General features: G+C 75.3%; 46 protein-coding genes and 2 tRNA genes (2 of these 48 only partly in view). 11 read left to right on the top strand and 37 right to left on the bottom strand.

Annotated features, from left to right (window positions below; genetic code table 11):
• Both asnB and FN207_RS07570 read left to right on the top strand, forming a co-directional pair.
• Nucleotides 1–1,713, top strand: the 3' portion of a protein-coding gene (gene asnB / locus FN207_RS07565; RefSeq protein ID WP_142457717.1) for an asparagine synthase (glutamine-hydrolyzing). Its footprint begins 174 nt before the window's first position; 1,713 of the gene's 1,887 nt are visible here — the last part of the coding sequence; its start codon lies off the left edge, out of view; it ends in the stop codon at nt 1,711–1,713.
• Nucleotides 1,714–1,861: 148 nt separating this feature from the next.
• Nucleotides 1,862–2,620, top strand: a complete 759-nt coding sequence (locus tag FN207_RS07570) for a class I SAM-dependent methyltransferase (protein ID WP_185938237.1) — start codon at nt 1,862–1,864, stop codon at nt 2,618–2,620.
• Here the strand turns inward: FN207_RS07570 and FN207_RS07575 are convergent.
• The 10 genes from FN207_RS07575 to FN207_RS07620 form a co-directional block, all read right to left on the bottom strand.
• Nucleotides 2,599–4,980 carry a glycosyltransferase gene (locus FN207_RS07575; protein WP_142457721.1) on the bottom strand — a complete coding sequence of 794 codons (2,382 nt, stop codon included), beginning with the start codon at nt 4,978–4,980 and terminating at the stop codon, nt 2,599–2,601. The genes FN207_RS07570 and FN207_RS07575 overlap by 22 nt on opposite strands.
• Complete coding sequence (locus FN207_RS07580; RefSeq protein ID WP_221888087.1) at nt 4,977–6,449, bottom strand: O-antigen ligase family protein; 1,473 nt, start codon at nt 6,447–6,449, stop codon at nt 4,977–4,979. The genes FN207_RS07575 and FN207_RS07580 overlap by 4 nt, the downstream gene beginning before the upstream one ends.
• An 85-nt stretch (nt 6,450–6,534) precedes the next feature.
• Entirely contained in the window at nt 6,535–8,061 is a 1,527-nt protein-coding gene (locus FN207_RS07585; protein ID WP_142457725.1) for a hypothetical protein, read from the bottom strand.
• A 127-nt stretch (nt 8,062–8,188) separates the two neighbouring features.
• Nucleotides 8,189–9,205, bottom strand: a complete 1,017-nt coding sequence (locus FN207_RS07590) for a hypothetical protein (RefSeq protein WP_142457727.1) — start codon at nt 9,203–9,205, stop codon at nt 8,189–8,191.
• 153 nt (nt 9,206–9,358) lie between these two features.
• Nucleotides 9,359–10,477, bottom strand: coding sequence for a hypothetical protein (locus FN207_RS07595; protein WP_142457729.1), 1,119 nt, complete (start codon nt 10,475–10,477; stop codon nt 9,359–9,361).
• 45 nt (nt 10,478–10,522) lie between these two features.
• The gene (locus FN207_RS07600; protein WP_246065851.1) at nt 10,523–11,983 is read right to left on the bottom strand and encodes a sugar transferase; all 1,461 of its coding nucleotides are present in this window, start codon (nt 11,981–11,983) and stop codon (nt 10,523–10,525) included.
• 318 nt (nt 11,984–12,301) lie between these two features.
• Entirely contained in the window at nt 12,302–12,760 is a 459-nt protein-coding gene (locus FN207_RS07605; protein ID WP_142457731.1) for an FAD synthase family protein, read from the bottom strand.
• A gap of 141 nt (nt 12,761–12,901) precedes the next feature.
• Entirely contained in the window at nt 12,902–13,729 is an 828-nt protein-coding gene (locus tag FN207_RS07610; protein WP_142457732.1) for an alpha/beta hydrolase family protein, read from the bottom strand.
• Nucleotides 13,726–14,490 carry a polysaccharide deacetylase family protein gene (locus tag FN207_RS07615; RefSeq protein ID WP_221888088.1) on the bottom strand — a complete coding sequence of 255 codons (765 nt, stop codon included), beginning with the start codon at nt 14,488–14,490 and terminating at the stop codon, nt 13,726–13,728. The genes FN207_RS07610 and FN207_RS07615 overlap by 4 nt, the downstream gene beginning before the upstream one ends.
• The gene (locus tag FN207_RS07620; protein WP_246065852.1) at nt 14,487–15,293 is read right to left on the bottom strand and encodes a CDP-alcohol phosphatidyltransferase family protein; all 807 of its coding nucleotides are present in this window, start codon (nt 15,291–15,293) and stop codon (nt 14,487–14,489) included. Before FN207_RS07620 ends, FN207_RS07615 begins: the two co-directional genes overlap by 4 nt.
• Nucleotides 15,294–15,533: 240 nt before the next feature.
• Here FN207_RS07620 and FN207_RS07625 point away from each other — a divergent pair, with 240 nt between their 5' ends.
• Nucleotides 15,534–16,691 carry a glycosyltransferase family 4 protein gene (locus tag FN207_RS07625; RefSeq protein ID WP_221888089.1) on the top strand — a complete coding sequence of 386 codons (1,158 nt, stop codon included), beginning with the start codon at nt 15,534–15,536 and terminating at the stop codon, nt 16,689–16,691.
• Between the two features lie 15 nt (nt 16,692–16,706).
• Here the strand turns inward: FN207_RS07625 and FN207_RS07630 are convergent, their stop codons facing one another.
• The gene (locus tag FN207_RS07630) at nt 16,707–17,297 is read right to left on the bottom strand and encodes an arsenate reductase/protein-tyrosine-phosphatase family protein (protein WP_142457734.1); all 591 of its coding nucleotides are present in this window, start codon (nt 17,295–17,297) and stop codon (nt 16,707–16,709) included.
• Nucleotides 17,298–17,299: 2 nt separating this feature from the next.
• Nucleotides 17,300–18,730 (bottom strand): tyrosine-protein kinase domain-containing protein, encoded by a 1,431-nt coding sequence (locus tag FN207_RS07635; RefSeq protein ID WP_142457736.1) that lies wholly within the window; start codon nt 18,728–18,730, stop codon nt 17,300–17,302.
• Nucleotides 18,731–18,988: 258 nt separating this feature from the next.
• Between FN207_RS07635 and FN207_RS26190 the strand changes: the two genes are divergently transcribed.
• From FN207_RS26190 to FN207_RS07645, 3 genes are read left to right on the top strand one after another with little or no spacing between them, the layout of a single operon-like run.
• The gene (locus FN207_RS26190) at nt 18,989–20,269 is read left to right on the top strand and encodes a hypothetical protein (protein WP_185938238.1); all 1,281 of its coding nucleotides are present in this window, start codon (nt 18,989–18,991) and stop codon (nt 20,267–20,269) included.
• Nucleotides 20,266–21,741, top strand: a complete 1,476-nt coding sequence (locus FN207_RS07640; RefSeq protein WP_185938239.1) for a lipopolysaccharide biosynthesis protein — start codon at nt 20,266–20,268, stop codon at nt 21,739–21,741. Before FN207_RS26190 ends, FN207_RS07640 begins: the two co-directional genes overlap by 4 nt.
• Nucleotides 21,738–22,829, top strand: coding sequence for a glycosyltransferase (locus FN207_RS07645; protein WP_221888090.1), 1,092 nt, complete (start codon nt 21,738–21,740; stop codon nt 22,827–22,829). Before FN207_RS07640 ends, FN207_RS07645 begins: the two co-directional genes overlap by 4 nt.
• Before the next feature lie 30 nt (nt 22,830–22,859).
• Here FN207_RS07645 and FN207_RS07650 read toward each other — a convergent pair whose 3' ends face one another.
• From FN207_RS07650 to FN207_RS07705, 12 genes are all read right to left on the bottom strand, one after another.
• On the bottom strand, nt 22,860–23,606 hold the full coding sequence (locus FN207_RS07650; RefSeq protein WP_142457740.1) for a polysaccharide deacetylase family protein: 747 nt from the start codon (nt 23,604–23,606) through the stop codon (nt 22,860–22,862).
• Nucleotides 23,603–24,613, bottom strand: a complete 1,011-nt coding sequence (locus FN207_RS07655; RefSeq protein ID WP_221888091.1) for a glycosyltransferase family 2 protein — start codon at nt 24,611–24,613, stop codon at nt 23,603–23,605. Before FN207_RS07655 ends, FN207_RS07650 begins: the two co-directional genes overlap by 4 nt.
• 11 nt (nt 24,614–24,624) lie before the next feature.
• Nucleotides 24,625–25,623, bottom strand: a complete 999-nt coding sequence (locus FN207_RS26195; RefSeq protein WP_185938240.1) for a glycosyltransferase family 2 protein — start codon at nt 25,621–25,623, stop codon at nt 24,625–24,627.
• 14 nt (nt 25,624–25,637) lie between these two features.
• Nucleotides 25,638–30,992 carry a PKD domain-containing protein gene (locus FN207_RS07665; protein ID WP_142457744.1) on the bottom strand — a complete coding sequence of 1,785 codons (5,355 nt, stop codon included), beginning with the start codon at nt 30,990–30,992 and terminating at the stop codon, nt 25,638–25,640.
• 223 nt (nt 30,993–31,215) lie between these two features.
• On the bottom strand, nt 31,216–31,905 hold the full coding sequence (locus FN207_RS07670; protein ID WP_142457746.1) for a DUF4352 domain-containing protein: 690 nt from the start codon (nt 31,903–31,905) through the stop codon (nt 31,216–31,218).
• Complete coding sequence (locus tag FN207_RS07675) at nt 31,902–33,155, bottom strand: DUF1972 domain-containing protein (RefSeq protein ID WP_142457748.1); 1,254 nt, start codon at nt 33,153–33,155, stop codon at nt 31,902–31,904. The genes FN207_RS07670 and FN207_RS07675 overlap by 4 nt, the downstream gene beginning before the upstream one ends.
• Before the next feature lie 137 nt (nt 33,156–33,292).
• Nucleotides 33,293–34,792: a sugar transferase gene (locus FN207_RS07680; protein ID WP_246065853.1), complete on the bottom strand. Its 1,500-nt coding sequence runs from the start codon at nt 34,790–34,792 to the stop codon at nt 33,293–33,295.
• A 173-nt stretch (nt 34,793–34,965) separates the two neighbouring features.
• Nucleotides 34,966–35,529, bottom strand: a complete 564-nt coding sequence (gene pth, locus FN207_RS07685) for an aminoacyl-tRNA hydrolase (RefSeq protein ID WP_142457750.1) — start codon at nt 35,527–35,529, stop codon at nt 34,966–34,968.
• A 92-nt stretch (nt 35,530–35,621) separates the two neighbouring features.
• Complete coding sequence (locus FN207_RS07690) at nt 35,622–36,326, bottom strand: 50S ribosomal protein L25/general stress protein Ctc (RefSeq protein WP_142457752.1); 705 nt, start codon at nt 36,324–36,326, stop codon at nt 35,622–35,624.
• A 148-nt stretch (nt 36,327–36,474) separates the two neighbouring features.
• Nucleotides 36,475–37,455, bottom strand: coding sequence for a ribose-phosphate diphosphokinase (locus FN207_RS07695; protein WP_110907641.1), 981 nt, complete (start codon nt 37,453–37,455; stop codon nt 36,475–36,477).
• A gap of 12 nt (nt 37,456–37,467) precedes the next feature.
• Nucleotides 37,468–38,979, bottom strand: coding sequence for a bifunctional UDP-N-acetylglucosamine diphosphorylase/glucosamine-1-phosphate N-acetyltransferase GlmU (glmU, locus tag FN207_RS07700; protein ID WP_142457754.1), 1,512 nt, complete (start codon nt 38,977–38,979; stop codon nt 37,468–37,470).
• Nucleotides 38,980–39,041: 62 nt separating this feature from the next.
• A tRNA-Gln gene (locus FN207_RS07705) sits at nt 39,042–39,114 on the bottom strand.
• 200 nt (nt 39,115–39,314) lie between these two features.
• Here FN207_RS07705 and FN207_RS07710 point away from each other — a divergent pair.
• Together FN207_RS07710 and FN207_RS07715 are read left to right on the top strand one after the other, a co-directional pair.
• A complete protein-coding gene (locus FN207_RS07710; RefSeq protein ID WP_142457756.1) occupies nt 39,315–40,298 on the top strand; it encodes an acyl-CoA desaturase in 984 nt (327 codons plus the stop codon).
• A 32-nt stretch (nt 40,299–40,330) separates the two neighbouring features.
• Complete coding sequence (locus FN207_RS07715) at nt 40,331–40,918, top strand: TetR/AcrR family transcriptional regulator (RefSeq protein ID WP_142457758.1); 588 nt, start codon at nt 40,331–40,333, stop codon at nt 40,916–40,918.
• A 7-nt stretch (nt 40,919–40,925) separates the two neighbouring features.
• Here the strand turns inward: FN207_RS07715 and FN207_RS07720 are convergent, their stop codons facing one another.
• The 8 genes from FN207_RS07720 to FN207_RS07755 all read right to left on the bottom strand — a co-directional run bounded on the left by FN207_RS07720 (nt 40,926) and on the right by FN207_RS07755 (nt 49,976).
• On the bottom strand, nt 40,926–41,834 hold the full coding sequence (locus FN207_RS07720; protein ID WP_246065854.1) for a 4-(cytidine 5'-diphospho)-2-C-methyl-D-erythritol kinase: 909 nt from the start codon (nt 41,832–41,834) through the stop codon (nt 40,926–40,928).
• A 47-nt stretch (nt 41,835–41,881) separates the two neighbouring features.
• Nucleotides 41,882–42,601, bottom strand: a complete 720-nt coding sequence (gene rsmA, locus FN207_RS07725; protein ID WP_246065856.1) for a 16S rRNA (adenine(1518)-N(6)/adenine(1519)-N(6))-dimethyltransferase RsmA — start codon at nt 42,599–42,601, stop codon at nt 41,882–41,884.
• A 145-nt stretch (nt 42,602–42,746) separates the two neighbouring features.
• The gene (locus FN207_RS07730; RefSeq protein WP_142457761.1) at nt 42,747–43,856 is read right to left on the bottom strand and encodes a resuscitation-promoting factor; all 1,110 of its coding nucleotides are present in this window, start codon (nt 43,854–43,856) and stop codon (nt 42,747–42,749) included.
• Nucleotides 43,857–44,174: 318 nt separating this feature from the next.
• Complete coding sequence (locus FN207_RS07735; protein WP_142457763.1) at nt 44,175–45,014, bottom strand: hypothetical protein; 840 nt, start codon at nt 45,012–45,014, stop codon at nt 44,175–44,177.
• Nucleotides 45,015–45,041: 27 nt separating this feature from the next.
• Nucleotides 45,042–45,932 carry a TatD family hydrolase gene (locus FN207_RS07740; protein ID WP_142457764.1) on the bottom strand — a complete coding sequence of 297 codons (891 nt, stop codon included), beginning with the start codon at nt 45,930–45,932 and terminating at the stop codon, nt 45,042–45,044.
• The gene (gene metG, locus FN207_RS07745; protein ID WP_142457766.1) at nt 45,929–47,719 is read right to left on the bottom strand and encodes a methionine--tRNA ligase; all 1,791 of its coding nucleotides are present in this window, start codon (nt 47,717–47,719) and stop codon (nt 45,929–45,931) included. The genes FN207_RS07740 and metG overlap by 4 nt, the downstream gene beginning before the upstream one ends.
• A gap of 35 nt (nt 47,720–47,754) precedes the next feature.
• Nucleotides 47,755–48,357 carry a hypothetical protein gene (locus FN207_RS07750; RefSeq protein WP_142457768.1) on the bottom strand — a complete coding sequence of 201 codons (603 nt, stop codon included), beginning with the start codon at nt 48,355–48,357 and terminating at the stop codon, nt 47,755–47,757.
• 98 nt (nt 48,358–48,455) lie between these two features.
• Complete coding sequence (locus FN207_RS07755) at nt 48,456–49,976, bottom strand: amino acid permease (RefSeq protein WP_142457770.1); 1,521 nt, start codon at nt 49,974–49,976, stop codon at nt 48,456–48,458.
• Nucleotides 49,977–50,087: 111 nt separating this feature from the next.
• Here FN207_RS07755 and corA point away from each other — a divergent pair, with 111 nt between their 5' ends.
• Nucleotides 50,088–51,194, top strand: coding sequence for a magnesium/cobalt transporter CorA (gene corA, locus FN207_RS07760; RefSeq protein ID WP_221888092.1), 1,107 nt, complete (start codon nt 50,088–50,090; stop codon nt 51,192–51,194).
• Nucleotides 51,195–51,268: 74 nt separating this feature from the next.
• Here the strand turns inward: corA and FN207_RS07765 are convergent, their stop codons facing one another.
• Both FN207_RS07765 and rsmI read right to left on the bottom strand, forming a co-directional pair.
• The gene (locus FN207_RS07765) at nt 51,269–52,138 is read right to left on the bottom strand and encodes an endonuclease domain-containing protein (RefSeq protein ID WP_142457772.1); all 870 of its coding nucleotides are present in this window, start codon (nt 52,136–52,138) and stop codon (nt 51,269–51,271) included.
• Between the two features lie 125 nt (nt 52,139–52,263).
• Entirely contained in the window at nt 52,264–53,100 is an 837-nt protein-coding gene (gene rsmI / locus FN207_RS07770) for a 16S rRNA (cytidine(1402)-2'-O)-methyltransferase (RefSeq protein ID WP_142457774.1), read from the bottom strand.
• 54 nt (nt 53,101–53,154) lie between these two features.
• On the opposite strand from rsmI, the gene FN207_RS07775 reads away from it, so the two are divergent.
• Together FN207_RS07775 and FN207_RS07780 are read left to right on the top strand one after the other, a co-directional pair.
• Nucleotides 53,155–54,687: a dolichyl-phosphate-mannose--protein mannosyltransferase gene (locus FN207_RS07775; protein ID WP_142457775.1), complete on the top strand. Its 1,533-nt coding sequence runs from the start codon at nt 53,155–53,157 to the stop codon at nt 54,685–54,687.
• Nucleotides 54,688–54,802: 115 nt separating this feature from the next.
• Nucleotides 54,803–56,101: an MFS transporter gene (locus FN207_RS07780; protein ID WP_142457777.1), complete on the top strand. Its 1,299-nt coding sequence runs from the start codon at nt 54,803–54,805 to the stop codon at nt 56,099–56,101.
• On the opposite strand, the gene FN207_RS07785 is transcribed toward FN207_RS07780, so the two are convergent.
• The 3 genes from FN207_RS07785 to sepX all read right to left on the bottom strand — a co-directional run.
• Nucleotides 56,094–57,116, bottom strand: a complete 1,023-nt coding sequence (locus tag FN207_RS07785; RefSeq protein ID WP_142457779.1) for a polyphosphate kinase 2 family protein — start codon at nt 57,114–57,116, stop codon at nt 56,094–56,096. The two genes, FN207_RS07780 and FN207_RS07785, sit on opposite strands and share 8 nt — an antisense overlap.
• Nucleotides 57,117–57,272: 156 nt before the next feature.
• Nucleotides 57,273–57,346 (bottom strand) — tRNA-Ala (locus FN207_RS07790).
• Nucleotides 57,347–57,422: 76 nt separating this feature from the next.
• Nucleotides 57,423–57,671, bottom strand: partial view of a divisome protein SepX/GlpR gene (gene sepX / locus FN207_RS07795; protein WP_142457780.1) — the end only. It continues 450 nt past the right edge of the window; the window shows 249 of its 699 coding nt (coding positions 451–699); its start codon lies off the right edge, out of view; the stop codon is at nt 57,423–57,425.

Genomic DNA, 57,671 nt, shown 5'->3' on the forward strand with positions numbered 1-57,671 from the left:
GGGGGGCACCAGCCCTTCACCGACGACAGCGGACGCGTCACCGCGGTCCAGAACGGGGAGATCTACAACCACGACGAGCTCCGGCACCAGCTCGAGGGAGTCGGCCACCGCTTCACGAGCCGCTGCGACACGGAGGTGATCCCGCACCTCTACCGCCGCCACGGCCTGGACTTCGCCCACCGGCTGCGGGGCATGTTCGCCATCGCGCTGTGGGACGACGACCACGACCGCGCGGTGCTGGTGCGTGACCGCATGGGCATCAAGCCGCTGTACTACGCCCGCGTCGCCGACCGTCTCGTGTTCGCGTCGGAGCTGAAGTGCATCGTCTCGAGCGGGCTGGCTCCCCTGGACCTGGACTTCGAGGCGATCAGCGCGTACCTGGAGCTCGGGTTCTTCCCGGGAGCCCGGACACCGTTCGCGAACGTCTCGAAGCTGCCCGCCGGTCACCGGCTCGTCGTCGAGGGCGGACGGCACCGGGTCGAGCAGTGGTGGGAGTACCCGCTGCCCTCCCCCGGCCCGACCGGCCCGGGGGTGCGCCACTACGCCGAAGGGCTGCTGGAGGAGCTGGACGAGGCGGTCAGGCTCCGGCTGATGAGCGACGTGCCGTTCGGGGCGATGTTGAGCGGAGGCCTGGACTCCAGCCTGGTGGTGGCGCTGATGGCCCCGCGGCTCGCGGATCCGGTCAAGACGTTCTCCGTGGGCTTCACGGAGGACCACGACGGGAACGAGCTCCCGGTCGCACGTCGCGTCGCCGAGATGTTCGGGTGCGACCACCACGAGGTCGAGATGTCCATGACCACCGACACCCCGGACTTCCCGGCTCTGGCATGGCACCTGGACGAGCCGGTGGCCGACCTCTCGGCGCTGGGCTTCTTCGCGCTGTGCGGCATCGCCTCGAAGGAGGTGACGATGGCCCTGTCGGGGCAGGGGGCCGACGAGCTCCTGGGCGGGTACCGCAAGCACCGCATGGCGGCGTTCACCGACCGCAGCAGAGTGCTCCCGCGACTCGGCGGGCTCGTGGGCGGGCGGGTGGCGGGCGCGCTGCCCGACACGTGGGGTCGGGTCGTGCAGAGCCTGGCCGCCGGCGACCCCGGGTCCCGGGTCCTGGCCATGAGTGCGCTGCCCACCTTCGGACGTGAGGCGCTGACGGGAGGACTCGCCGCGGTGCCACCCGGCGCCGCCCGCCGCGCCGTGGAGACCCACGCATCCCGCCTCCCGAGGACGGTGGGGGCGCTGCCGGCGACGCTGTACCTGGATGCCCAGCTGGCCCTCGTCGACAGCATGCTGCACTACTTCGACCGCATGTCGATGGCGCACTCACTGGAGGTCCGGGTCCCGTTCCTCGACCACAGGGTCGTCGAGTACTGCGCGACGATCCCGGCCCGGTTCAAGGTCCACGGCTCGGTCACGAAGTACGCGCTGAAGGTGGCCGCCGAGGGCCTCCTCCCCCCGGACGTCATCCACCGGAGGAAGGTCGGCTTCTTCCGGCAGGCCACGGGCCGCTGGTTCGCGTCACAGGTCGGAGGTGTCCTCGAGGAGGTCCTCCTCGACCCCGGGGCGCGCTACACCCGGTTCCTGGACCGGTCCGCCGTGCAGGGGGCCCTGCGCGCTGCCCAGGCGTCGGGAGAGGAGTCCGCGCAGCGCGGCCTCATCGCCCTGCTGGTCCTGGAACTGTGGCTCTCCCAGTGCCTCCCTCGCGCGTCCGCGACCTGATCCCGTGCGGGGAACGGGAGCCTTGTCCCGCGCGCGGCGTCTCTGCCATGCTCCGCGGGCGTCAGACGACCCCCGGTCGCTGCGCCGGAGCAGGCGAGGGTCCGTCGTCGCTCCTCACAGACCGGGCAGCGATCCTCGGGAGGCGCCAGTGCCGGCCGCTGACGTCGACGCCCTGTCCACCGCTCCCGTCGGTGACCGCGTCCTCAACCTCGCCGTCCTGGAGACGCTGGGCGTCGACCTGCCCCGGACCGCCCGGGTCCTCGACTTCGGCTGTGGCGCCGGCCGGACCGTGCGGGCCCTGGTGGCCGCGGGGTACGTCAACGCGTGCGGCTACGACGTCGGGGACGGCCGCACCCTCCTGAGCGCCGATCGGGACCGCATCACGACGGGCACGCTGCTGGACCTGCGGCTGCCCTACCCGGACGACACGTTCGACTTCGTCGTCTCCGACCAGGTCTTCGAGCACGTCCAGGACCAGGTCCGGGTCTTCGGGGAGCTGTTCCGCATCACCAGGCCGGGCGGACACGCGCTGCACGTCATCCCGGCCCGCTACGCCCCGGTCGAGGGACACATCCACGTCCCGTTCGGCGGGGTGTTCCAGCACCGGTGGTGGTACAAGCTGTGGGCCCTGGCCGGGATCCGCAACGAGTACCAGCAGGGGCTCTCGGCCGACGAGACGGCCGATCACAACGCCTTCTTCGTCACCGACGCCACCCGGTACGTACCGACCTCCTGCTACCGCGTGATGTGGGAGGAGATCGGCTTCGAGTACCGGTTCGCGGAGCAGGAGTTCTTCGACGGCCACGTGCGTCCGTCGATGCGCGCGATCGGGCGGCTGGGCCGCCCGGCGACCTGGCTCTACCGGACCTTCCGCTCGCGGGTCGTCTACCTGCGCAAGCCGGGCTGAGCGGCCGCGTCGGGCGCCACGGACCACCGGCGCCGGGAACGGCGCACCGGGCGGCCGTCCGGCAGCCGGGCGCTCCCGGCTCCGGCCAGCTCCAGCAGCAGCCGCTCGTACCCGCGCGCCGTGTCCTCGAGCCGGTACCGCTCCTCGACCCGTGCCCGGGCGGCCGTCGCCATCCGCGCACGCCGCCCGGGGTCCTCCGCCAGTCCGGACAACCGCTCCGCCAGCGCCTCGGCGTCCCCCACCGGCACGAGGTGGCCGTGCTCTCCGTCGACGACCATGTCGCGCAGCGCCCCGCAGTCGGTCGCCACCACGGGGATCCCCGACGCCATCGCCTCGATGACGGCCATGGGGACGCCCTCGTGGACCGATGACAGGCAGAACACGTCGAAGGCCGGGAGCAGGGCGCCGACGTCGCGCCGGACACCGGTGAAGTGCACGCTCCCGTCGAGTCCGAGGTCCGTCGCGAGTCGCCGGAGCTCCTGCTCGCGCTCGCCGCCGCCCACGACGACCAGGTGCGCCGCAGGTCGCGACCTCCGCAGGACGGCGAAGGCCTCGAGGAGCACGTGGTGGGCCTTCTGCGGGCTCAGCCGGGCGACGATCCCGGCCACGAAGGCGTCGGCGGGAAGGCCCAGCAGGGACCGCGCCGCTGCCCGGGCCGCTCCGTCGGGGAGCGGTCCCACCCGCACCCCGTTGGGGACCACCACCTCCCGTGTCCGGCTCCACGGACGACGGCCGACCCCCTCCTCCCGGTGCAGGTACTCGCCCTGGCTGGGAGCCAGCAGGACCAGCGCATCGGTCTCCCACAGCGTCGCGACGGCCCACCGGGGCAGACACCGCCTGCCGACCCTCGTCAGGTCCATGTCGTGCGCCGCCACCAGGGTCGTCGGGACGCGGGCCGACCGGGCCGCCAGCCGGCCCAGGGCGAGTGACGCGCGGTGGTGGTGGGGGACGAGCACGGCATCGACCCTCCTGCGGCGCAGGACCCCGACCAGACGAGGCAGGGTCCGGAGGTCGAACTTCCCGCTGCGGTCGAGCACGTCGACCGGGAACCCCGCCGCCCGGTACTCCTCCGCCAGCGGTCCCGGGGTGCGCAGACAGACCAGGCTCGGCTCCACGACCGCGGGGTCGAAGGTCCGGAAGACGTCGAGCATGAGCAGTTCCACCCCACCCACCGCCGTCTCGTCCAGCACCATGGTCAGTCGCAGCGGCCGCCGGACCCCGGCGGCCGTCCGCGCTGGGGCCGCGACGTCCAGGAGCTGCTGTTGCGCCTCCTGGACGCTGCGCTCGAGGGTGAACTCCGCCTCCACGCGGGCCCGCGCCGCGGCTCCGAGCGCGAGGCGCTGCTGCTCCGACCCCAGCAGCGGGACCAGCCGGTCGGCCAGGGCCGCAGGGTCACGCGGGGGCACGAGGTGGCCGGTGACCCCGTCCTCGATCATCTCGGGGATCCCGCCGACGGCGGTGCAGACGGCGGGACGCGCCGCGGCCATCGCCTCGAGGAGCGCCATCGGGAAGCACTCGATGGTGAACGAGCACAGCACGAAGACGTCGATCGCCCGGAGCACGGCGCCGACGTCGTCGCGCGCTCCCGTGAAGACCACCCGGTCGGCGATGCCGAGCTCCCGCGCCAGCGCCTCGAGCGCCGGGCGTCGGTCACCCTCCCCGACGACCAGGAAGCGCGCCCGGACGTCGGCTGCGGCGACGAGCGCGGCCGCGCGCAGGAACGTCTCGTGGTCCTTCTCCGGGCGGAGGGCGGCCACGATGCCCACGACGAGGTCGTCCTCCTGCAGACCCAGTCCCGGCCTGGTCGCCGGGTCCGCCACGCCGTCGAAGCGGGACGGGTCCACGCCGTTGTGGATGATCCGCACCTTGCGCCGCGGTAGGCCGAGGTGCTCGACCATGTACGGGACCTGCGCGTGCGCGACCCCGAAGTAGGCGTGGGTGACGGGGTCGAGCAGGACGTCGACCAGTCGTCTGAGCGCACCGCGTGGTTCGAGGTCGCCGCAGTTGTGCACCCAGACGACCACGCGGGGGACGCGCGCCAGGACGGCGGCGAGCCGGCCGAGCGTCTCGGCGCTGTATCCCCGCAGGACCACCACGTCCGGGGCGGTCTCCCGCAGGACGCGGACGAGGTCCCGGAGGCAGGCCGGCGCCTCCCGCTTGGCGCGGTGCAGGGCGACGGCCGGCACACCGCTGTCCGCCAGGGCCGGGAAGAGCTCCCCCTCGCGGCCCAGACAGACGACGGAGGGATCGAACCGCCGCCGGTCCAGCCGGCTCACCAGGGTCGTGACGTGCCGTTCGGCACCACCGATGCCGAGGTCGGGGACGACGAAGGCGACCCGGAGCCGACGGGGGGCGCTCATCGTGCGATCCCCTCCGGGAGCGCGTGCGGCTGCCGGGTCTCGACGGTCGCGCGACTGCTCCCCGTGGTGCGCTCGACCTCCCGCTGCCATCCGATCGCGGCGCCGGCGAGCAGCATCACGATGATGTTGGGGAAGTCGAAGTACCGCAGGTCGACGGTCAGGCCGGTGATCGACTGGGCGACCAGGCAGAGCAGGGCCGTCAGCCCCAGCGCGCGCCCGTACATCCCGTCGGCCGGGAGGCGGCGGGTGGCCTGGACGAGCCGCGCGTAGATCATGGCGAGGATCGCCAGCCAGAGGACCAGCCCGACGATGCCGAGCTCCACCAGGATCCCGAGGCTGTCCAGGTGGGAGGCGATGCCGAACCCCCGCTCCCAGGGGATCTCCGGCGCCCACGCCTGGTGGTGGAAGGTGTTGACGGCGGGGAACCGGCCGATGCCCCACCCGACGACGGGCTCGCGCGCGAAGGCCCAGAGCGACGTCGTGATGCTGTTCAGCCGGTCGTAGACCTCGTCCGGGGACGCCACACCACCCGCTGCCCGATCAGCGCTGGTGAACGTGGACCAGTTGGTGACCACCGCCACCGCCATGAGGAACCCGGTGACCACGAAGGGGGCGCGGAAGCCCTTGGCCACCACGGCACCGATCGCGACGACCAGGGCGAAGGACAGCCACGTCACGCGCGTGTGCGTCAGGTAGACCGCATAGGCGCTCGCCGCGGCCACCAGCCCGGCGAGGACCCGCAGGTGGGGCTTCTCCCTGTCGTGGGAGGCGACGAGCATCGCGACGAGGAACCCCACGATGAGCACCATGCCGTTCACGACCGGCTGGTCGAACACACCGACGGCGCGTTCGACGTAGCTGGGGTCCTCCCCGATGTACCGGGGCCACACGACCTGCGGAGCGCTGAACTGCAGGACGCTCACCGCCGCCGAGTACGCGGCGGCGGCCAGGATGGACCACACCAGCATCCGGAGGGCCCGCTCGGTGACGAACAGCCGGCGTCCCACCAGGAACATGGTCAAGGGCATGACGGTGCCGATGAGCACGAAGCGCAGCACCGGGAAGGGCTCGGGGTCCTGGGGTGGTCCCGCCGGGTAGGCGTGGGGGACCAGCATCGACACCAGGTTCCAGGCGACGTACAGACCCATCACGCAGGCGATCGGGTCGAGCGCCACCACGTCGAGCCTGCGCCCCGGGGACCGGGCCCACAGCCACGTGGCCGCGAGGACACCCCCGAACGCGAGGACGAACGGGTCCACCGGCAGGGTGCCCGACGGGATGGCGAGCCGGAAGAAGGTGGTGACGAGCAGGTACCCGCAGGCCAGCACCGGGTGACGCAGCCCGAGCACCACGGCCAGCAGGCCCGTGGCACCCAGGAAGAGCAGCGGCCCCAGCTGGCCGGGGGCTCTGGTCACCAGGCCCAGCACGACGATCCCGACCCCTCCGAGCACCGCCGCCCCGGCTGCCACCTCCGGCCATGCCGAGCGGACGCGGGATCGCGGCGCCCTCCCGGGCCGGTTCACCGCGGCCAACGCACCCTCGTCGGGGTGGTGGTCATTCCCGGCCCAGCGGGGCACCTCGGTGAGGGACCCCGGACGGGGAGCCGGCGACCGGCGGACGCCCGGCGTGTCCGTTCACGTCCGACGGGACCAGGTCGCGCGCCCCGGCGGGCCGTGTCTCCGACGACTCCCGGCTCCACGTCACGGCCGGTCGCTCGTGCGCAGCCCCCTCGTCCGGGTCCGCACCCATCGAGATCACGACCGCACCCATCAGCGGAGCGCCCATCTGACGGAGGACGGCCACCGCCTCCCGGGCCGCCGCGACCCGGGTGACCACGGTGTCGACGACGAGGACGGTCTGGTCCGCGGCATGGCAGATGGCCTGCGCCGCCGCCGACCCCACCACCGCCGGGGCCGGGATGACGACGTACTGCCCCGCCAGGGCCTCCTGCTCGAGGAGCTCGCTGATCGCGGTGACCGACAGGGCGGGGGCCTCGTCACCGGAGGGCGGGGTGAGCTCCAGCAGCGACAGTCCCGCGACCGGGCCGGGACGCAACCGGGGCGACGCCGCCTCCGCGCCGTCGAGGACGCTCCCCGCGATGCTGACGAGGACGGTCGGGTACCCCTGTCCCGCCCACTGGTCCGCCAGTTCCCGGGCGACGGCCGCCGACGCGACGCCGTCCTCTGCCTGGGCCAGGGCCACCACCCCGGGACCGGTGAGCCGGACGCGGGCGATGTTCGCCAGCTGACCCAGCCGCTGCTGCCGCCGGCCCTGGGCCGACCGGCCGCGCCGCCTCGGGAGCTCCACGAGCGTGTGCAGACCGACCTTGTGCGCCACGTCGAGCCCGTTGTGCAGACGTCGCGACACGCTTGCCAGGGCGATGGCCCCCAGGACACCGAGGAGGAGCCCACCCGCCACGGCCGGCAGCAGGTTGCTGACCAGCGAGGGGCTCTGCACCGACACGCCGCCCTGCGCCTGCAGCTCCTGCAGCAGGTTGACCTGGTTGGCGCGGACCTGCTCGATCCGGTCCTGCAGCTCGGCGACCAGCACCTGGGCGCCCTGGCCGGGCGAGGACAGCGCCGTGTCGAGCTGGTCCTGCAGCAGCACCAGCTCCTCTGCCCTGGCGGCGAGGGGGACCCGGTTGATGTCGTCCCGGAAGGCGTTCGCCACCTGGACGGCGTACGACTGCGCCGTCCGGGGGTCCCCCGTGGTCGCGCTGATGACCAGGATGGGACTGGCGGCAGCGGCCTCGGCGGACACCGCGACGCCGTCGGGCACCTCCGCCCTCGCCAGCAGCTCCTGCTGGTAGGCGGCGTCGTTGAAGTACGTGACGTAGCCCTGGACGAGCACGGCGTCCTGGTCCGGCGACCTGTTGTTGGACGCGACGATCAGCGAGGTGCGGCCGACGTAGCTCGTCTCGGCCGTCCTCGTCGCGGCGAAGGCCCCGACCACGGCCACCGCGGTGACCACCAGCACGAGCACCCAGTACCGGCGGATGCGGACCAGCAGGGCCCCGACGCCGTCGCCCTCGACCGCCCAGCCCCCCGTGTGCGGAGCGTTCTCCGCCGCATGTGCTGCCACTGCCGCTCCCTCGTCGCCACTCCCCCAGCGGTTGCTCGCGGTGCACCGTGCACGCAGCCGCAACCAGGCCGGCGGCCGCCCTCACCATAGGGACTCGGAGGCCCCTGGCGGCCGTTTCCGGTCGCCGTCAGTCCGCGACCCGTGAGGGGAGTCCGGTGTCGCGGAACGGGGACCACGGCGCCGCGCCGTGCGAGTCCGCTGCGGGCTGCTGGTTGACGTAGGCGTAACAGGCGGAGTCGATGTACTCCGCCATGCCCGCGGCGGTCTCGGTCACCGCGAAGTTGATCGCCCGCCCCCCGGTCACCGGGGACTGCGCGGCCCACTGCGAGGAGCAGCCGTAGGGCCCGAAGAAGTCGATCTCCCCGTCGTGGTGCTCGACGAAGCCGCCGTCGGCCAGCGCGTTGCCGGACTTCGCGGGGTCCGGGTAACCGCCGCCGTCCCTCGCCGTCCAGGTGCCGTTGACGATGAAGACCAGCCCGTGCTCGTCGGCCACCGCCCGCAGCGTGCGGGTCAGCGCGATGGCTCCCTCCCGGTAGGCCTCCTTGTCCGGGAAGTCCTCCCAGTCCAACTCGGGGAACCACGCCCGCGATCCCAGGTCGTCGGCGAACCAGCCGGCCATGTGCGGGTTCTCCGCGACCATCGTCTCCAGCACGCACCGGAACTTGGCCTGCAGCACCGATCCGACCCGGAAGTCGTTCAGGTGTCCCCAGTGGCTGACCCGGAGGTCGCCCGGCCACCGCGCGGTGGCCGGGCCGCACGCCGAGTCCTGGTTGAGCAGCTCGTGGTAGCGGCCGTGCGGGTTGTCGATGACCGCGTCGAGGTAGACCAGCACGGTGCCACCGCCGGCCGACACGTCCCGGAACGCCTCGTCGGCGTAGTTGTCCCGCCCCGCGACCACCAGGCCACCGGGGTGCGCATAGGCCTCCGCCCCGGACGAGGAGTCGCGGAAGATCCCACCCGGTTGGGAGGGCTGCCTCATGGCGGTGGTCGGGACGGACGCCACGCCCGTCGTGGCCGGCGGCGCCGGGGACGGGGCCGCGGCCACGGCGGCGGCCGAGACGAGCACGGCAGCGGCCACCACGACGAGGGTCACGACGAGGGGCAGCGCCGTGGTGTCCGTCCGGCGGTCCTCGGGGGCGGCCATGGCAGCGATCTCAGCTCCTCCGGGCGCAACGGGGCCGAGCGGACCGGCCGGGTCCCGTCCGGACCACCCACCGGCCGCGACCGGAGCCGGCAGCCGCCCCACCATAGGGTCCCGCGGCCCCATCGCGGAACGGACCGGGACGCCGCACCGAGGTCACCGGACACCGGGACGGCCCCGCGGCGGTCGCCGTCGGTCCGCGACCCGCGAGGGCAGGCCATTGGGGTGGAAGGACCCCCACGGAGCCACGCCCTCGTACTCCGCTGCGGGCTGCCGGTTGACGTAGGCGTAGCAGCCCGACTCGACGTACTCGTCCCTGCCGGCGGCGGTGTCGGTCACCGCGTAGTTGATCGCCCGCCCCCCGGTCACCGGGGACTGCGCGGCCCACTGCGAGGAGCAGCCGTAGGGCCCGAAGAAGTCGATCTCCCCGTCGTGGTGCTCGACGAAGCCGCCGTCGGCCAGCGCGTTGCCGGACTTCGCGGGGTCCGGGTAACCGCCGCCGTCCCTCGCCGTCCAGGTGCCGTTGACGATGAAGACCAGCCCGTGCTCGTCGGCCACCGCCCGCAGCGTGCGGGTCAGCGCGATGGCTCCCTCCCGGTAGGCCTCCTTGTCCGGGAAGTCCTCCCAGTCCAACTCGGGGAACCACGCCCGCGATCCCAGGTCGTCGGCGAACCAGCCGGCCATGTGCGGGTTCTCCGCGACCATCGTCTCCAGCACGCACCGGAACTTGGCCTGCAGCACCGATCCGACCCGGAAGTCGTTGAGACGGGTCCCCGTCTGCGCGGGGTGGTCCCCCGGCCACCGCGCGGTGGCCGGGCCGCACGCCGAGTCCTGGTTGAGCAGCTCGTGGTAGCGGCCGTGCGGGTCGTCGATGACCGCGTCGAGGTAGACCAGCACGGTGCCACCGCCGGCCGACACGTCCCGGAACGCCTCGTCGGCGTAGTTGTCCCGCCCCGCGACCACCAGGCCACCGGGGTGCGCATAGGCCTCCGCCCCGGACGAGGAACCGTAGAAGATCCCGGCCGCCTGGACGGGCAGTCCCGTGGTCGTCGTCGCCCGCACGTCCCGGTGGGCGTACGAGGTCGCCAGGACGGCGACGAGCACGACCAGCACCGCCGTCGCCACGGCGACGAGCGGCAGGACCGGTCGCCACCTCCTGCCCCGGGACCGGCGCCCGTCGTCGTCGGCACGGGGTCCCGTGGGTTCCCTCCCGCCTCCCGGCGAGGCGGCGTCGGGCAGGTCGGCGGGGCCGGCGGTGACGTCCGGGCCGATCACGGGAACGAGTGTGGCCGCGCGACGGCCGTGGCGTCGAGCAGGACGTCAGTACGCTCCATCGGCCCGGATGACGGCGTTCACGGTCTTCCACAGGATGACGAGGTCCAGCGCCAGGGACCAGTTCTCCACGTACCGCAGGTCGAGGCGCACGGCCTCCTCCCAGGTCAGGTCACTGCGGCCCGAGACCTGCCAGAGACCCGTGAGCCCCGGCTTGACGAGCAGTCGGCGCTGCATGGAGCTGTCGTACCGGGCGACCTCCTCCGGCAACGGCGGCCGGGGACCGACGAGGGACATCTGGCCGCCGAGGACGTTGAACAGCTGCGGGAGCTCGTCGAGCGAGTGGCGCCGCAGCACCCGGCCCACCCGGGTGACCCGCGGATCGCCGGCGACCTTGAACAGCAGACCGTCCCCGTTGTGGTTCCGGGAGGTCAGCTCGGCCCGCCGGGTCTCGGCGTCGGCGGTCATCGTCCGGAACTTCAGCATCGTGAACGGGCGGCCCGCCCGACCGATGCGTTGCTGACGGAACAGGACGGGGCCTGCGCTGTCGAGGTGGATCGCGACGGCCAGGACCGCGAGGACGGGGAGGGCGAGGAGGACGAGCAGTCCGGCACCCAGCCGGTCGATCGAGGCCTTGACCAGCCGCGGGGGTCCGGTGAAGCGCGGTTCCTCGACGTGCACGAGCGGGAGTCCGATGAACGGCCGCATGTGCATGCGGGGACCGGCCACCTCCATGAGCCCCGGCGCGACGAGGAGCTCCACGCCCGTGCCCTCGAGCTCCCAGGACAGGCTTCGCAGGTAGGTCGCGGCCGTCTCGCTGGAGCTGGTGACCGCCACCGCGTCGACGCCCCGGGCCGCGACGAGCTCGGGGACGTGCGCGAGGTCGCCCGCGACCTCCACGCCCTCGGCGCGCAGCAGGTCGGCGTGGTCGGGGTCCGGGACGCAGGCGGCGACGACGGTCATCCCGCAGTGCCGCTCGCGGCGCAGGTGGCGGACCAGGTCCAGCACCGCCCGCTCGCGCCCGACGGCGAGGACCGTGCGCATGCACCGCCCGTCGGCCCGCAGGCGGTGCACGTGGCGGCGGAGCAGGTGCCGGCCGACCGCGCTGGCCACCACGGTCGTGGGCACGGCGAGGACCACGAGGGCCCGCGACAGTTGCCACCCCGACGCGTAGGAGACGAACCCGATGGCGGCCATGCTGACGAGGCCGCCCTGCAGGATGCTGCGGAACTCCTCGTTGCCGGTACCGATCGTCGTCGCCTCGTAGCCGCCTCCGAGGGCCACCACCGCCACCCACACGAGTGGGAACACCGCCACCGCGATCTGGGTGCCGCCGGAGTCGGCCTCGGTGCCGAAGCGGATGAGGTGCGCGCACACGCCACACGCAGCGGCGGCCAGCAGGTCGGCGGCGACGGCGGCCAGCACGTACCGGCGTACCCAGCGCAGGGGGCGGCGGCCGGTCTCGCCTGCGGGGACGGTCGGATCGACCGGCGGGGCAGGTGCCAGCACCGCTGGCCGGAGCGGGGCCCTGGGCGCCGGAACGGCCGGCTCCCGGACCTCGGGCATGTCCAACGCCACGTGCGCCGCCTCCCTGCCTGCCGCTGGTTCGACAGGTACGGGCAGCGCTCGACGAACGCCCCCCGCTGCACCGGCGGCGACCCGGCGTCCCCGCGAGGAGGGCGGTCCGCCACTGGCGGGGCCAAGCAATCAGAGATGGTGACGCAGCGCAACCCATCTCCGCGCCTCCGATCCCGATCAGGGCCCTAGTGCCCTGGTCACGGGTGAACCGGCGGTGACGGAGGGTGAACGCCGCCCGGGAGCCGTTCCTCAGCGTGGGAGTGCGGCCACCGTCCGGATCGCGGGGTCGGCGGTCTCGAGGGCCGCCAGCGCGCGGCGCAGCGCGGTGCTCGAGGTGTGCATCGTGTACGGGAAGTAGTGGACCGTGACGCCGACCGTGGCCATGTCGCACTCCAGCCGGTCGCCCTTGGGGGTGCCGCGCCAGTCGTCGCCCTTGAACAGCACGTCGAAGCCGACGGCGCGCCAGGCCTCGAGCTTGTCCGGGACGACCTCGGCGTGGACGTCGTCGACGACGCGCAGGTTGCGGACGATCTCCATGCGCTCGGCCAGCGGCACGACCGGCAGCCGGCCCTTGGTCTCCAGCAGCACCTCGTCGGCGACCACGCCGGCCACCAGCCGGTCGCAGTGTGCAGCGGCGTGCCGGAGCACGTTCAGGTGCCCGATGTGGAACAGGTCGTACGCGCCCGGCGCGTACCCGATCACCGTCATGACTCCCCCAGGACCTCGTCCGACGTCCCGGGCAGTCGACCAGCCACGGTCACTCTGCGTCATCCCCCGGACGGGTCGACCCCGCCCGGTTACACCCGGTCGGGCGACACGGTGACCGTCAGTGAGCGTCCGCGGCGGCGGTCAGCCGGTGGCGGCGTCGTCGAAGAAGGCCAGGACGCCGTCGAGGTCGTAGTGCGAGGGGTCGCCGTGCTGACCGCGGGTCGCCACCACCTGCGCCGTGCCGCCGTCGGCGAGGACCTGGGCGGCGCAGACGTCGGCGTTGCGGTCGCGGGCCACCACGGTGTCGTCCTCCGACGCCCAGAGCCGCACCGGCACCCCGGCGTCGAGGCGCACCGGGGACAGCCGCTCGAGCGCCTCGTCGACGTCCGCGCCGTACGCCGCGTCGACCGACTCCGTGAAGTCCCCGTACACCGAGCCCAGGTCGCACAGCGGCGCGATGCCCGCGTAGGCCCGCAGCCCCTCGATCCGGTCCCCGGTGACCAGCTGCGCGCCGGCCAGCCCGCCCATGGACTCGGCCACGAGGAACACCTCGTCGGCACCGGTCAGCCCGCGGGCCGTGGCGGCCAGCGCGGCGTGGGCCTCGACGCTGGGGGCGCTGCCCCAGGCGTCGCCCCCGGCGTCGGAGGCCGCGACCGCGTAGCCGGAGGCGAGCAGTCCCTGCGCCAGGCCCCCGAACGCCTCGTCGTCGAGCAGGGCCCCGAGGTCGGCGCCGTAGCCGTGCGCGTAGACGACCAGCCGGCCGGCCGGCCGGTCCGGGACCAGGACGGTCGCGGGCTCGCCGGCCACCTCGAGGGAGTGCACCCCCGGGTCCAGCAGCACGTCGGGGGGCGTGCCGGGCACCGGCGACGGGACCACCGGGCCGGACCCGGTCGCCACCGCGCCCGGCCCGCCGCCGTCCGCGGTGCACGCGCCGAGGAGCAGCGTCCCCGCGAGGAGGGCCGCCCTCACCGGCCCGGCCCGGTCGCCCCCACGCCGCGCATGCGCCAGGAGTGCCGGCCCAGCTTGGCGAGCAGCTGGGGCGCGCCGTCGGTGGGGGCCACGTAGAAGCGCGGGATGGTGAAGCGGTCGCCGGGCAGGTAGTCGCCGGTGACGCAGGCGTGGTCGTGGCCGGCGGCGCGCACCGCGTCGGCCGCGGCGGCGTCGAAGTGGCCCCAGGGGTAGGCGAACCCCGGGACGTCGGCCTGCAGGACGTCCTCCAGCACCCGCCGGCTGCCGCCGATCTCCTCGGCGAGCACGGCCGGGTCGGCGCCGCGCAGCGAGACGTGGTGCAGCGTGTGGCTGCCGACCTCGTGCCCCGCGGCGGCGATGGCGCGCACGCCGTCGGCGTCGACGAGGTCCAGCCGCGGGCCGTCGTCCCACTCGTTCTGCCCGGCCAGCCGGCCGGCGACCACGTAGACGGTGCCGGTCATGCCGTGGCGGGCGAGCAGCGGCGCGGCGTGCTCGAGGAAGTCGGTGTAGCCGTCGTCGAAGGTCAGCCCCACCAGCCCGGCGGCCTCACCGCGGTCGTGGGCGGCGACCAGCTCGGCGAGGGGGACGCCGCGCAGGCCCAGCCGGCGCAGCAGCCGCAGGTGCCGGTCGAACCGGCCGGGCGAGACGCGTACCCGGTGCGGGTCGGGCAGCGCCGACGGGCTGATCGAGTGGTACATGAGCACGGGCGGGACCCGCAGCCGCGTCCCGGCCGCCGGGGCCTGCGGCGCGGTCGCGCTCACGCGGCACCCAGCCGGGACATCTCGCGCCGCCAGCGCGGCAGGGCCGCCAGCACGAAGCCGGCGGTGCACAGCGCGAGGAGGCCGTAGCCGGCGAGGAACGCCGGCGCCGAGCCGAGCAGCACGAAGACCAGGCACAGCACGCCGTAGTCCGTGGGCAGGACGACCAGCGAGCGGACGACGCTGGCCCGGCCCTCCTTCTGCGCGGCCCGGGTCGGGGCGCCGTGCGCGGTGCGCAGCGCCTCGTTGAGCAGCATCGCGGAGAAGTAGACGACGTCGAAGACGACGAACACGACCGGCACGAGCAGCCAGCCGGAGCCGACCTCGCCCTGGCGGAACAGCCCGACGAGGACGGCGAGGTGGATCGAGACCGTCTTCGCCGCGTCGACCAGGTGGTCGAGCCACTCCCCCGCCGGGGTGCCGCCCCCGCGCAGCCGGGCGAGCTGGCCGTCGGCGGAGTCCAGCGCGTAGCCGAGGACGAGGCCCAGGGCGACGAGCACCCCGACCCACCAGGTGTGCGGCGCGAGCGCGACCGTGGCGATGGCGGAGAAGGAGAGGACGGCGCTCGTGGCCGTGACGGCGTCGGGGGTGAGGCCGCGGTGGAAGGCCAGCGCGGCCAGGACGCGGCCGATCGGCCGGTTGACGAACCGGCTGTACGCCGGCGCCCCGTGCGCGCCCTTCTGCGCGCCCGCCAGGCGGCGGACGGTGTCGGCGAGCGTCTCGCCGGGCGCGGGCCGCGACGGTGTCCGGGTCGGGGTCGCGGGCGGCGCGGGCGCCTCCGCGACCGCCACGTCGTCGTGCAGCACGGGTCCTCCGGGGTGTCGTGCGGTCCGCCTGCGCGGACCGGCCCGCCGAGTCTGGCCGCCGGCGGGCCCCCCGGCGCCGGTCCGGGAGCGGGTCTCACCCCCATGAGCGGGAGCCGCGCGGCGCGCCCACCCCGAAGGGGTCAGGGGGCGTGGTGGCGGCAGGCGGGCCGCGGCTAGCGTCCGACGACCGCACCGACCCGACCGGGGGCCGCCACCGGCCGCCGACACCTGGAGCGCCCCGTGGGAAGACCGCGCACCGGCCGCGTCGTGGCCGTGCACCCGCACGCCGACCTCTACGGCAGCGACCGGATGTTCCTCGAGAGCCTCGGTGCGCTGGGACCCGACGTCCTGGCCGTCCTGTCCACCGACGGGCCCCTGGTCGGGGCCGTGCGCGCGCGGGGCGTCGAGGTCCTGGTGAAGGACTTCCCCGTCCTGCGCAAGGTGGAGCTGCGCGACCCCCGCCGGGCCGTGGTCTTCCTGTGGCGGTTCCTGTCCTCGGTGTTCACGCTCGCGGCCTGGCTGCGCCGGCAGGGCACCGCCGTGCTCTACGTCAGCACCGTCACCGCACCCGGGTGGCTGCTGGCCGGCCGGCTGGCCGGCGTCCGCGTGGTGTGCCACGTGCACGAGAGCATGCCGATGCCGCGGCCGGCGGCCGCCCTGCTGCTCGCCCCCCTGCTCGCCGCCGACGTGGTGGTCGCCAACAGCGGCGACACGCAGGCCTGGATCCGCGCCTCCCTCGGTGCGCGCGGCGCCCGGCGCACCCGCGTCGTCCACAACGGCGTGCGCGAGCCGGCGTCCCCCGCTGCCGCCCCCTCGGCCCCCGGCCGGCCGCGCAGCCTCGTGGTGGTCGGCCGGCTGTCGGCCATCAAGGGCCAGGACACCGCCATCCGCGCGACCGCGCTGGTGCGGCAGGCCGGCCACGACGTCACGCTCACGCTGGTCGGCGACTGCTACCCCGGGTACGAGGCCGTCGAGGACGGGCTGCGCGACCTCGCGGTGCAGCAGCGGGTCGACGACGTCACCGTCTTCACCGGCTTCCGGGACCCCGCGCCGGTCGTCGCCGCGGCCGACGTCGTGCTCGTGCCCTCGCGCGTCGAGTCCTTCGGCCTGGTGGCGGTGGAGGCCCTCCTGCTCGGCCGCCCGGTCGTCGCCACCCGCATCGGCGGGCTCCCCGAGGTGCTGCGCGACGGCGAGACCGGCCTGCTCGTGCCCGCCGACGACCCGCGGGCCCTGGCCGACGCGGTGCTCCGGCTGCTGGGCGACCGGCGGCTGGCGGACGCGCTCGGCACGGCCGGTCGCGCCGACGCCCGCGCGCGCTTCTCCATGGCGGCGTTCACGGCGGCCCTCGCCGACGCCGTCCTCCCGGGCCCGACGCAGGCCCTGCCCGCCGCCGCCTGAGCGGCGGTCCGTCCCTCAGCCGAGCGCGCGGGCCAGCCGGTCGACGGCGTCCTCGAGCTCCGCGAAGCACCGCCGGTACTCCTCGGCGGGACGGCGGTGCGGGTCGGCCACCTCCGCGGGCGCCGCACCGGGCACGCGGTACCGCGCCGCCAGCCCCGGCAGGGCCGCCAGCCGCGCCGCGGCCGAGGGGGCCACGTCGGCCGGCCAGCCCGCGGCGGCCGCGGCCTCGGCGACCGCCACCGCCTCGGTCAGCAGGAACGTGCGGCGCAGCGCCGCCGGGGCCAGCTGCACCACCGCGGCCCGGTGCTCCCGGGTCATCGTCAGCACCAGCCCGGCCTGCCGGAGGTCGGCCGCGCGCAGCTCCCGGGCGCCCGAGGAGGCCGCCGGCACGCCCGCGGCCTCCAGCAGCGCCGCCATCGGCGGGTCCAGCGGCATCCCGGCGGGTGCGCGGGTGCCGGCGCTGGTCACCGTGACGCCGGAGCCGGCCAGGCGCCGGGCGAGGAGCCGCTCGGCCACGGGCGAGCGGCAGACGTTGGCGGTGCAGACGACGAGGACGGTGACCCCGGCGGGGTCACCGTCCTCGTCGTGCGGTCGGGACGACGGCATCGCTACCCTCGGCCCACCGGCGCCGCGTCGCGCGGGCTCCGGGCGAGCGGAGCGCGCCAGGACGAGGCCGGGACCTGCTGCGCCGGCTCCTCCGGGGAGTCGTAGCCGTAGGTGTCGCTCGACCGGCGGCGGACGTGGGTGAGGACGACGCCGACCACGCGGGCGTCCAGCCGGCGCAGCAGCGCCAGGGCCGAGGTGAGCGCCGGGCGCCGGATCCGGCTGGTGTCGCCGACGACCATCGTCCCGGAGACCACGCGGGCCAGGACGGCAGAGTCGGTGACCGGCAGCAGGGGCGCGCCGTCGACGAGCACGACGTCGTGGGTCCGCTCGAGCCGGGCGAGGACGTCGGCCATCGCCGGGGAGGCCAGCAGCTCGCTCGGGTTGGGCGGCAGCGGGCCGGTGGTCAGCACGTGCAGGCCGGCGCTGCCCCACTCCTGCAGGACGTCGTCGAGCTCGGCCTGCCCGATGAGCACGGTGGTGAGGCCCGCGGCGCCCTCGAGCCCGAAGGTGTCGGCCACGGAGGGGCGGCGCAGGTCGGCGTCGACCAGCGCGACCCGCAGGCCGGCGTCGGCCAGGGCCAGCGCCAGGTTGGCCGCCACGGTGGACTTGCCCTCGCCGGAGTGCGACGAGGTCACCAGCAGCGACAGCGGCCGGCCCGGCTGGGCGGAGAACTGGACGGCGGTGCGCAGGGAGCGGACGGCCTCGGCCGCCGGGCTGCGCGGCGCGGTGAGGACGACGAGGTCGCGGCGGTCGTCGCGGCCCGGCGGGGTGTCCAGCGCGGCCAGCAGCGGCAGGTCGGTCACGCGGGTGAGGTCCTCGGCGCTGCGCACCCGGGTGTCGGTGAGGTCGCGGGCGAGCCCGGCGGCGATGCCCAGCACCAGGCCGGCGAGCAGGCCGACGGCGAGGTTCAGCGTCGTCCGCGGGCTGCTCGGCGCGGTCGGCGCCACGGCCGGGGACACCGTGGTGCCCCGGACGGTCGGCTGCCCCTCGGCGGTGGCCGGCGCGAGGTCGGCCACCGTCTCCACGAGCTGTTCGGTGACGGCGTCGGTCAGCTCGGCGGCGCGCTCCGGGGAGGCGTCGGAGACGCGGACCTGCAGCACCACGGTCCCGGCCATGACCTCGGTCGACACGCGGCCGGCGAGGCTGCGGGCGGTGGTGTCGAGCCCCAGCTCGTCGATGACCGGGTCGAGCACGGTCGGCGTGGTGGCCAGCATCGCGTAGGAGGCGACCTGGTTCTGCGCGAACGCCGACCCCTGGACGAGGTCGTCGGCGGAGTCGCCGAAGCTCAGCGAGAAGAACACGCTGCTGCTGGCCTCGTAGGAGCGCGGCGTGGTCAGCGAGGCGGCACCGGCCGCGGCCAGCCCGACCAGCGCGACGGCGACCACCCAGCGCCAGCGGCGTCGCAGCATCTGCAGGAACTCGTGCAGGTCCATCAGCTCTCCCCGTGCGTGAGCACACCGATCGGCCGGGCCCCGCGGGTCGTCGGCGGTGCCGGTGCGGTGACCAGCGGCCACCTCCGGCGCAAGGTACCGAGACGGGACCGTCCCGGGAGCCCGCCGGGACCGGGGCTGACCCGAACGGGTTGCCCCCGCCGTCCTCCCGGGAGGGCCGGCCCTGCGGCCTGCCACTTCCGGGTGGGAGCGTCCCGCGCCGCGGCCGCACGGCGCGGCGGCGGCCGCACACTCCCTCCCGTGGAGAGCGGGGACGGCGACGAGCGCCGGGCCGGGTCCGACGGCGACGTCCGGGGCGGCCCGCTGCTGACGCGTCCGGGGACGGTGTTGCTCGCCGCGGTGGCGGTCTGGACCGCGGTCCCCTCGGTGGTGGCCCCGCCGAAGCTCGTCTGGGGACTGCTGGCGCTGCTCCTGGGCGCCGTGGCCGTGGTGCTGGTCCGGCACGCGCGCCGGATGCGCTGGACCACCCCGGTGACGCTGCTGACCGTCGTCCTGCTGTGCGCCACCGTGTCCGCCGTCCGATCGGCGACCCTCGACGAGCTGGTCACCGGCACGCTCACTGCGGCGCTGCTCGTCGGCTGCGCCCTGCTGGCCGTCAACTGCGGCCCCGGCGACGTGCGGCTGCTCGCCCGCGGCCTGGTGCTGCTCGCGCTGGGCCAGCTGGCGGTGGCCCTCGCCGGCGCCTGGCTCGGCGTGCCGGCCCCGTGGGGCTACCTCGGGATCCCCGGGACGACGTTCGGGGTCAACGACCTGGTCCCGGCGCTGGGCGGCAGGTCCACGGGCTCGATGGCCCACCCCATCCCCTTCGGCACCCTCATGGCGCTCGCGGCCGCCCTGTGCCTGACCTCGGGAACCCGCTGGCCGCTGCTCGTCCGTGCGGTCGCCGGGGCGGCGGCCTGCTACGGCCTGGCCCTGTCGGGGAGCCGCAGCGCCGCGCTCGTCCTGTGCGTCGCCGCGGTGGTCACCGTCCTCACCCCGCGGGCGCTGCGCATCGGCACGGCCGCCCGCGTCGGGGTGGTGCTCGTCCTCGCCGCGGCGGCCCTGGTCCTGCAGGACGCCCGCGTCTCGGCGCTCACCAGCCTGCAGGGGACCGGCTCGCTGACCCACCGGCTCGGTGCGCTCGACGCCCTCACCCGGCTGTTCGACCGCCCGGTGGCGCAGACCCTGCTCGGGAGCGGCACCGGGTCGCTGGACGACCTGTTCGCCGCCGGCCTGCTGCAGCGCGACGGCTTCCTCACCGTCGACAACCAGCTCGTCACCACCGTCGCCCTGTCCGGCCTGGTCGGGCTCGCCGCGCTGCTCGCGCTGGTCGCCGTCGGCCTGCTGCGCGGCGCCCCCGGGGTCCGCCCGGCGGCGCTCCTGCTCGTCGGCATGGTGATGTCGTTCGACCTGCTGGAGTGGAACGCGACGGCGGTGCTGTTCGTGGCGCTGGTCCTGCTCGGCTCGGCGCACCGCCCGGGCGGCCCCCGGCCACCGGACGACGCCCTCCTGCCCGTGCCCGCCGCGGCGGCCCGGCCGTGACCGCCACCGAGGCCCCGCGCCCGGCCGGGACGCAGCCGCGCGCCGCCCGGGCCGCCGGGGTGACGCTGGTCGGGCAGGCGCTGCGCATCGTCGTGCAGTTCGGCTCGATCCTGCTGCTGGCCCGGCTCCTGCTGCCGGAGGACTACGGCCTGCTGGCGATCGTGCTCGTCGTCGTCGGCATCGGGGAGATCATCCGCGACTTCGGCCTGAGCACCGCGGCGATCCGCGCGCCGGAACTCTCCGAGGACACCCGCGACGCGCTCTTCTGGATCAACACCGCGATCGGCGCGGCCCTGTGCGTCGTCGTCGTCGCCTGCTCGGGGCTGCTGGCCGACCTGTTCGGCCGCCCGCCGCTGACCGCGATCGCCTGCGCGCTCGCCGGCACCTTCGTGCTCAACGGCATGGCCACGCAGTACCGCGTCACGCTGACCCGCGAGATGCGGTTCCGGCCCCTGGTCACCGCCGACGTCGTCGCGCAGACCGCCGCGGCCGCCGTCGCCATCGCGCTGGCCGCGCTGGGCACCGGGTACTGGGCACTGGTCGCCCAGCAGCTGGTCCAGTCCGCGCTCGTGCTGGTCCTCGTCGCCGTGCCCGCGCGCTGGCTGCCGGGCCGGCCGCGCCGCACCCCCGGGCTGCGCCCCTACCTGACACTGGGCCTGCACCTGGTGGGCACCCAGCTGGTCAACTACGCCGGCAACAACGTCGACACCGTCACCATCGGCCTGCGCTTCGACGCCGCCGCGCTCGGGCTCTACAACCGCGGCTTCCAGCTGCTGATGACCCCGCTGAACCAGCTGCGCTCCCCCGCCACCACCGTCGCCCTGCCGGTGCTGGCCCGGCTGCAGGACGACCGCGAGCGCTTCGACGAGTACCTGCGCCGGGGGCAGCTCGCCCTCGGCTTCCCCATCGTCGTGTCGCTCGGCGTGGTGGCCGGTGCGGCAGGCCCGCTGGTCGAGCTGCTGCTCGGCCCGCGCTGGTCGGGGGTGACGCCGATCCTCGCGCTGCTGGCCGTGGCCGCGGCGTCGCAGACGCTGGCCTTCGTCGGCCTGTGGACCTACCTCTCGCGGGGCCTGGGCGCCCAGCTGTTCCGCTACACCGTGGGCACCTCGGTCCTGCGCCTGGCCTGCGTCCTGACCGGCAGCGCCTGGGGCGTCGTCGGGGTGGCCGCCGGCTACGCGCTGGCCGCCTGCCTCGAGTGGCCACTGTCGCTGTGGTGGCTCTCGCGCATCACCGACTTCCCCGGGCGGACGCTCATGGCCGGCGCGCTGCGCGTCCTCGCCTGCGCGGTCCCGGCCGGGGTCGCCGCCTGGCTGGTCACGCTGGCCGCCGGCGCGCTGCCCACCGCGGTGACCCTGCTGCTCGCCGTCCTCGCCGGCGCCGGGGTCGTGGCCCTGGCGGCCACCGTGTCCCGCACGGTGCGGGCCGACCTCGCCGGCGTGCTCGCCTTCGGCCGCTCGATGGTCCGGCGATGAGCACCGCGCCGGCGGCCCCGACCGTCCCCGACCTCGCACAGGAGCCCGCGGCCATGACCGCCGACGTCCCCGGGGCGGCGCCCCGACCGTTCACCGTCCTGCAGTCCTTCCCCGAGCCGCGGGAGACCACGAACCCCTACGTCGTGATGCTGCGGGACGCGCTCGACGCCGTCCCCGGCACGCGGGTGCTGACCTTCTCCTGGCGGCGGGCCCTGACCGCGCACTACGACGCCTTCCACGCCCACTGGCCGGAGATCCTCGTCGACGGCAACGGCCCACTGAAGAAGGCGGTCCGCCAGGGCCTGTTCGTGCTGTTCCTGCTCCGCCTGCGGGCCACCCGCACGCCGCTGGTCCGCACGGTGCACAACCTCGAGCTGCCCGAGGGCATCTCGCGGCGCGAGCGGGTGCTGCTGCGGTGGGCCGAGCGCGCCACGGCCGCGCGGATCCGGATCAACGAGAGCACCGAGCTCGACGCCGGCACCCCGGTCGAGACGATCGTGCACGGCCACTACCGCGACTGGTACGCCCCGCACCCGCGCCGGGAGCGCCGTCCCGGCCGCCTGGCCTTCGTCGGCCAGGTGCGCCGCTACAAGGGCGTCGACGTGCTGGTGGACGCCTTCGGCGAGACCACCGACGCCGGGCTCGGCCTGCGGATCGCCGGCCGGCCGACGTCGGAGGAGCTGGCCGCGCGGCTGCGGGAGGCCGCCGCGGCCGACCCACGGATCAGCCTGTCCCTCGGGTTCGTCCCCGACGCCGACCTGGTCGGCGAGGTGTCCGAGGCCGAGCTCGTGGTGCTGCCCTACCGGGAGATGCACAACTCCGGCGGGGCGCTGGCCGCGCTCTCCCTCGACACCCCGGTCCTCGTGCCCGACAACGCGGTCAACCGCCGGCTGGCCGAGGAGGTCGGCGAGGGCTGGGTGCACACGTACACCCCGCCGCTGACCGGCGCCGACCTGACCGGCACGCTGGCCCGGCTGCGCGCCGCTCCCCCGGCCGCCGCACCCGACCTGTCCCGGCGCGAGTGGGCCGAGGCCGGGCGGGCGCACGTCGCCGCCTACCGGCGGGCGCGGGCGGCGCTGCGCCGCTGACCGCGGCGCGGGACCGGCCGGGCCCCGTCCTCAGCGGACGAAGCGGCCCTCGCGGACGGCGCTGCCCCCGGCCAGGACCTCGCCCAGCGAGCGGGCCCGCAGCCCCTCGGCGGCGTAGCCGGCCAGGACCTCGGTGACCAGCCGGCCCTTGTCGAGGACCGGCGCGGGCCCGTCGGCGGCGCCGTCCTCGGGCCCGGCGAAGCCGTCGTGCGCCAGCACGATCGCCCCGCGGTGCAGGCCCTCGCGGGACTTGGCCAGCCGCCGCTCGTGCGGCACGTCCCGCCAGTCCCAGGTGGTCGGGCCCCACAGCACGGAGGTCAGCCCGGCGCCGGTGACGGCCCGCCAGGTGCGCGGCGTCTGCCGGCCGTTGGGCGGGCGGTGCCAGCGCACGGTGCGGCCCAGGGCGTCCTCGAGCTCGGCGCGGCCGGCCCGGAGCACCGGCCCGACCTCGTCCGGCGGCAGGGTGGGCAGCGGGCGGTGGTCGACGCCGTGCAGCGCCACCTCGTGGCCGGCCGCGACGACCTCCTCGAAGAGCGAGCGGTGGCGCCGCACGCGGGTCATCAGCACGAAGAACGTGGCGGTGGCACGGGCGTCGGCAAGCGCGGCCAGCACGCGGTCGGTGCCGCCGGGCTCCGGGCCGTCGTCGAAGGTCAGGGCCACCTCGGACGCCGTCGTCCGGACCGACACCACCGACCCGGCCACGGTCCCGGCGGCCCGGCGCGCGACCGTCAGCGCGGCACGGCGCCCGGCCCGGTAGGCCCGCAGCGGAGCGCTCATCGGGGGATGACCCGGCCCAGGCGCCACCGGCGGCCGTCGCGGGCGTACTCCTCGTAGACGACGCCGAGCGCGCCGCCGAGCATGCCCAGACCGCGGAGCAGCGCGCGGGCACCGCGGGCCTGGTGCCGCGCCGACCCGGTGACGCGGCCCAGCGCCCAGCGGGCGCCCCCGCCGCCGACGCGCAGCAGCCCGCGCAGCACGCCCCGGGCGCGGATCCGCAGCCGGGCGGCGGTGCCGGGGGTGAGCCGCAGCTCGGTCAGCACGGTGGCGTTGCCGTGGCTCCAGGCGCGGGTGAGGACCCAGCGGCGGGTCGTGCGCTCGGCCGGCACGCGGTCGACCGCGGCCGACTCGTCGCACCACACCATGCGCGCACCCGCGTGCGCGAGGGAGCGGCTGAACAGGGTGTCCTCGCCGCCGGCCAGGCCCAGGGCCGACTCGAACCGGGTGCCCGCGGCGCGGACCTGGTCGAGGTCGAGGAGCAGGTTGCCGGTGGCGGCGACGTCGATCTCGGTGCCGGTCGGCATGCGGCGGCGGACGAAGAAGCGCCCGGCGAGGATCCAGGGGTCGACCGGGCCCGGGTACTCGGCGAGGATCCGCCCCGAGACCGCGGCGGCGCCGGAGTCCTCCCAGGTGGCCAGCAGCGCGCCCAGCCAGTGCTCGCAGGGCCGCTCGTCGTCGTCGATGAAGGCGAGCAGCCGGGAGCCGGCGGCCTCGTCGAGGGCGCGGTTGCGCACCGCGGCGATCCCCGGCCGGGACTCGACGACGTAGCGGACGCCGGGGACGGCCGCCGCGACCGCGGCCGCGGAGCCGGCGGGGTCGTTGTCGACGACCAGCACCTCAGCGGTGAACCGGCCGCCGGCCCCCACCTTGGCCACGTGCTCCAGCAGCCGCGGAAGCAGGTCGCGCAGGTCGTCCGGACGGCGGAACGTCGGGACGGCGATCGTCACCCGCAGGCTGCCCGGGTCGGGCCGGCCGGGGGTCGACGGCAGGGTGCTCGCAGCGGTCACGCCTCATCCCATCACCGGGTCAGTGGCGTGCGCGTCCCCCGAAGGGGCTGGGAGGAGGGCCCGCGCACCAGCGCGACGACGGCGACCCCGGCCCCCTCCAGGCTCCCCCGCACCGCCGCGAGCAGCGGCCGGGGCGAGTGCACGAGCTGGCGCCGGCCGCCGCGCAGCAGGATCTCCCAGCTGACCCGCGGCGTCCGCAGCAGCCAGCCGAGCAGCTGCCGGCGGGAGAGGTTCCGCGCCGCGAAGACGAGGCGGTTGCGACAGTTGTAGCGGTAGTAGAGGTCGGACTTGGCGTCGCCCTCCCGCTCCCCCTGCGTGCCCCCCTCGTCGTGGACGGCCACCAGGTCGGTGCGGACGACGAGGGAGCCGCCGGCGGCCAGCGCGCGGTGGCTGAGGTCGACGTCCTCCCAGTAGAGGAAGTAGCCCTCGTCGTAGCCGCCCAGCCGGTCGGCCATCTCGGCCGAGAGCACCAGGCAGGCCCCGGTCAGCCAGTCCTCGACCGGTCCGCGGGACCGGGTGGGGCTGTGCCGGGCGCCGGTGCGGCCGTCGCGCAGGCCCAGCGTGGACCCCGCGAAGACCGTGGCCCCGGAGGAGTCCACGATGCGCGGGGCGATGACCGCGAGCGGGTCGGCCAGGCTGGCCAGGCGCAGCTCCTCGAGCACCTCGGGAGTGGCCGAGGCGTCGGGGTTGAGGCAGCAGAGGACGGCGCAGCCGAGCTCGCGGGCGCGGGCGAAGCCGGCGTTGGACGCCGCGCCGAACCCCCGGTTGTCCGGGAGCGCCACCAGGTCCCACCCGCGCTCGGCCGCCAGCGCCGTCACCGCCGCGCGCTCGGCGTCGGTGCTGTGGTTGTCCACCACCACGACGCGGACGTGCGGGCCGAGCGCCGCGGCCGCCGCCAGGTTCCGGCGCAGCAGCGCGCTGGAGCCGTAGTTGACGACGACCAGGCCCAGGCCTCCCGGGCCGCCGCGGTCAGCGGCGGCCCGGGAGGACGGGGGACTCTCCAGCGACACGGGAGCAGTGTCGGTCACGGAGCCGTCGGCGCCGTGCCCGCCTCGCCGACCCACAGCTGGTCGAACCGGACCACGGTGGCCGCCGTGGCCGAGCCCGACACGTACGTGTCGAGCAGGACCGTGCCGGCCCGCTGGAGCACCGCGGTGGTGTCCGTGGCGGTCAGCGCCCAGGCCGCCGGCTCGGTGGTGCCGGTGGCCCACGCCTTGACCCGCAGGGTCGTGGTGCCGGTACCGGCGATGTCGAACCGGACGGTCAGCGACGTGCCGGGCCGGTAGCCGCCGGGCAGCAGGTAGCCGCCGAGGATCGTGTCCACGTCGTTCACCGAGCGGACCAGCATGACCTCGACCTGCCCGTCGGCGCGGAACCGCAGCTTCACCCGGTAGTCGGTCAGCCCCACGCTGCGGCCGGCCACGCTGACGTACGCGCCACCCCCGGTGGGGGCCTGCGGGAGCGTCAGCGCGACCTGCACCGCGACGTCCTGCCGGGAGAACTGCGCCAGCGCGGCGCTGCTCGTCTGCCCGGCCGGGACCGACAGCTGGCCGGCGCCACCGGTCACCGAGGCGTTGGCCACCGGGCCGGCGACGGCCCACGGGCCGCCGGTGTCGGCCGTGCCCCACCCGCCGGTGACCTGGCGCTCGAAGGCGTCGGCGGCCAGCGCCGGGGTGCCCGGCTGCGGCTGGGCGGCGGTGACGGTCACCGACCGGGTGGTGGTCCCGGTCAGGCCGGCGGCGTCGGTGACGGTGAGTCGCACCGTGTAGGTGCCCGCCGCGGCGTAGGTGTGCGACGCGGTGGCCCCGGTGGCCGTCGAGTTGTCACCGAAGTCCCAGGCGTGGCCCGTCACCGCGGCGTCGTCGGTCGAGCCCGAGCCGTCGACGGCCACCGTCAGCCCCGAGGGGGTCGCGGTGAACGCCGCCACCGGCGCCTGGTTCACCGGCTGCGGCTGGGCGGCCGTGACGGTCACCGACCGGGTGGTGGTCCCGGTGGCGCCGGCGCCGTCGGTGACGGTGAGTCGCACCGTGTAGGTGCCCGCCGCGGCGTAGGTGTGCGACGCGGTGGCCCCGGTGGCCGTCGAGTTGTCACCGAAGTCCCAGGCGTGGCCCGTCACCGCGGCGTCGTCGGTCGAGCCCGAGCCGTCGACGGCCACCGTCAGCCCCGAGGGGGTCGCGGTGAACGCCGCCACCGGCGCCTGGTTCACCGGCTGCGGGGTCGGCGTGGTGCCGGCCGGGTCGACCCGCAGGTCGTCGACGCGCACCGTGGCGGTCGCCGTCGAGCTGCCGGAGGTGTAGAGGTCCACCGCGACCGCGCCCGGGCGCTGCAGGGCCGCCGTGGTGTCGGTCCGGGTCAGGTCCCAGGCCGTCGGCTGGGTCGTGCCGGCCCGCCACACCTTGACCTGCACGGTCGTGGTGCCCGTGCCGCTGGTCTCCAGCCGCACGTTCAGCGACGTCCCCGCGGTGTAGCCGCCCGCCAGCAGGTAGCCGCCGAGGATGGTGTCCACGTCGTTCACCGTGCGGACCAGCATGACCTCGACCTGGCCGTCGGCGCGGAACCGCAGCTTGGCCCGGTAGTCGGTGAGCCCGACCTGCTGGGTGGCGAGGCTGACGTACGTCCCACCGCCGGTCGTCAGCTGCGGCACCGTGAGGGTGGCCTGCACGACGACGTCGGTCCGGTTCACGCCGGCCAGCCGCGCCGCCGCGCTCTGGCTCTTGGCGCCGCTGAGCTGGGCGGCCCCACCGGTCACCGACGTGGTGCCGGACGTGGTCCACGCCCCGCCGACCTCGGCGGTGCCCCAGCCCGAGGCGACCTCCCGGCCGAACGTGTCGGCCGCGATCGGCGCGCCGGGCTGCGGCCCGGCCGGGGGTGCCGTGACGGTGACCGTCCGGGTGGTGGTCCCGGTCAGGCCGGCGGCGTCGGTGACGGTGAGCCGGACGGTGTACGTGCCGGCCGCGGCGTAGGTGTGCGACGCGGTGGCCCCGGTGGCGGTGGCGCTGTCACCGAAGTCCCAGGCGTGGCCGGTCACGCCGGTGTCGTCGGTCGACCCGGAGCCGTCCACGGCCACCGTCAGCTGCGACGGCGTCGCGGTGAACGCCGCCACCGGGGCCTGGTTCACCGGGGTGGGCGTCACGACCGTGCCGGCCGGCTCGACCCGCAGGTCGTCGACGCGGAGCGTGGAGACCGCGGTCGCACTGGCGGAGACGTAGGTGTCCAGCGACACCGCGCCCGGGCGCTGCAGCGAGGCGGTCGCGTCGGTCCGGGTCAGGCCCCAGGCCGTGGGCTCGGCCGCGGCGGCCGGCCACACCTTGACCTTGAGGGTCGTGGGCGAGGCGCCGCTGGTCTCGAACCGCACGGTCAGCGCCGTGCCGGCCGCGTACCCGCCGGGCAGCTGGTAGCCGTCCAGGACGGTCTCCACGTCGTCGACGATGCGGACGAGCATGACCTCGACCTGCCCGTCGGCGCGGTAGCGGAGCTTCACCCGGTAGTCGCTGAGCCCGACGCTCTGCGCGGCGAGGCCGACGTACGTGCCGCCGCCGGTGGCGAGCTGGGGCATGGTCAGCGTCGCCTGCACGGCGACGTCGGTCCGGTTCACGCCCGACAGCCGCGCCGAGGCGCTCTGCCCGGCGGCGCCGGCCAGCCGGCCGGTGCCCGCGCTGACCGAGGTCGAGCCGGCGGTGGTCCAGACGCCGCCGCGCTCGGCGGTGCCCCAGCCGGAGGGGACCTCCCGGCCGAAGGTGTCGGCCGCGATGGAGCCGGCGCCGGTCGGGGCCGCGGTGACGGTCACCGACCGCGTGGTGGTGGCGGTCAGGTCCCCGCCGTCGGTCACGGTCAGGCGCACCGAGTAGGTGCCCGGCGCGGCGTAGGTGCGCGCGGCGGTCACCCCGGTGCCGGTGGTGCCGTCACCGAAGTCCCAGGCGTAGGAGCGGATGACGCCCTCGGGGTCGGTGGAGGCGCCGGCGTCGAACCGGGCGGTGAGGTCGGCGACCTGCGTGCCGAAGGCGGCGGTCGGGGCGAGGTTCTGGCCTCGGCCGAGGGCGGCGTGGGTCGACACCTGCTGCGCGGAGAGCGCGGCCGGGTAGACGGCGACCTCGTCGATCCGCCCGGTGAACCAGGCGGCGCCGCCGCCGGTCCACGCCGAGTCGCCGCCGATCCGCCAGTACCCGTTGTAGGGCTGGGCGCGGAGGGCGCCGGCCCTCGAGGCGACGAGGGTGCCGTCGACGTAGAGGGCCAGGCCCGAGGGGCTCATCGTGGCGACGACGTGGTGCCAGCCGCCGTCGTTGTAGGCGGTGGGACCGGTGATGGTCGTGGCGGCCCCGGTGTAGACGCCGAAGGACAGCCGGCCCGCCGTGTCCATCCAGACGTGGCGGTCGTAGTTGGCGCTCAGGCCGGAGTTGCGGTCACCGAAGCCGATGATCTTGCCGCCGGTCCGGGACGTCGTGGAGAACCACGCCTCCACGCTGAACGTCTGCGGGCCGGCGATCGCCGTGCCGGTGGACGCCGCGCCGCTCGAGGTGCCGTTGAACGCCGAGGCGGTGTTCGCGTCGCCCGGGATGGCACCGGCCACCGAGCGGGTCACGCCGCTGCCGACCGTGAGGTCGCGGGCGCCGGCGTAGTCGTAGGCGATGGCACCGGAGGCCTCACCGAGGTACCAGTGGTCCAGGGCGCCGTCGGCGGCGACCGCACGGGCATAGGGCCGGGACGCGCCGCTGCTCGCGGCGGGCACCGTGCCGGTGACCCACGCGGAGCTGAGCTTGTTGCCCGCCGGGTCGCTGACCGTCACCAGCCAGCGGTGCGAGCCGGCCGAGGCCGTGGTGTCGACGCAACCGAACGTCGGCAGGTCCCACCACCGGGTCGGCCGGGTGGCCTCGCAGACCGGCGCGGCGGTGTCGCTGTCGCGGTACACGCGGTAGGTCAGGTTCTCGTTGTCGCGGTCGGTGACCGACGGCCAGGTCAGCCGGACGGCGCCGGGGACCATGGTGGTGGTCAGCGCGAAGGGCTTGCTGGTGGCCGGGCCGACCCGGTTGGGGGCCAGCGCCGGGACGGCGAACCGCACGAGGCCCTGCTGGCCGACGCCGTTGACGGTCGGGAACTCGCCGCCGAAGACGACGTAGTCGCCGTTGCCGCTGACCGACCAGCCGGCCTGGAACTGCCCGGTGTAGGTGCCGGCGATGAAGTCCGGGTCCCAGGGGAGGTACGAGGGCGCCGGCTGGCCGACCAGCCGGGTGTTGGAGCGCAGCTCGCTGATCCGCTGGACGGTGCCCGTCGCCGCCGCCGACAGGGCGTTGCCGAACATGTGCACGCGGGGCTGCTGCTCCGGGAAGCCGCCGATGTTGGCGCAGTCGTGGGCGTGCGACGCGGTGTAGACGACGGTGCTGGTCGCGTAGACCGAGTAGTGGTCACCGCGGCAGTCGGAGAACCAGACCGCCTGGCCGCCGTCGGCCCGCGCGGCGAAGGTGTCCTCGAGGTTGCCCGGGCCGCCGAAGTCGTAGCCGGTGCCGTACACGACCCCGTTGCTGGTCGCGAGGCTGTAGATCGCGGCGTTCGGGCCCTGGTTGGTGATCAGCTGGCCGACGGCGAAGGGCCTCGTGGCGCCGGAGGTGGCGTCGACGGCACCGACACCGGACGTCGCCGTGCCGTTCAGGGAACTGAACCGGCCGGCGATGACCACCTGGTTCGTGCCGGCCAGCGTCATGGCCATGATCTGGTTGGCGGTCCCGCCGGGCTGGGGCGCCCACGCGGTGAGGGCACCGGTGGCGGCGCTGACGGCGGCCAGCCGGGTGCGCGCGACGGAGCCGACGGCGGTCACGGTGCCGCCGAGGTAGACGGTCGAGTTGGTCGCCGCGATGGCCGACACCTGGCCGGACACGGCCGGCCGGAAGTCGGCCACCAGCTGGCCGGTGGCGGCGTTGAAGGCGGCGATGCGGGTGCGCACCTGCCCGTTGACCCGCCCGAAGTCGCCGCCGACGTAGAGGCGCGAGCCGTCCGGGGAGGCGGCGAGGGCCAGGACCTGGCCGTCGAGCGTGGGGGCGAAGGAGGTGATCAGCTCACCGGTGCGGATGTCGTACGCGAGCAGGTTGCTGCGCGGGGTCTCCGCGACGCCGGGCGCGGCGCCGGCCGGGCGGGCGGTGGAGAAGTCGCCGCCGACGAAGACGGTGTTGCCCACCACGACCTGGGCCCAGGCGACCCCGTTGATCTGGACGGTGGGCAGGGCGTCCGCCGTCACCGTGGCCGGGGTGGCCGGGTCGGCCGGGTTGACCGGCGCCCAGTCCGCCGAGGCGATCCCCGGCACCGCCCCGCCGAGGACCCCGGCGAAGAGCAGGGTCGCGAGGAGGCCGGCCAGGAGGGCCCTGGGCGAGGCAACCGTGCGTGCTGACATGTCGGAGTCCCCCGTGTGTCGCGTCCAACGCATGGCCGTCCACCGGCCAGGCGGATGAACACTAAGCGTGACGACAGGGGGTCCCCATCCCCCGTTACGGGGACAAGTCCGCAGGTCGTGCGGAGATCTTGCGGTTCGGTCCTCACCGAGGGTGATGTCTGACGAACGACGGCAGGGCCCCGGCCGGAGCCGGGGCCCTGCTGTCGTGCGGCGGTGGAACGGGTCAGCCGGCGGAGCCGGTGAAGACCATGAACGGCGCTCCCGCGCGGTGGCCGACGGAGACCGTGACCGTGCCGCGGTCGTCCGGCGGCACGCTGAACACGTAGACCCCCTCGGCCGTCTCCCCCGGCTCGAGCGCGCCGGAGAAGGGAGCCTGCGACGGGTCGTCGAGCGGGGACGCGGGCACGGCGTCGGTGCCGTGCGTGAGGTCCACGGCCACCCCGCCGAGGTCGAGGTCGTCGTCGGTGCCGTTGGTGATCGTCACGGTCACCCGCAGGGCCGGCCCCGACACGTTGCCGCGCCCCTGGCCGACGCCGTCGATCGCCTCGACCGAGGCCACGGTGGCCGTGACCCCGTCGCCGGCCGCGGCCGGTCGGTCGAGCGGGACGGCGGCCTGGCTGGGCGGCAGCTCGTCGACGGCGGGCTGCGGGTCCTCCGCCGGAGGGGTCGCCTGCGCCCCGGGTTCGTCGGCGCCCAGCGACGGCTCGGTGGCGGTCGCCGGCGTCGAGGACCCGGTGGCGGCGGGAGACCCGTTCGGCCCGTCGCCGTCCCCCCGCACGAGGACGAACACGGCGACGAGGGCGACCAGCACCACCCCGGCCAGCGCGAGGAGCAGACGCCGCCTCGACGACGGCGCGGCCGGTGCCGGACGGTCCTGCACGGCGGTCCCGCCCCGCTCGTCGGTGCCGCTCACTGCTGGGCCGCCGGGAGGTGCTCGTCGGCCCACTGCCGCGGCTGCGCCGGAACGGGCAGGGGGACCACGGTGCCGGTGGGCGCCGCGGGGAGCGGCAGGTCGGCGTCGGTCGGCCGGCGACGGCCGCTCGGCCGCCTCCGGGGGACGCGGCGGGCGGCGAGCCGCTCCGCGAGGGCCTCGTAGCCCGCGGCGACCTCGTCCCAGTCGTAGCCGGCGGCGAGCTCGCGGGACCGGCGCCGGTCCCGCTCGACGCGGGCGGGGTCGGCCTCGACGGAGGCCAGCTGGCGCGCGACGTCCTGCGACGTGCGGAAGAAGCGGCCCGCGTCGCGCACGACCTCGCGGTTGAAGTCGACGTCGAAGGCGGTCACCGCCGCGCCGGCGCCGATGGCGCGCAGCAGCGAGGGGTTGGTGCCGCCGACGGAGTGGCCGTGCAGGTACGTGGCGCAGTTGGCGTAGAGCTGGTCGAGCAGCCGCTGGTCCCACACCCCGCCGAGGAATCGCACGCGCTCGTCGGCGAGGGCGTGCACGCGGCGGGTGTAGCCGTCGTTGTACGGAGCCGAGCCGACGACGACCAGCGGCAGGCTGGCCTCGCTGGCGGTGTAGCCCCGGACGATGACGTCGACGTGGTTCTCCGGCTCGAACCGGGCCACCACCAGGTGGTAGCCGCCGGGCTCGAGGCCGATGCCGGCGAGCAGGTCCGCGCCCGGGTCCACGAGCGGGGCGCCGTAGGTGAGCAGCGTGGTGGGGGCGTCGAAGGTGTCGCGGTAGTAGTCGGCGATGCCCTGGGCGTCGGCGATGAGGACGTCGGACCAGCGGACGGCCAGGGACTCGGCCACGCGGTAGTAGTGGCGGCCGGTCGGGCCCCACTTGGCGCGCTTCCACTCCAGCCCGTCGACGTGCGTGGCGACCGGGATGCGCGCGGCGCGCAGCACCGGCAGGAGCGGGGCGTTGGCCGCGTTGAAGACGATCGCGGCGTCGGTGCGGTGGGCCAGCAGGTGCCCGACCGACAGCGCGGTGTGGCTCAGGGTCTCCAGCGACCGGCGGCGGGCGGCGGGCAGGTGCACCAGCTCCATGCCGAGGTGCTCGGCCGGCGGCGGCTCCTCCGCGCCCGGCGCGGTGCGGCAGTAGACGACCACCCGGTGCCCGCGGTCGGCGAGCCGGCGGCCCACCTCCTCGACCGCCGTCTCGAAGCCGCCGTAGCGGGCGGGGACCCCGCGGGTCCCCACCAGGGCGATGCTCGTGCGGGCCATCGGTCGCTCCTCCGGGGTGCGCGTGCGAACGGGACGTCGGCGGCCTCGGCAGAGGCCCGGTCCGACGCTAGGAACGGGAGGGGGGTGCGCTCGTCCCCCGGCGGGGTGGGCCGGGGGTGAGGCGCGGGTGAGGCGGGTCAGTACGCGCCGGAGCTGCTCACGACGGCGCGGACGGTCTTGACGAGGATCAGCGCGTCGAGGGCGAGCGACCAGTTCTCCACGTAGCGGAGGTCCAGGCGCACGGCCTCCTCCCAGGACAGGTCGCTCCGGCCGGAGATCTGCCACAGGCCGGTGAGGCCGGGCTTGACCAGCAGCCGCCGGCTGACCGAGGAGTCGTAGCGCTCGACCTCGGCCGGCAGCGGTGGACGGGGGCCGACCAGCGACATGGAGCCGCCGACGACGTTGAACAGCTGCGGCAGCTCGTCGAGGGAGAAGCGGCGCAGCCAGTGCCCGACGCGGGTGACCCGCGGGTCGTGGCGCATCTTGAACAGCAGCCCGTCGCCCTCGTTGCGGTCGAGCAGCTCGGCCAGCCGGCGGTCGGCGTCGACGGCCATGCTGCGGAACTTGAGGATGGTGAACCCGCGGCCGTTCACCCCCACCCGCTCCTGGCGGTAGAGGACCGGCCCGGGGCTGTCGAGCCGGACGGCGAGGGCGATGACCAGCAGCACCGGCGCCAGGAACAGCAGGGCCAGCGCGGCCGCGGCGCGGTCGACCCCGCCCTTGACCACCCGGCGCCAACCCTCGAAGCGCGGCTGCTCGACCGACAGCAGCGGCAGCCCCTCGAAGGGCCTGATGTGCAGCCGCGGGCCGGCGACCTCGATGAGGCCCGGGGCGACGAGCAGCTCGGTGCCGGTGCCCTCGAGCTGCCAGGACAGCCGGCGCAGGTACTCGGCCGCGGTCTCGCTCGCGGAGGTCACCGCGACGGTGTCGGCGCCGTGGCGGGCGACCGCGGCGGCGACGTCGTCCAGTCCCGAGACGGGGACGCGGAGTGTCTCGGCGACGCTGCTGCGGCTGTCGGGCGTCACGCAGGCGGCCACGACCTCCAGGCCGGCGAAGTCGCCGCGGCGCAGCCGGGCGGCCAGCTCGGTGACCGCGCCGCCGCGCCCGACGACCACGACCCGCTTGGTGCACCGGCCCCGGGCGCGCAGCCCGCGCAGCCGGCACCGGGCGGCGTACCGGCCGGAGAGGGTGAGCACGGTGAGCGCGGGGACGGCGAGGACGACCAGGGCGCGGCTGAGGTCGAGGTGCGCGACGTAGGACACGAAGCTGGTCAGGGCGAGCAGGAGGAAGCCGGCCCGGCCGACGCGGCGGAACTCGTCGCTGCCGGTGCCGAACACCCGGTCGTCGTGCGCGCCGGCGGCGGCCAGCAGCACCGGCCAGGCCAGCACCATGACGAGCGCCGGCAGCAGCAGGGCGGCCCGGACGTCGGCCGGTGAGGCGAGCAGCACGGTGCCGGTCGCGGCGACCGCGGCGGTCAGGTCGAGGGCGTGCAGGGCGGCCGAGTAGCGGCCCTCCCAGCGGCGAGCCGGCGGGTGGGACACCGCGCGCAGGCGGCCGGCCGCACCGCCCGGGGCGGCGCGCAGCGCCCTCGTCCGCGCAGCCGTCCCCGGTCCTGCGCCGTGGTGGTCCAGCAGCACGTCTCCCCCTCGGCTCGCGTCACTCTGAGTACGCGGAGGAGGTGCCGATCACGGTGTGTGGCAGTCCACTGGACGCCGCGCTCGCACATCTCCCCCTGAGCACGAGCGACACTCACAGAGAGTCATCAGAGGGTCAATGCGGAGAGTGACCGTTTCACCCGAAGGGGAGAGCCTCAGGTGCGCGGGTGCACCACGTTCTGCGCGCCCTCGAGGCCCAGGGTGAGCAGTTCCTCGGCGGCGTCGGCGGCCTCGGCCACCAGCAGGTCGAGCTCCTTGCGCTCGGTCGTGGAGAAGTCCTTGAGCACGAAGTCGGCCGGGTCCTGCCGTCCGGGCGGCCGGCCGATGCCCACCCGCACGCGCAGGTAGTCCCGCGTCCCGGTCGAGCGGCTGATGGAGCGCAGGCCGTTGTGGCCGCCCTCGCCACCGCCGCGTTTGAGGCGGACGGCCGCGAAGGGGATGTCGAGCTCGTCGTGGACGACGACGAGGTCGGCGACCGGCAGCTTGTGGTAGTCGAGCAGGCCGCGGACGGGGCCGCCGGACTCGTTCATGTACGTCGTCGGCCGGGCCAGGACGACGCGGCGGCCGGCCAGGCGCCCCTCCCCGGCCAGCGCGCGGGCGCGGGCGCCCTTGCCGGCGGTGAGCTTCACGCCGGCGCGCGCGGCCAGCTCGTCGAGCACCATGGCACCGACGTTGTGCCGGTTGCCCGCGTAGGCGGGGCCGGGGTTCCCCAGGCCCACGACGAGGAAGGGGCCCTCGGAGGGAGGGGACGCCGCAGGGGCGCCGGCGGTGCCGGCGCCCCTGCGGGTGGTGCTCTCGGTCAGCGCGGACCTCAGCTGTTCTCGGTCGACTCGACCGACTCGCCGCTGCCCTGGGCCAGGGGCTCGGGGACGACGTCGCCCTCGCCGACGCCCTCCGCGGCCGGCGCGGACTCCTCGCGCTCGATGCCGGCCTCGGCCTCGGCCTCGGCGAGCTCGGCGTCGAGCTGCTCGGCGGTCGGGGCGCCCAGGAAGCCGATGACCAGCGCCTCGGGGTCGGTGATCAGCGTCGCGCCGCGCGGGAGGACGAGGTCGCCCGCGGTGATGTTCTGGCCGGCGGTGCGGCCGGTGACGTCGACCTCGATCGTCTCGGGCAGCGCCGTGGCGTCGGCCTCGATCGAGACGGTGTTGAGCTGGTGGTTGGTGATCGCGTCCACGCCGGGCTCGCCGACGACGACCAGCGGCACCTCGACGGTGGTCTTCTCGCCGCGGCGCACGGCCAGCAGGTCGACGTGCTCGTGCTGGCGGGTCAGCGGGTCGCGCTGCACGGACTTGGTGAGCGCGAGGTGCTCGGCGCCGTCGAGGACGACGGTGATCAGGGCGTTGCTGCCGCCGTTGCGCAGGACCGCGGCGAACTCGCGGGCCGGCAGCGACAGGTGGACGACGTCCTGGCCGTGCCCGTAGAGGACGGCGGGGACGCGGCCCGCGCGGCGGGTCCGGCGGGCGCTGCCCTTGCCGAACTCGGTGCGGGGCTCGGCGACGAGGCGGTAGTCAGCCACGGTGGTGTGCTCCTCGGGAGGTGGGTCTGGCGGCGGCCGGCACACGGCGCGGCACACCCCGGGAGGGCACACGCACGTCGATCACGGAGTACGGACGGGCCGTCTCCCTCGCCGGGCTCCGTCCAGGGTACCTGCCGCTCGAACGGTGCTAGGACGCGCCGCCGAAGAGGCTGGTGACCGAGCCGTCCTCGAAGACCTCCTTGATCGCCCGCGCGAGCAGCGGGGCGATCGAGAGGACGGTGAGCTTGTCGAACTGGCGGGCCGGCTCGATCGGCAGCGTGTTGGTCACGATGACCTCGCTGACCCGGCTGTTCTTCAGCCGGTCGACCGCCGCGCCGGAGAGGACGCCGTGGGTCGCGCAGACGATGACGTCGGCGGCACCGGCCTCGAACAGCGTCTCGGCGGCCTTCACGATCGTGCCGCCGGTGTCGATCATGTCGTCGACCAGGATGCAGACCCGGCCCTCGACCTCGCCGACGACGCGGTTGGCGACGACCTCGTTGGGCCGCATCGGGTCGCGGGTCTTGTGGATGAAGGCCAGCGGTACGCCCCCGAGCTTGTCGCTCCACCGCTCCGAGACCCGGACCCGCCCGGAGTCCGGCGACACGACGGTGATCTCGCGGTCGCCCCAGCGGCCCTTGACGTGGTCGACCAGGAGGTCGAGGGCGAAGAGGTGGTCGACCGGCCCGTCGAAGAAGCCCTGGATCTGCGCGGTGTGCAGGTCGACGGTCATGAGCCGGTCGGCGCCGGCGGTCTTGAACATGTCGGCGACCAGGCGGGCGGAGATGGGCTCGCGGCCGCGGTGCTTCTTGTCCTGCCGGGCGTAGGGGAAGAACGGGGCGACGACGGTGATCCGCTTGGCCGACGCGCGCTTGGCGGCGTCGACCATGAGCAGCTGCTCCATGAGCCAGGTGTTGATGGGCGCGGTGTGGCTCTGCACGATGAAGGCGTCGCAGCCGCGGACGGACTCCTCGAAGCGGACGAACAGCTCGCCGTTGGCGAACTCGTAGGCGGCCGTGGGCGTCGGCGTGACGCCCAGGTGCCCGGCGATCTCGGCTGCCAGCTCGGGGTAGGCCCGACCGGAGAAGAGCATCAGGCTCTTGCTGGTGGTCTGCCGGATCGCGCTCATCCGCTCACTGCCTCACTGCTCGTGGTGGGGCCCGGGCTCCGCCGGCCGGTCCGGTCCGTCACTGGCGGGCCGGCTCCCGGCCGTGCCCTCGGCCGCTGCTCCTGTGGCTGCCGCCGCGGCCTGCGCGGCTGCGGTGCCCGGGCGGCGGCGTGCCACCCAGCCTGCCACATTGCGCTGGCGGGCCCGCGCCACACCCATGGCCCCGGGAGGCACGTCCTGGGTGATGACCGAGCCCGCGGCGGTGTAGGCGCCGTCGCCGACGGTGACCGGGGCGACCAGCATCGTGTCCGACCCCACACGCACGTGGTCGCCGATGGTCGTGTGGCTCTTGGTGACGCCGTCGTAGTTGACGAAGACCGTCGCCGCGCCGATGTTCGCCCCCCGGCCGATCGTCGCGTCGCCCACGTAGGACAGGTGCGGCACCTTCGACCCCTCGCCGACCACGGCGTTCTTGGTCTCCACGAACGCGCCGACCTTGGCCTCGGCGGCCAGCCGGGTGCCCGGCCGCAGGTAGCTGAACGGGCCGACCACCGCCCGCGGCCCGACCTCGGACTGGGTGGCGTGCGAGCGGAGCACGGTGGCGCCCTCCCCCACCGTGCAGTCGGTCATCGTGGTGTCCGGGCCGACGACGGCGCCGGCGGCCACGGTCGTCGTCCCGTGCAGCTGGACGCCGGGCAGCAGCCGGGCGCCCGGGAGGACGGCGGCGGTGACGTCGACCCAGGTGGTGGCCGGGTCGACGACGGTGACGCCCGCGACCATGAGCGCGTCGAGCACGCGGTCGTTGAGGGTGCGCCGCCGCGCGGCGAGCTCGCGCTGGTCGTTGCAGCCGAGGACGTCGACGGGGTCCTCGGCGCGGACGGCGGCCACCGGGGCGCCGCCCTCGACCAGCGGGGCGAGCGCGTCGGTCAGGTACTGCTCGCCCTGGGCGTTGTCGGTGGACAGCCCGGCCAGGACCCGGCGCAGCGTCCCGGCGTTGGCCACGTAGACGCCGGCGTTGACCTCGCGGATCGCGCGCTGCTCGTCGGTGGCGTCCTTCTCCTCGACGATCGCCCGCGGCGCGCCGTCGGCACCCCGGACGATGCGGCCGAGGCCCGTCGGGTCGTCGACCTCGGCGGTCAGCACGGTGAAGACGCTGCCGGCGGCGGAGTGGGCGGCCACCAGCGCCTGCAGGGTGGCGGGGGTGAGCAGCGGCGCGTCGCCGTTGACCACGAGCACCGGGCCCTCGAGGTCGGGGACGGCGTCGAGCGCGACCCCGGCGGCGTGCCCGGAGCCGCGCTGCTCCTCCTGCAGCACCGGGCGGGCACCCGGCGCGACGGCGGCCAGGTGCGCCTCGACGGCCTCGCGGCCGGAGCCGACGACGACCAGCGTGGTGCCGGCCTCCAGCGGCGCGGCGGCGGCGAGGACGTGGCCGAGCATGCTGCGCCCGCCGAGCTCGTGCAGGACCTTCGGGGTGGCCGACCGCATCCGGGTGCCCTGACCGGCGGCCAGGACGACGACGGCGGCGACTGCCTGCTGCGGGCTCACGGAACTCCTCGAGGACGGTGGGTGGCTGCTGCCGGTCGGACCCCTGCTGGTCGGACCCGCTGCTGGGGGACTCGGACTCGAACCGAGACTTCCCGGCTCCAAAGGCCGGCGGGCTGCCGATTACCCCATCCCCCACCGCGCGCCGTCCCCGTCCGGCACCGCGTGGGTCGAGCCTAGGGCGCGCGTCCGGCCCGGGCACGGGAGCCGGGGTCCCGGACGCGGGAGGAGGGCGGACCCTCGACCGAGCGGCCGCGCCTACGGTGACGTAGGTTACGGCCTCGTAGCCGCAGGTCGTCGACCCGTGCGGCCCGCGACGGACGACCCCTGGAGGCCATGTGTCCGCCCCTTCCCTCACCCGGCCGACGGCCTTCGCCCCCGCTGACCCGGACAAGGGCCTGCCGGCCAACGCCTACGGGAAGGAGAAGGGCCACCTCGAGCAGCTGGTCCTCTACGTCTTCGTCGTCGTCCCGTTCCTCGCCCTCGCCGCGATCGTGCCGGTCGTGTGGGGCTGGGGGATGTCGTGGCTCGACGTCGCGCTGTTCGCCGCGTTCTACTTCGTGCCCCTGCTCGGCGTCACCGTCGGCTACCACCGCTACTTCACCCACGGCTCGTTCAAGGCGACCCGGCCGCTGCGCATCGCGCTGGCGATCGCCGGCTGCATGGCGATCCAGGGCCCGGTCGTGCAGTGGGTGGCCGACCACCGCCGCCACCACGCGTTCTCCGACCGCGAGGGCGACCCGCACTCGCCGTGGCGCTACGGCACCGACACGCGGGCGCTGCTCAAGGGCATGTTCCACGCCCACCTCGGCTGGCTGTTCGACCGCCGCCAGACCAACGCCGCCCGGTACGCCCCCGACCTGCTCAAGGACCGCGGTCTCACGGTCACCAGCCGGCTGTTCAGCCTCTGGGCGTTCCTGAGCCTGGCGCTGCCCGCCGCGATCGGCGGCCTGGTGACCGGCAGCTGGGCCGGCGCGTGGAGCGCGTTCTTCTGGGCCGGGCTGGTCCGCACCGGGCTGCTGCACCACGTCACCTGGTCGATCAACTCGATCTGCCACGTGGTGGGCAGCCGGCCCTTCGCCTCCCGCGACCGCGCCACCAACTTCTGGCCGCTGGCCGTCCTCAGCGCCGGCGAGTCGTGGCACAACCTGCACCACGCCGACCCGACGTGCGCCCGCCACGGCGTCCTGCGCGGCCAGATCGACATCAGCGCCCGCGTCATCTGGGTGTTCGAGAAGCTCGGCTGGGCGCACTCGGTGAAGTGGCCCGACCCGGCCCGCCTGGCCGCCAAGCGCGTCCCTGCCGCGAGCGCCGTCTCCTGAGCGTCGCCGGGGCGCCCCGGCCCCGGCGGCGGATGACCGCCGCGCAGCGGCGGGAGCAGCTCGTGTCGGTCGGCCGGGAGGTGTTCGCCCAGCGCGGCTACGCCGCCACCTCGATCGAGGAGCTGGCCGCCCGCGCCGACGTGAGCAAGCCGGTCGTCTACGAGCACTTCGGCGGCAAGGAGGGGCTCTACGCCGTCGTCGTCGACCGCGAGATGGAGCGGGTGCTCGACCGCTTCACCTCGGCGCTCGCGGCCGGCGGGAGCCCGCGGGCGCTGCTCGAGCGCGCGGCGCTGGCCCTGCTCGACTACGTCGAGGAGGACACCGCCGGCTTCCGCGTGCTCTCGCGCGACTCCCCCGGTTCCTACTCCTCGCTGATCGGCGAGCTCGCCCGGCGGGTCGAGCACCTGCTGGGCGAGCGCTTCGGCGAGCGCGGCTACGACCCACACCTGGCCGCGCTCTACAGCCAGGCCCTGGTCGGGATGGTCGCGCAGGTGGGTCAGTGGTGGCTGGAGACCCGCTCGCCGGGCAAGGCCGAGGTGGCCGCCCGCCTGGTCGACCTCGCCTTCGCGGGGCTCTCCCGCCTCGACCCCGAGCCCGTGCTGCGGCACGAGGACGGCTGAGCCCCCCTCAGCCCACCAGGCGCGCGCCGGGCACCGGCCCGTGCACCACGCGGACGGTGCGGAACAGGCCCTCCCCGGCGAGGACGGCGGCCAGGCGCACCGCGGCGTCCTCGTCCGCGGCCAGCGCCGCCACCGTCGGGCCCGAGCCGCTGACCACCGCGGCGGCGGCCCCGGCGTCGATGGCGCCCCGCAGGGCCCGGCGCAGCGCCGGCCGGAGCGAGACGGCCGGTGCCTGCAGGTCGTTGGCCAGGGCGGCGGCCAGGGCCTCCACCGGGCCGCTGCGCAGCGCGGCGACCACCGGCTCGGGCGAGGGGAACGCGGCGCCGTCGGGCAGCCGCCCTTCGGCCCGCAGCCGGTCGAGCTCGGCGTAGACCGCCGGGGTGGACAGCCCGCCGTCGGCGAGGCCGAGCACCCAGTGCCACGGCCGCCGGGCCAGGACGGGCGTGAGCCGCTCCCCGCGCCCGCTGCCGAGGGCCACCCCGCCGGCGAGGGAGAACGGCACGTCGCTGCCCAGCCGGGCGGCCAGGGCGGTGAGGTCACCGCGGGTGGCGTGGGTGCCCCACAGGGCGTCCAGGGCGACCAGCGCGGCCGCGGCGTCGGCGCTGCCCCCGGCCAGCCCCGCGGCGGCCGGGATGGCCTTCTCGACGGCGATGGCGGCGTCGGGGGCGACCCCGGCGTGCTCGGCGAGCAGCTCGGCGGCCCGCCACACCAGGTTGCGCCGGTCGGTGGGCACCGGGTCGGGTCCCTCGGCGCCCTCGCCGGTCACCGTGACCGACAGACCCTCGGCGCGGCGCACGGTCACCGTGTCCAGCAACGAGACGGCGAGGTAGACCGTCTGCAGGTCGTGGTAGCCGTCCTCGCGCAGCGGGCCGACGGCCAGCGAGACGTTGATCTTGGCCGGAGCGTGGGCGGACACCGCGCCATCACCGCGGGTGTGCCCGGGACCGCCGGACGTCGACCAGCTCACGGCGCCGTCGCCGCCAGGCGGGCGAAGTCGGCCACCGAGAGCTGTTCGCCGCGGGTGGTGGGGTCGATGCCGGCCGCCCGCAGCCGCTGCTCGGCCGCGGCGGGGCTCCCCGCCCAGCGGGCGAGGGCCGCGCGCAGCCCCTTGCGGCGCATGGCGAACGCGGCGTCGACGACGGCGAAGGTGGCGGCCCGGTCCCCCGGTGGCGGGTCGTGCCGGTCGAGGGCGACCAGGCCGGAGTCGACGTTGGGCTCGGGCCAGAACACCCGGCGGCCGACGCTGCCCGCGCGACGGGCGGTGCCGTACCAGGCGGCCTTGACCGACGGGACGCCGTAGGCGGCACTGCCCGGCGGGGCGGCCAGCCGGTCGGCGACCTCGGCCTGGACGAGCACCAGGGCGCGCCGGAGGGAGGGCAGCAGCTCGAGCAGGTGCAGGAGGACGGGCACGGCCACGTTGTACGGCAGGTTGGCCACGAGCGCCGTGGGAGCCGGCCCGGGGAGGTCGGTCACCCGCAGGGCGTCGGCCTCGACGACGGTCAGCCGGCCGGCGAGGTCCGGGCGGCGCGCGGCCACGGTGTCCGGCAGCAGGGCGGCCAGCCGGGGGTCGATCTCGACGGCGGTGACGGCCGCGGCGGCGGGCAGCAGGCCGAGGGTGAGCGAGCCCAGCCCCGGCCCGACCTCGAGGACGACGTCGTCGGGCCGCAGCTCGGCGGTGCGCACGATCCGCCGGATGGTGTTGGCGTCGTGCAGGAAGTTCTGCCCGAGCGTCTTGGTGGGACGCAGACCGAGCTGCTGGGCCAGCTCGCGGATCGCGGCCGGGCCCAGCAGCCCGTCGGTCTGCTCGGGGGTGCTCAGCGGCTCGTGCTCAGCTGAACAGCCGCGGGCCGCAGTGCGGCCACTGGCCGGCGCCGGAGCGCTGGTACAGCAGCTGCGCGCGGTAGGTCTGCTCGTCGGGCGAGGCCTGGGACGGCACGCCGGTCCCGCCGACCGCCTGCCAGGTGGCGACCGAGAACTGGTAGAGGCCGTGGTACTTGCCGGTGGAGCTGACCGCGTTCGGGCGGCCACCGGACTCGCACTGCGCGAGCGCCGCCCAGTTCAGCCCGTCGGCCGACGGGGCGTTGCCGCTGCTGGCCGCGGGGGCCGGGCGCTCCTTGGTGCCGACGCTGACCAGCTCGTCGACCGCGGGACGGGTCACGGCGGTGTTGAGCTGCTCGCGGGTGGTCTGCACGCCGTCGACGTAGGTGACCCGGAAGGTGGTGGCCTGCTCGCCCTCCACGCCCTCCTGGGTGACGGTCTCGGTGCCCTCGAACGCCTCGGGGTCGTCGGTCTCGACGGTCTGGAAGTCGACGGGCGCGGTGACGACCTCCTCCACGACCTGCACGCGGTAGACCTGCAGCCGCATGGCGTTGAGCAGCGGCTGGGTGGTGAGCAGGCTCAGGCGGTCGTCCGGGCCGAGGGTCACGCCCTGCTCGGCCAGCAGGTCGCCGGCGGTGGCGGCCGTGGTGGTGACGACGCGCGTGCCGCCGTCGACGACGAGCGTCACGTTCTTCGGGGTGGTGATCGACAGCGCCATGCCGTCGAGCGGGAGGCGCTCGCTGCGGCTGGCCGACAGCACCATGTCCTCGGCGCGGTAGCCGAGCTGGTCGAGGGCCTCGTCCACCGACAGTGCGGTCACGTAGACCTCGCGCGAGACGCCGTCGACGGTGAGCTGCAGCGGGCGGGCGCGGTTGACCACGACCGTGTCGCCGTCGCCGACCTCGGCCCCGGGGTCCGGGAGGACGACGTCGTGCGACTGCGTCTGCAGCCCCTCCTCCTCGAGCACCTCCCCGACGGTGTCGGCGTAGGTGCTGACCTCGCGGGCCTGGCCGTCCACGGTGAGGGTGAGCGACTTCTGCGCGGCGAACCAGGCCACGGACCCGCCCACCAGTCCGAGCAGGACGAGGGCGCAGAGGGCGAGCTTCAGCGTTCGGGGCACGACACTTCCACGGGGTCGGGGGACCGGGCAGAGATGTCGTGCGCGCGAACGACAGCGTCGGGGATCCCGGGACCGTCGGACGCCGCCCGGGTCGATCCCCACTCCGGCTGTCAGTCACGACACGATAACGAGCCCGGTGCGTGTGGCAACTGTGCGCACGGAGTGAAGCAGGGGGACGACACGTCGACATGGAGCCGCGCCGACACGGTCAGTGAGGAACGCGCCGAGTGTGACGGGTGGGACGGATGCGGTGCGTGAGGTCAGCCGGTGAGCGACGTCACGGTGTGACCGGTGCCGCGACGGGGCACCGGGCCCGGTTCAGCCGGCGAGTGCCCGCTCGTCCGTCCGCACCGGGCGCAGCCAGGTGACGAGGAACGCGGCCACGGCCAGCCCCGCGGCGAGCGCGGCGAAGCCGCCGGCCACCAGCGCCACCGGGAGCAGGTCGACGCCCTGGGTCACGCGGTCGCCGAGGTCGATGCCGGCGGCCAGCAGCAGGGTGCCCAGGGGCAGCAGGGCCAGCACGCTCGTGGCCGCGGTGACCAGGTGCGCGGTCCACGTGCGCAGCGCCTCGTCGACGGGCACGTCGGCGCCCTCGGCGGGCAGCGGCCGGAGAAGGGCACGCAGCAGGGCGGTCTCGGCCAGCAGCCAGGCCACGAGCGGAACGGCCACGGCGACCCAGCCGACGGTGTCGCCGAGGTCCCCGCGCTGCCACATCACGACCGCCACGGCGACCTCCGCGACGACGACCGCGCGGGTGGTCCACAGCAGCCACAGGGAGACCTGTTCGCTGCGGCGCGGCCGGCGGACCGGGTCCGACAGCCGCCAGCGCGGCCGCGGGCGCGTGGCCTCGGCGAGGACGACCCCGGCGAGCAGGCCGACCAGGAGGGCCGGGAGCCAGAGGAACACCGACGCCTCGGCGAACATCACGACGCTGGCGGCGATCCCCACGAGGCCCAGCAGCAGCCCGAGCCGCCGGACGCGGCGGCCGTGCTGCGCCTGGCGCTGCAGCGTGGCCAGGCCCGCGGCCGTGGGGGTCGCGAACTCCACGGCCGCCGACGCGACGGCACGGCGGCCGGCCGCCAGGGCCCACGCGCGGGCGAGCAGCACGCCGGGCACCAGGACGGCGATGAACAGCACGACGGCGATGAGGCGACCCACGCAGACCAGTGTGCCTCTCCTGGGTGCTCAGCCGGTGGGGTCGGTCCCCCACCGGCCGAACACCCGCTCGGCGTTGCGGGTCAGCGCGTCGCAGAGCCGGTCCACCTCGACGCCGGTGACCTCCGCCAGCGCCCGGACTGTGTGCGGCACCAGCCGCGAGGCGTTGGGCCGGCCGCGGTGCGGGACCGGGGTGAGGAAGGGCGAGTCGGTCTCGACGAGCAGCTGGTCCAGCGGCGTGCGCGCCGCCGCCTCCCGCAGGTAGCCGGCGTTGCCGAAGGTCAGCGTGCCGGCGAAGGAGAGCACGTGCCCGCGCTCGACGCAGGCGGTGGCGAACGCGGCGTCGCCGGAGAAGCAGTGGAACACCGTGTGCTCCGGCGCCCCCTCGTCGTCGAGGACCCGCAGGATCTCCTCGTGCGCGTCGCGGTCGTGGACGACCAGCGCCACGCCGTGCTCCTTGGCGATCCGGATGTGCGCCCGGAAGGACGCCTCCTGCGCCGCCCAGCCCTCCGGGCCAGTGCGGTAGCGGTCCAGCCCGGTCTCCCCCACCGCGCGGACCCGCGGCAGCGCCGCCAGCCGGTCGATCTCGGCCAGCGCGTCGTCGTCGGCCGCGCCCTCGCCGGCCTCGTTGGGGTGGACGGCGACGGCGGCCAGCACGTTCGGGTGCCGGGCCGCCAGCTCCGCCGACCACCGCGAGGAGGGCACGTCGACGCCGACCTGCACCAGCCGCGGGATCCCGACGGCGGCCGCGGCCTCGATCTCGGCGTCCACCGCTGACTCGTCGGCGGGCTCCTCGCTGCGGAAGCCGTTCAGGACGATGTCGAGGTGGGTGTGGCTGTCGACCGCCGGCGCCGGGAGCGGCTCCGGCGACGGCGGCGGCTCCCCCCGCCTGTTCGCGCGCGACCCGGCCGACCGGCTCACGCGCCTTCCAGCCGCGCCAGCTCCTCCTCGACGACGGAGTCGTCGAGCTTCCGGAACACCGGGGTGGGCGGGGACAGCGGCGTGCCCGGCTGCAGCTGCCGGGAGGCCCACACCGCCTGCGCGGCGTCGTAGTCGCCGGTGATGACCGGGTAGGGCGAGCCGTCGTCGAGGTCGGTGACCTCCTCGATCTGCGGCGCCGGCGACCACACGCCGGTGCCGCCGAGCAGCTCGTGCACCTTCTGCGCGGAGTGCGGGAGGAACGGCGTGAGCAGCGCGTTGCAGTCGCTGATGGCCTGCAGCGCGGTGTGCAGCACGGTGTCCCGGCGGGCCGGGTCCTCCTTGAGCTTCCACGGCGCCTGGTCGGACAGGTACTTGTTGGCCTCGCCGACCACCCGCATCGCCTCGGTGGCCGCGGCCTTCTGCCGGTTGCGGGCGAGCAGGTCGCCGATCGGGGTGAACGCCGACGACGTCGCCTGCAGCAGCGCGCGGTCGGCGTCGGTGAGCTCCCCCGGCGTCGGGACGGCGCCGACGTTCTTGGCCGCCATCGACACCGTGCGGTTGACCAGGTTGCCCCAGCCGGCGACGAGCTCGTCGTTGTTGCGCCGGAGGAACTCCGCCCAGGTGAAGTCGGTGTCCTGCGACTCGGGCCCGGCGACGGCGACGAAGTAGCGCAGCGCGTCGGCGTCGTAGCGGGCGAGGAAGTCGCGGACGTAGATGACCACCTGGCGCGAGGAGGAGAACTTGCGCCCCTCCATCGTCAGGAACTCGCTGGAGACCACCTCGGTGGGCAGGTTGAGCCGGCCGAGGGAGCCCGGGGAGCCGCCGCGGTCGCCCTCGCCGTTGTAGCCGAGCAGCTGCGCCGGCCAGATCTCGGCGTGGAAGACGATGTTGTCCTTGCCCATGAAGTAGTAGGCGTCGGAGTCCGGCGTCTGCCACCACTGCCGCCAGGCCTCGGGGTCCCCGGAGCGGCGGGCCCACTCGATCGAGGCCGACAGGTAGCCGACGACGGCGTCGAACCACACGTAGATGCGCTTGTCGGGCCGGTCGCGCCAGCCGTCGAGCGGCACCGGCACGCCCCAGTCGATGTCGCGGGTGTAGCTGCGCGGCTTGAGGTCCTCCAGCAGGTTCCGGCTGAAGTTGAGGACGTTGGGCCGCCAGCTCTTGCGCGTCGCCAGCCAGTCGCCCAGCGCGCGGGTGAAGGCCGGCAGGTCGAGGAAGTAGTGCTCGCTCTCGACGAAGCGCGGCGTCTCGCCGTTGATCCGGCTGACCGGGTTGATCAGGTCGGTGGGGTCGAGCTGGTTGCCGCAGTTGTCGCACTGGTCGCCGCGGGCGCCGTCGTACCCGCAGATCGGGCAGGTGCCCTCGATGTAGCGGTCGGGCAGCGTGCGGCCGGTCGACGGGCTGATCGCGCCGAGCGTCGTCTGCGGGAAGACGTACCCGTTCTTGAGCAGGCCGAGGAAGATCTCCTGGCTGACCTGCGCGTGGTTGGCCGTGGTGGTCCGGGTGAACAGGTCGTAGCTCAGCCCCAGGGCCTGCAGGTCGCCGACGATCAGCCGGTTGTTCCGGTCGGCGATCTCCCGCGGGGTCACCCCCTCGGCGTCGGCGGCGACGGTGATCGGGGTGCCGTGCTCGTCGGTGCCGCTGACCATGAGGACGCGGTCCCCGGCCATGCGGTGGTAGCGGCTGAAGACGTCCGAGGGGACGCCGAAGCCGGAGACGTGGCCGATGTGCCGCGGGCCGTTGGCGTAGGGCCAGGCCACGGCGGTCAGGATGTGCCGATCACTCACGGCACGAGAGTAGTGAGGGGTGGCCACCCGCCGGGTCAGTGACCGGAGACGCTGCTCACCGGCGGCAGTTCGCCGCCGACCGGGGTGGTGACCGCCAGCGCCCCGAGGGCGACGCCGATGAGCGCCACGGTGGCCAGGCGCACCCGCGGGTGGCGGGCCGGGGCGGCCGTGCGCACGCGCGGCGGGGCGGCCTCGGCCCAGGCCAGGGTGGCCGGCGCCGAGGCCAGCAGCAGCTTGCCCACCGGCACGGCCAGGGCGAGCAGCGCGACGGCCGGCAGCGGCAGCGTCGTCGGCAGGTCGGCCACCACCGGCGTTCCCAGGCCGAGGACGAACAGCACGGCGACGGCGGCGATCTCGGCGCAGGCGAGGCCGTTGACCAGCCGCCGTCCGCCCTCCAGGGCCGCCATCCCGCTGCCCGCGCAGAGCACGACCCAGCCGGCCAGGCCGCCGAGCACGGTGACCACGACGGGCACCGACGGTCCCGGCGCGGCGGTGAACAGCCCGTCGAGGCCGGTGAGCCCGCCGGCCAGCAGCGCGAGGGCCTCCAGCCCGGAGACCGCGGCCAGCGCGAGCACCGGGGCCGGCCACCACCGGCGGGCGGGGACGGGGAGGGGGGCGTCGAGGACGCTGGTCGCCACGGGTCTGCTCCTGGCCGGGGACGTCAGTCACCGGTCAGGTCGTCGCCCGCGCGGGTGCGCTGGAGACGCGGCGGAGGGGCCCTCACCCCTCCGGGGGGTCAGCGGACGGTGCGGCGGGCCTCCCGGTCGGCGGCGAGGCGCTCGGCCGCGGCCTCGCCCTCCGCGCCGGACAGCCGACTGTGCCTGCGGCCGTAGAGGTAGTAGATGGCGATGCCGATCGCCATCCACACCGCGAACCGCACCCAGGTGTCGGCCGGGAGGTTGAGCATCAGGTAGAAGCAGGCCAGGGCAGAGGCGATCGGCAGGAACGGCACCAGCGGCACGCGGAAGGAGCGGTGCAGGTCCGGCCGGGTGCGCCGCAGCACGATCACGGCGATCGAGACGAGCACGAAGGCGAACAGCGTGCCGATGTTGACCAGCTCGGCCAGCGTGCCCAGCGGCAGGAAGCCGGCGAGCAGCGCGACGGCGATGCCCGTGCCGATCGTGATCTTGTACGGGGTGCCGTAGCGCGGGTGGACGACGGCCATGCCCGGGGGCAGCAGGTGGTCGCGGCTCATCGCGAACAGCACCCGGGACTGCCCGAGCATCAGGATCATGACGACCGACGTCAGACCGGCCAGGGCACCGACGGAGATCACGCTGGAGACGAAGGACAGCCCGACGCTGCTGAACGCCTCCGCCAGCGGCGCCTCGGTGGACAGCTCCGAGTAGGGCTGCATGCCGACGACGACCAGCGAGACGGCGACGTAGAGCAGCGTGCAGACGACGAGCGAGCCGATGATCCCGCGCGGCAGGTCCTTGCGCGGGTCCTTCGTCTCCTCGGCCGCCGTCGCGACGATGTCGAAGCCGATGAAGGCGAAGAACACGATGGAGGCGCCGGCGATCACGCCGCCCCAGCCGAAGCTGCCCTGGGTGAACCCGAGGAGCTGGATGAGCGGGGCGTGCCAGCCGCCCTCCCCCTCCGCGGCCGGCTCGGCGGGCGGCACGAAGGGCGTGTAGTTGTCGGCGTTCAGGTAGAAGCACCCGAGCACGATGACCAGCAGGACGATGGCGACCTTGATGGCCACGATCACGCTGGTCACGCGCGAGGACAGCTTGATCCCGAGGACCAGGACGGCGGTCATCAGCAGCGCGATGACGATCGCCGGGATGTTGACCGTCGCGGTCTCCCCCGCGATCGACGTCGGCAGCGGGATGCCGAGGTCGCCGAGCAGCTGGTTGAGGTAGCCCGACCAACCCACCGACACCGTGGCCGCGCCCAGGGCGAGCTCGAGGACGAGGTCCCAGCCGATGATCCAGGCGACCACCTCGCCGAGGGTGGCGTAGGAGAACGTGTAGGCCGAGCCCGCCACCGGCACGGTCGAGGCGAACTCCGCGTAGCAGACCGCGGCCAGCCCGCAGACGACGCCGGCGATCACGAACGAGATGGCCACCGCCGGCCCGGCCGTCGTCTTCGCCACCTCGCCGGTGAGCACGAAGATGCCGGTGCCGATGATCACCCCGACGCCGAAGACGGCGAGGTCGAGGCCGGAGAGGTTCTTCTTGAGCCGGTGCTCGGGCTCCTCGGTGTCACGGATGGAGTCCTCGACCGACTTCACCCGGCGCGTGCTCGCGGTCACAGCGTCCTCCTCGGCGGTGTACCTCCGGGCAGCGTGGCACGGGGGCCGGAGTCCCGCACGCCTACGCTCCTGGCACCCCCGTCACCGCGGCGGGTCGGGAGGAGGCGCACCGTGACCGACCAGCGGGCGGACGCGCCTCCCGGGCCCCGTCCCGGGCCGTTCGTGCCCACCACGCACCCCCGGCCGGCAGGCGCGCCGCGTCCCGCCTCGTCGCGGCCCCCGGGTGTCGACGCCGTCGTCGACTGCGCCGTGTACGTGCAGGGCCGCCGCGAGCCGCCCATCGACCCGGCCGAGGCGCTGGCCGCCGCCGTCGAGCGGGACGGGTTCGTGTGGCTCGGGCTGTTCGAGCCGACGGAGGCCGAGCTGGGCGCGATCGCCGAGCACTACGGGCTGCACCCGCTGGCCGTCGAGGACGCCGTCTACGCCCACCAGCGGCCCAAGCTCGAGCGCTACGACTCCGACCTGTTCATGGTGCTCAAGACCGCGCGCTACGTGGAGCACGAGCAGCTGACGGCGACCAGCGAGGTGGTCGACACCGGCGAGGTCATGGTGTTCGTCGGCCCGCACCACGTGATCACCGTCCGGCACGGGGACCACAACGACCTGACCGAGCTGCGCCACCGGCTCGAGGAGCAGCGCGACCTGCTCTGCCTCGGTCCGGCCGCGGTGCTCTACGCGGTGTCCGACCTCGTCGTCGACTCCTTCGTCGACGTCGCCGAGCAGGTGCAGGACGACGTCGACGAGCTCGAGGCGTCGGTGTTCAGCCCCGAGCGCACCGACGACATCGGCCGGCTGTACCAGCTCAAGCGGGAGCTGATGTCGCTGCGGCGTGCGGTGGCGCCGCTGGAGGTGCCGCTGCAGAAGCTGGCCGAGCGGCAGATCGACGGCGTGCCCGACCCGATGCGCTCGTACTTCCGCGACGTGCTCGACCACGCCATCCGGGTGCGCGACCAGGTCGGCAGCCTCGACGAGCTGCTGTCGTCGATCCTGCAGGCCTCGCTGGCGCGCACGTCGATGGCCGACAACGAGGACATGCGCAAGATCTCGGCGTGGGCGGGCATCATCGCCGTCCCCACCGCGATCGCCGGCATCTACGGGATGAACTTCGAGTTCATGCCCGAGCTGCAGTGGCGCTGGGGCTATCCGATGGTGCTGCTGGTGATCGTCGTCGCCTGCGTCCTGCTGTACCGCGGCTTCAAGCGCAACGGCTGGCTGTAGGCCCGCCCCTCATCGCGTTGTGTGCACGCAGCGCGATGAGGGCGGCGCCGCGGCCGCGCTGCGTGCACAGTTCGTCAGCGTCGGAGCGCGGCACGGATCGTCGCCATCAGTCGGACCGGGTCGTGCAGGTCCGCGGCGGTCACGAACACGACGGTCCACCCCGCCGCCTGCAGGGCGTTGAGCCGTCGCCGGTCGCGGGCGAACTGACCGGGCTCGGCGTGCCAGGCCCCGTCGTACTCGAGGGCGACCCGGAGCCCGGGCCACGCGAGGTCCACCCGCGCGACGAAACGGCCCTCGTGCGTGACGACGTACTGGGCGACGGGTGCCGGGAGCCCGCCGTCGACGACGAGCAGCCGCAGCCGCGTCTCCTGCGGCGACTCGGCGAGGCCGTCGGCCCGGGAGCAGGCACGGCGGACGCGCGGCGACGCCCGCCCGGGGACGGCGGCCCGTGCGCGCACCTCGTCGAGGGCGACGACCCCCGCGGCGACCATGCGGTCGACGGCGACCACGGCCTCGTCCGGGTCCAGCACCGCCGCCGCGCGGATCGCCGCCGCGGCAGCCGACTGCACGCGGACACCGTCCAGGACCTGCACGTCGCCGGGCGGCACCGCCAGCCGGCGCACCCGGACGCCCGGGACGCGGCGCGGGTGCGAGCCCGGCGGGAGGACCAGTTCGACGTCGTCCCGTTCGTCGGCGAGGTCGACGCCCCACAGGACCGCGGCGCTCAGGCCCGACACGACGGCGCCCGGCAGCAGCAGACCCGCCGCCGCCCGCGCTCGGAGCCGGTGCGAGTCAGGGACCCGGGCATCGACGTAGACGTCGCGGAAGAGCCGCCGGCAGGAGTGGCCGCGGAGGCGGGCCGGGGTGAGCAGCCCCCGGCGCACCACGTCGGTGCCTCGGAAGAGGCGGTGGCGGAGGACGTCGGGCAGGGCGGTCGTCGACACACGCGCACCCTCGGCGGATCAGCCGACCCGAGGCCTGACGGCGTCCACAGACCGCGTGATGTGCACACATCGCCCGCCGAGCGCTCCGTAACGCACGAGGTGTGCACGGAGCGCGACGCCGCGACTCAGCCCTTGGCGGCGACGACGGCGTCGTAGACGGTGCGGCGGGACAGGCCGGTGCGGGTGACGACGGCGCGGATCGCGTCCTTGCGCGTGGCGCCCGCCGCCTCCTCCCCCGCCACGAGCGCGGCCAGCTCGGCGGGCGAGAGCTCCACCGGCTCCGGGGAGGCCCCGGCCACGACGAGGGTGATCTCACCGCGGACCCCGTCGGCGGCCCACTCCGCGAGCGAGGACAGCGGCCCGCGCCGGACCTCCTCGTGCGTCTTCGTCAGCTCCCGGCAGACGGCGGCCTCCCGCGCGGGCCCGAACGCGGCGGCGGCGTCGGCCAGGGCGTCGGCCAGCCGGTGCGGCGACTCGAAGAACACCATCGTGCGGCGCTCGTCGGCCAGCGCGGTCAGGCGGGACCGCCGCTCACCGCCCTTGCGCGGCAGGAACCCCTCGAAGCAGAACCGGTCCACGGGAAGCCCCGAGACGGCGAGCGCGGTGACCACCGCCGACGGCCCGGGCACCGAGGTCACATCGACGCCGGCGTCGATCGCCGCGCGCACCAGCGTGTACCCGGGGTCGGAGACCGAGGGCATGCCGGCGTCGGTGAGCAGCAGGACGGTCGCCCCGTCGGACAGCGCGGTCATCAGCCCGGGCAGCCGCTGCCGCTCGACCGACTCGTGGAAGGTCACCACCCGCCCGGTCAGCGTCACCTGGAGGTCGGCGGCCAGCCGGTGCAGCCGGCGGGTGTCCTCGACGGCCAGGACGTCGGCCGACGCCATCGCCTGCCGCAGCCGCGGGCCGACGTCGCCGGGCTGGCCGAGGGGTGCGCCACCGAGCACGAGCCGTCCCGTCACGGCGACGAGCCTGTCACGCCGGGCGGTCCGCCCGTCCCACATACCCTGAGGCGCATGGCGGTCCTGGCTCCCGAGCGCGCGGACGCCGAGCCGCCGGCCGAGGACCTCCCCGCCCGCCCGCCGCGCCGCTGGCCCGCGCCGCGGCCCCGGGTGGACCGCACTCCCCCGCTGCCCACCGACCGGCTGCTGTCGTGGGTGCTCGCCGCCGTGCTCGGCGTCCTGGCGCTGGTCGGCCGCCTGGTCGGCATCACCTACCCCGACACGCTGCTGTTCGACGAGGCGTACTACCCGCCCGAGGCGCACGAGCTGCTGGTCTGGGGCCACGAGTACAACCGCGGCTACACGTTCATCGTCCACCCGCCGCTGGGCAAGTGGCTGATCGCCGCGGGCGAGCAGGTCTTCGGCTACACCAGCCTCGGCTGGCGGTTCCCCTCGGCGGTGGCCGGCGCCATCGCCGTCGTCCTGCTCGTCCGGCTGACCCGGCGGCTGACCGGCTCGACGCTGCTCGGCCTGGTCGCGGGTCTGCTCCTGGCCCTCGACGGCTTCGCGTTCACCGTCTCCCGCATCGGCCTGCTCGACGTCTTCCTGCAGGTCCTCGTGCTCGGCGCGGTCGCCTGCCTCGTCGTCGACCGCGACCGCGTGCGCGCCCGCATCAGCGGCTCGCTACCGGTGCCGGCCACCGGCTTCCGCCTCGGCCCGCGTGGCTGGCGCATCGCCGCGGGTCTCCTCTTCGGCTGCGCCTGCTCGGTGAAGTGGAGCGGGATCTACTTCCTGGCGTTCTGCGCCGTCCTGTCGCTGTTCTGGGACCGGGCGGCCTGGCGGGCGGCCGGCGTCCCGAACCCGACGGCGACCGCGCTGCGCCGCGGGCTGCCCGGCGCCACGTGGGCGCTGGCCGCCGTCCCGGTGCTGACCTACCTCGCCAGCTTCGCCGGGTGGTTCCTCGGGGAGACGGCGCAGGGACGCTGGTGGGCGCAGCGCAACCCCGAGACCGCCTTCCCGTGGATCCCCGACGCGCTGCGGTCGTGGTGGCACATGCACGTCGAGTGGTGGACCTTCCACAACGGCCTGTCGACGCCGCACCCGTGGGAGTCCGGCCCGTGGACCTGGCTGGTGAACGGCCGGCCGATCCTGCTGTGGAACCCGCAGGGCCTCACCGACTCCGCGGGCGACCAGGTCATCCGCTACATCCTCATGGTCGGGACGCCGACGCTGTGGCTGGCGTTCGCCCCGGCGCTGGCCTGGACCGTGTGGCGGATCGTCGCCCGCCGCGACCCCGCCGCCGTGCTGGTCGCCGTCACCGTGACCGCGGGCTGGGGCACCTGGTTCCTCAACCCCGAGCGCACGATGTTCGTCTTCTACATGGCGCCGGTGCTGCCGTTCTTCGTGCTCGCCGTGACGCTCGCGCTGCAGGACGTCCTCGGCCGACCCGAGGCGCCCGCGTGGCGGCGCTCCGCGGGGCTGGCCGCGGTCAGCGGCTACGTCGCGGTCGTGGCCGGCACCTTCGCGTTCTTCTACCCGGTACTCGCCGGGCGCCCGCTCTCGCACGCGGAGTGGCTGCTGCGCATGTGGTTCCCGTCATGGTTCTGAGGAGCCCGCTCCTCCGATAGATGGTTGCGGAGTACAACCGACGGTGCGCCCTTGGAGGCCCACCTCGCCGCCGACGAGGGCGCTCCCCCGCCCCTCGCACCCCGGAGGTGACCCGGTGAGCTCCGCCGCCGGAACCAGCACGTGGAAGCAGCCGAAGGCGGTCTACGCCGTCGCCTTCGCCTGCGTCGTCAGCTTCATGGGCATCGGCCTGGTCGACCCGATCCTGCCGGCGCTGTCCGAGCAGCTCGACGCCACGCCCAGCCAGGTCAGCCTGCTGTTCACCAGCTACCTCGTCGTGACCGCCGTGGCGATGCTCGCCACCGGCTGGGTCTCGAGCCGCATCGGCGCCAAGAAGACGCTGGTCACCGGCCTGGCGATCATCGTCGTCTTCTCCGCCCTGGCCGGGCTGTCCGGCTCGATCGACGGCATCGTCGGCTTCCGCGCCGGCTGGGGCCTGGGCAACGCGCTGTTCATCGCCACCTCGCTGGCGGTCATCGTCGCCTCGGCCACCGGCGGCTTCGCCGGCGCGATCGTGCTCTACGAGGCCGCACTCGGCCTGGGCATCGCGGCCGGCCCGCTGGTCGGCGGCCTGCTCGGTGACGTGAGCTGGCGCGGGCCGTTCTTCGGTGTCGCGGTGCTCATGGCGGTCGCGCTGCTGGCCACCGTCGTCCTGCTCGACGACGTCCCGAAGCCCGCGGTCACGACGCCGCTGTCGGCCCCGCTGAAGGCCCTGCGGCACCGCAGCCTGCTGACGATGGCGATCACCGCGGTGCTCTACAACTGGGGCTTCTTCACGATGCTGGGCTACGCGCCCTACCCGATGGAGCTCGGCGCGGTGCAGCTCGGCTGGGTGTTCTTCGGCTGGGGGCTGCTGGTCGCGGTCTTCTCCGTCGTCGCCGCGCCCCGGCTGCAGGCCCGCTTCGGCACCGCCCCCTCGCTCTACGGCGCGCTCGGCTTCTTCGCCGTCCTGCTGCTGCTCATCGGCCTGTTCACCGACGTCCGGTGGGCGCTCATCAGCTGCGTCGTCGCGTCGGGGATGGTCGTCGGGGTCAACAACACGCTCACCACGCAGGCGGTCATGCTCGTCTCGCCGGCGGAGCGCCCGGTCGCCTCGGCCGCCTACGGCTTCGTGCGGTTCATCGGCGGCGGGCTGGCGCCGTTCGTCGCCGGGAAGATGGTCGACACCTGGGACATCCACGTCCCGTTCGTCGTCGGCGCCGTCGCCGTGGCCCTCGGCATCGTCGTGCTGGCCACCGGCCACCGGGTGCTGGCCGCCGCCGACGCCGGGCTGGTCGGGGACGCGCACGGACCGGTCGACGACGTCGCCGGCGAGGTGGCCGACGAGTTCGGCGGCGCGCCAGCCGCGATCGACAGCGAGGTCACCGCGGCGCACGCGAGCGCCCGGGTCAGGTGACCGGCACCGGCGCGGACGCCGCCCGCACGAGCAGCGGGTCGGGGGTCCCGACGACGTCGTCGCGGCGGCCGTCGTAGTCCAGCGCCGACAGGACGTGCCGCACCGCCTCGAGCCGGGCGCGCGGCTCGTCGTTGGCACGGACGACGGTCCACGGCGGCGTCGCGGCCAGGACCGTCTCCTCGGCGGCCGTGTGCGCGTCCCAGCGGTCGAGGACGGCCAGGTCGGCGGTTGTGAGCCGGTACCCGTCGCGGCGCAGGGCCAGCCGGGTGCGCTGCTCGCCGCGGGTGACGGAGAACCACAGCTTGACCAGCCGCAGGCCGCCGGCCACGAGCAGCTGCTCGGCCGCGGCCACCGCACGCAGGTCGCCGGTGCCGGTCTCCACCGCCGGCCGGCCGTACCAGGACCGGTCGAACAGCACGAGCTCCCCCGCGGCCGGCAGGGCGCCCAGGGACGGCCGCACCGGCGCCGACGGGCTCCCCGGCGCCACCACGCGGGTGCGGCGCGGGTCCAGGTGCTCGGTGACCGTCCGGACCAGGCCGTCGGTGCCCGCGGCCTCGCGCCCCTCGAGGACGACGGCCACCCTCTGCCCGGTCGCGCCCGCCCAGCGCTGCAGCTTGAGCAGCTCGACCTGCAGCCGCAGCTCCTGCACCTCGGACTCCGCGCGGCCCATCAGCCCGTCGTAGGGGTGGTCCTCGCGCCACGTCTCCGGCCGCCGTCCCGGGGCCCGGCGGCCGGCGCCCACGTCCGCACCGGGACGCGGGCGAGGGACGGGCGCGGCGGCGCGGTGCACCGGCGGGCGCTCCGGCACCTCCGGCCCGGGCAGCCGCAGCAGCTCGAGCGGCACCCAGACCACGCGCGGCGCACCGGCGACGTCTACCCGGACCCGCACCCGGCAGCGGCCGGCCCCGTCGTGCCGCCAGCCGAGCACCCCGGCCGGGAGCCAGGCGCCGTCGAGGTGCAGCTCCGCCGGCTGGGGGTGCGCCAGGGAGGCGACCCGGTGCTCCTCCCCTGCCATGCGCAGGACGCTAGGAGCCGCGACGGCGCGTCCCCGGCAGGCGGGATGACGAAGTCCGGCCGCCGTCGCTGTCGAAGACGGCCCACCCACCGGCCCCGGGAACGACGGACGCCGCCGGGGCGGGTGCCCCGACGGCGTCGGTGTCGTGCGTCTGGGTGGAGCTGAGGGGATTCGAACCCCTGACCCCCTCGATGCGAACGAGGTGCGCTACCGGACTGCGCTACAGCCCCTGACTGCGGGGGAAAGACTACCGCCCGCGCCCCCGGGTGCCACCGGCGGGGGTGGCACCCGAGGGTCTCGGTGCTCTCAGCCGTTGACCACCCGCGGCTGGTAGAGGTCGATGTCGGCGAACCCGATGTCGTCGTCGTCCAGGCCGACGACGGCGCTGTCCTGCCAGCCGGCGGGCACCGGGCGGGCGGCGACCACGCGGGCCGGGCGCAGCGGGTGCACCGGCGCCAGCGGCAGGCTCGGGTGCGGCAGGCCGACGGTCGGGTGCACCGGCTCCTCGGTGAGGACCGGCGCCTCGATCGGCCCGGCCACCATCGGCTCGGCCAC

Source organism: Geodermatophilus aquaeductus (genome assembly GCF_900182545.1).
In the GTDB taxonomy this organism is placed as follows: Bacteria; Actinomycetota; Actinomycetes; order Mycobacteriales; family Geodermatophilaceae; genus Geodermatophilus; species Geodermatophilus aquaeductus.

Excerpts from the sequence above, each read along its gene's own strand:
- FN207_RS07605 (WP_142457731.1), bottom strand. The coding sequence starts at position 12,760 with ATGACGGTGATCGGGTACGCGCCGGGCGCGTACGACCTGTTCCACATC.
- FN207_RS07645 (WP_221888090.1), top strand. The coding sequence starts at position 21,738 with ATGAGCACCGCGCCGGCGGCCCCGACCGTCCCCGACCTCGCACAGGAG.
- FN207_RS07785 (WP_142457779.1), bottom strand. The coding sequence starts at position 57,116 with ATGGCAGGGGAGGAGCACCGGGTCGCCTCCCTGGCGCACCCCCAGCCG.
- FN207_RS07775 (WP_142457775.1), top strand. The coding sequence starts at position 53,155 with ATGGCGGTCCTGGCTCCCGAGCGCGCGGACGCCGAGCCGCCGGCCGAG.
- FN207_RS07635 (WP_142457736.1), bottom strand. The coding sequence starts at position 18,730 with ATGGACCTGCACGAGTTCCTGCAGATGCTGCGACGCCGCTGGCGCTGG.
- FN207_RS07695 (WP_110907641.1), bottom strand. The coding sequence starts at position 37,455 with ATGAGCGCGATCCGGCAGACCACCAGCAAGAGCCTGATGCTCTTCTCC.
- FN207_RS07715 (WP_142457758.1), top strand. The coding sequence starts at position 40,331 with ATGACCGCCGCGCAGCGGCGGGAGCAGCTCGTGTCGGTCGGCCGGGAG.
- FN207_RS07630 (WP_142457734.1), bottom strand. The coding sequence starts at position 17,297 with ATGCCGTCGTCCCGACCGCACGACGAGGACGGTGACCCCGCCGGGGTC.
- FN207_RS07650 (WP_142457740.1), bottom strand. The coding sequence starts at position 23,606 with ATGAGCGCTCCGCTGCGGGCCTACCGGGCCGGGCGCCGTGCCGCGCTG.
- FN207_RS07575 (WP_142457721.1), bottom strand. The coding sequence starts at position 4,980 with ATGAGCGCCCCCCGTCGGCTCCGGGTCGCCTTCGTCGTCCCCGACCTC.
- FN207_RS07665 (WP_142457744.1), bottom strand. The coding sequence starts at position 30,992 with ATGTCAGCACGCACGGTTGCCTCGCCCAGGGCCCTCCTGGCCGGCCTC.
- FN207_RS07675 (WP_142457748.1), bottom strand. The coding sequence starts at position 33,155 with ATGGCCCGCACGAGCATCGCCCTGGTGGGGACCCGCGGGGTCCCCGCC.
- FN207_RS07590 (WP_142457727.1), bottom strand. The coding sequence starts at position 9,205 with ATGGCCGCCCCCGAGGACCGCCGGACGGACACCACGGCGCTGCCCCTC.